56 protein-coding genes (2 of these 56 cut by a window edge) are annotated in these 57406 nt (G+C 61.4%); 29 read left to right on the top strand and 27 right to left on the bottom strand.

Annotated features, from left to right (window positions below; translation table 11 throughout):
* Positions 1–437, top strand: partial view of a hypothetical protein gene (locus LVY71_RS00570; protein ID WP_235097266.1) — the 3' portion only. 502 nt of this gene lie to the left of the window's left edge; only the last 437 of its 939 coding nucleotides appear in the window; its start codon lies beyond the left edge, outside the window; its stop codon occupies positions 435–437.
* A gap of 6 nt (positions 438–443) precedes the next feature.
* On the opposite strand, the gene grpE is transcribed toward LVY71_RS00570, so the two are convergent.
* Positions 444–1070, bottom strand: coding sequence for a nucleotide exchange factor GrpE (grpE, locus tag LVY71_RS00575; protein ID WP_235097267.1), 627 nt, complete (start codon positions 1068–1070; stop codon positions 444–446).
* A 91-nt stretch (positions 1071–1161) separates the two neighbouring features.
* Positions 1162–2253, bottom strand: coding sequence for a heat-inducible transcriptional repressor HrcA (gene hrcA / locus LVY71_RS00580; protein WP_235097269.1), 1092 nt, complete (start codon positions 2251–2253; stop codon positions 1162–1164).
* A gap of 159 nt (positions 2254–2412) precedes the next feature.
* Between hrcA and rph the strand changes: the two genes are divergently transcribed.
* From rph to hemW, 3 genes are read left to right on the top strand one after another with little or no spacing between them, the layout of a single operon-like run.
* Entirely contained in the window at positions 2413–3129 is a 717-nt protein-coding gene (gene rph, locus LVY71_RS00585) for a ribonuclease PH (RefSeq protein WP_235097270.1), read from the top strand.
* A 36-nt stretch (positions 3130–3165) separates the two neighbouring features.
* Positions 3166–3804 (top strand): RdgB/HAM1 family non-canonical purine NTP pyrophosphatase, encoded by a 639-nt coding sequence (rdgB, locus tag LVY71_RS00590; protein WP_235099973.1) that lies wholly within the window; start codon positions 3166–3168, stop codon positions 3802–3804.
* Positions 3801–4958, top strand: a complete 1158-nt coding sequence (gene hemW, locus LVY71_RS00595) for a radical SAM family heme chaperone HemW (RefSeq protein WP_235097271.1) — start codon at positions 3801–3803, stop codon at positions 4956–4958. The genes rdgB and hemW overlap by 4 nt, the downstream gene beginning before the upstream one ends.
* Before the next feature lie 61 nt (positions 4959–5019).
* On the opposite strand, the gene LVY71_RS00600 is transcribed toward hemW, so the two are convergent.
* The gene (locus LVY71_RS00600) at positions 5020–6216 is read right to left on the bottom strand and encodes a penicillin-binding protein activator (RefSeq protein WP_235097272.1); all 1197 of its coding nucleotides are present in this window, start codon (positions 6214–6216) and stop codon (positions 5020–5022) included.
* A 201-nt stretch (positions 6217–6417) separates the two neighbouring features.
* Between LVY71_RS00600 and rsmI the strand changes: the two genes are divergently transcribed.
* The 5 genes from rsmI (at position 6418) to LVY71_RS00625 (ending at position 10893) form a co-directional block, all read left to right on the top strand.
* Positions 6418–7374 carry a 16S rRNA (cytidine(1402)-2'-O)-methyltransferase gene (gene rsmI / locus LVY71_RS00605; protein WP_235097273.1) on the top strand — a complete coding sequence of 319 codons (957 nt, stop codon included), beginning with the start codon at positions 6418–6420 and terminating at the stop codon, positions 7372–7374.
* Entirely contained in the window at positions 7361–7780 is a 420-nt protein-coding gene (locus LVY71_RS00610) for a YraN family protein (protein ID WP_235097274.1), read from the top strand. The genes rsmI and LVY71_RS00610 overlap by 14 nt, the downstream gene beginning before the upstream one ends.
* A gap of 88 nt (positions 7781–7868) precedes the next feature.
* On the top strand, positions 7869–8810 hold the full coding sequence (gene gshB, locus LVY71_RS00615; protein WP_235097275.1) for a glutathione synthase: 942 nt from the start codon (positions 7869–7871) through the stop codon (positions 8808–8810).
* Positions 8811–9027: 217 nt separating this feature from the next.
* Positions 9028–9765, top strand: a complete 738-nt coding sequence (locus LVY71_RS00620; protein ID WP_502797524.1) for a PAS domain-containing protein — start codon at positions 9028–9030, stop codon at positions 9763–9765.
* Positions 9766–9912: 147 nt separating this feature from the next.
* Positions 9913–10893: an MBL fold metallo-hydrolase gene (locus LVY71_RS00625; protein WP_235097277.1), complete on the top strand. Its 981-nt coding sequence runs from the start codon at positions 9913–9915 to the stop codon at positions 10891–10893.
* Positions 10894–10968: 75 nt separating this feature from the next.
* Here LVY71_RS00625 and LVY71_RS00630 read toward each other — a convergent pair whose 3' ends face one another.
* Positions 10969–11535 (bottom strand): hypothetical protein, encoded by a 567-nt coding sequence (locus tag LVY71_RS00630; RefSeq protein ID WP_235097278.1) that lies wholly within the window; start codon positions 11533–11535, stop codon positions 10969–10971.
* 403 nt (positions 11536–11938) lie between these two features.
* On the opposite strand from LVY71_RS00630, the gene LVY71_RS00635 reads away from it, so the two are divergent.
* From LVY71_RS00635 to olsB, 5 genes are all read left to right on the top strand, one after another.
* Positions 11939–13477 carry a YifB family Mg chelatase-like AAA ATPase gene (locus LVY71_RS00635; protein ID WP_235097279.1) on the top strand — a complete coding sequence of 513 codons (1539 nt, stop codon included), beginning with the start codon at positions 11939–11941 and terminating at the stop codon, positions 13475–13477.
* A gap of 218 nt (positions 13478–13695) precedes the next feature.
* Positions 13696–15570: a glutaminase A gene (glsA, locus tag LVY71_RS00640; protein ID WP_235097280.1), complete on the top strand. Its 1875-nt coding sequence runs from the start codon at positions 13696–13698 to the stop codon at positions 15568–15570.
* Between the two features lie 132 nt (positions 15571–15702).
* Entirely contained in the window at positions 15703–16170 is a 468-nt protein-coding gene (locus tag LVY71_RS00645; protein WP_235097281.1) for a hypothetical protein, read from the top strand.
* A gap of 148 nt (positions 16171–16318) precedes the next feature.
* The gene (locus LVY71_RS00650) at positions 16319–18580 is read left to right on the top strand and encodes an ATP-binding protein (RefSeq protein WP_235097282.1); all 2262 of its coding nucleotides are present in this window, start codon (positions 16319–16321) and stop codon (positions 18578–18580) included.
* Between the two features lie 109 nt (positions 18581–18689).
* Entirely contained in the window at positions 18690–19748 is a 1059-nt protein-coding gene (gene olsB, locus LVY71_RS00655; protein ID WP_235097283.1) for a l-ornithine N(alpha)-acyltransferase, read from the top strand.
* Between the two features lie 3 nt (positions 19749–19751).
* Here olsB and coaA read toward each other — a convergent pair whose 3' ends face one another.
* The 7 genes from coaA to hisB form a co-directional block, all read right to left on the bottom strand.
* The gene (gene coaA / locus LVY71_RS00660) at positions 19752–20708 is read right to left on the bottom strand and encodes a type I pantothenate kinase (RefSeq protein WP_235097284.1); all 957 of its coding nucleotides are present in this window, start codon (positions 20706–20708) and stop codon (positions 19752–19754) included.
* 56 nt (positions 20709–20764) lie between these two features.
* On the bottom strand, positions 20765–21088 hold the full coding sequence (locus LVY71_RS00665; RefSeq protein WP_235097285.1) for a phosphoribosyl-ATP diphosphatase: 324 nt from the start codon (positions 21086–21088) through the stop codon (positions 20765–20767).
* Positions 21089–21155: 67 nt separating this feature from the next.
* Entirely contained in the window at positions 21156–21932 is a 777-nt protein-coding gene (gene hisF, locus LVY71_RS00670; protein WP_235097286.1) for an imidazole glycerol phosphate synthase subunit HisF, read from the bottom strand.
* A 12-nt stretch (positions 21933–21944) separates the two neighbouring features.
* Positions 21945–22685, bottom strand: coding sequence for a 1-(5-phosphoribosyl)-5-[(5-phosphoribosylamino)methylideneamino]imidazole-4-carboxamide isomerase (hisA, locus tag LVY71_RS00675; RefSeq protein WP_235097288.1), 741 nt, complete (start codon positions 22683–22685; stop codon positions 21945–21947).
* The gene (hisH, locus tag LVY71_RS00680) at positions 22682–23332 is read right to left on the bottom strand and encodes an imidazole glycerol phosphate synthase subunit HisH (RefSeq protein WP_235097289.1); all 651 of its coding nucleotides are present in this window, start codon (positions 23330–23332) and stop codon (positions 22682–22684) included. The genes hisA and hisH overlap by 4 nt, the downstream gene beginning before the upstream one ends.
* On the bottom strand, positions 23329–23832 hold the full coding sequence (locus LVY71_RS00685) for a DUF2628 domain-containing protein (RefSeq protein ID WP_235097290.1): 504 nt from the start codon (positions 23830–23832) through the stop codon (positions 23329–23331). Before LVY71_RS00685 ends, hisH begins: the two co-directional genes overlap by 4 nt.
* A gap of 101 nt (positions 23833–23933) precedes the next feature.
* Complete coding sequence (gene hisB, locus LVY71_RS00690) at positions 23934–24527, bottom strand: imidazoleglycerol-phosphate dehydratase HisB (RefSeq protein WP_235097291.1); 594 nt, start codon at positions 24525–24527, stop codon at positions 23934–23936.
* 190 nt (positions 24528–24717) lie between these two features.
* Between hisB and hslV the strand changes: the two genes are divergently transcribed.
* Genes hslV through hslU form a run of 3 tightly spaced genes read left to right on the top strand, consistent with a single transcriptional unit; the run spans position 24718 to position 27219 of the window.
* The gene (gene hslV / locus LVY71_RS00695) at positions 24718–25281 is read left to right on the top strand and encodes an ATP-dependent protease subunit HslV (RefSeq protein WP_235097292.1); all 564 of its coding nucleotides are present in this window, start codon (positions 24718–24720) and stop codon (positions 25279–25281) included.
* An 8-nt stretch (positions 25282–25289) separates the two neighbouring features.
* Positions 25290–25877 (top strand): DUF2585 domain-containing protein, encoded by a 588-nt coding sequence (locus LVY71_RS00700; protein WP_235099974.1) that lies wholly within the window; start codon positions 25290–25292, stop codon positions 25875–25877.
* Positions 25878–25917: 40 nt separating this feature from the next.
* The gene (hslU, locus tag LVY71_RS00705) at positions 25918–27219 is read left to right on the top strand and encodes an ATP-dependent protease ATPase subunit HslU (RefSeq protein WP_235097293.1); all 1302 of its coding nucleotides are present in this window, start codon (positions 25918–25920) and stop codon (positions 27217–27219) included.
* 3 nt (positions 27220–27222) lie between these two features.
* On the opposite strand, the gene LVY71_RS00710 is transcribed toward hslU, so the two are convergent.
* Genes LVY71_RS00710 through LVY71_RS00720 form a run of 3 tightly spaced genes read right to left on the bottom strand, consistent with a single transcriptional unit; the run spans position 27223 to position 30171 of the window.
* Positions 27223–27807 (bottom strand): Smr/MutS family protein, encoded by a 585-nt coding sequence (locus LVY71_RS00710; RefSeq protein ID WP_235097294.1) that lies wholly within the window; start codon positions 27805–27807, stop codon positions 27223–27225.
* The gene (mltA, locus tag LVY71_RS00715) at positions 27804–29492 is read right to left on the bottom strand and encodes a murein transglycosylase A (protein WP_235099975.1); all 1689 of its coding nucleotides are present in this window, start codon (positions 29490–29492) and stop codon (positions 27804–27806) included. The genes LVY71_RS00710 and mltA overlap by 4 nt, the downstream gene beginning before the upstream one ends.
* The gene (locus LVY71_RS00720; protein WP_235097295.1) at positions 29470–30171 is read right to left on the bottom strand and encodes a Tim44/TimA family putative adaptor protein; all 702 of its coding nucleotides are present in this window, start codon (positions 30169–30171) and stop codon (positions 29470–29472) included. Before LVY71_RS00720 ends, mltA begins: the two co-directional genes overlap by 23 nt.
* A 424-nt stretch (positions 30172–30595) precedes the next feature.
* Here LVY71_RS00720 and secB point away from each other — a divergent pair, with 424 nt between their 5' ends.
* Positions 30596–31072 (top strand): protein-export chaperone SecB, encoded by a 477-nt coding sequence (gene secB / locus LVY71_RS00725; RefSeq protein ID WP_235097296.1) that lies wholly within the window; start codon positions 30596–30598, stop codon positions 31070–31072.
* A 6-nt stretch (positions 31073–31078) separates the two neighbouring features.
* Here the strand turns inward: secB and dnaQ are convergent, their stop codons facing one another.
* Genes dnaQ through LVY71_RS00745 form a run of 4 tightly spaced genes read right to left on the bottom strand, consistent with a single transcriptional unit; the run spans position 31079 to position 33860 of the window.
* Entirely contained in the window at positions 31079–31828 is a 750-nt protein-coding gene (gene dnaQ, locus LVY71_RS00730; protein ID WP_283842493.1) for a DNA polymerase III subunit epsilon, read from the bottom strand.
* Positions 31800–32399 (bottom strand): dephospho-CoA kinase, encoded by a 600-nt coding sequence (gene coaE / locus LVY71_RS00735; protein ID WP_235097298.1) that lies wholly within the window; start codon positions 32397–32399, stop codon positions 31800–31802. Before coaE ends, dnaQ begins: the two co-directional genes overlap by 29 nt.
* Positions 32400–32413: 14 nt before the next feature.
* Positions 32414–33022, bottom strand: a complete 609-nt coding sequence (locus LVY71_RS00740) for a Maf family protein (RefSeq protein WP_235099976.1) — start codon at positions 33020–33022, stop codon at positions 32414–32416.
* A gap of 4 nt (positions 33023–33026) precedes the next feature.
* Complete coding sequence (locus tag LVY71_RS00745; protein WP_235097299.1) at positions 33027–33860, bottom strand: pyruvate, water dikinase regulatory protein; 834 nt, start codon at positions 33858–33860, stop codon at positions 33027–33029.
* A gap of 521 nt (positions 33861–34381) precedes the next feature.
* Between LVY71_RS00745 and hemJ the strand changes: the two genes are divergently transcribed.
* The 8 genes from hemJ to LVY71_RS00785 all read left to right on the top strand — a co-directional run bounded on the left by hemJ (position 34382) and on the right by LVY71_RS00785 (position 43272).
* On the top strand, positions 34382–34804 hold the full coding sequence (hemJ, locus tag LVY71_RS00750; protein ID WP_235099977.1) for a protoporphyrinogen oxidase HemJ: 423 nt from the start codon (positions 34382–34384) through the stop codon (positions 34802–34804).
* A 290-nt stretch (positions 34805–35094) separates the two neighbouring features.
* Positions 35095–36360 (top strand): transcription termination factor Rho, encoded by a 1266-nt coding sequence (rho, locus tag LVY71_RS00755; protein ID WP_019199248.1) that lies wholly within the window; start codon positions 35095–35097, stop codon positions 36358–36360.
* Between the two features lie 201 nt (positions 36361–36561).
* On the top strand, positions 36562–37230 hold the full coding sequence (locus tag LVY71_RS00760) for a GNAT family N-acetyltransferase (protein WP_502797567.1): 669 nt from the start codon (positions 36562–36564) through the stop codon (positions 37228–37230).
* A 132-nt stretch (positions 37231–37362) separates the two neighbouring features.
* Positions 37363–38700: a tRNA uridine-5-carboxymethylaminomethyl(34) synthesis GTPase MnmE gene (gene mnmE, locus LVY71_RS00765; RefSeq protein ID WP_235097300.1), complete on the top strand. Its 1338-nt coding sequence runs from the start codon at positions 37363–37365 to the stop codon at positions 38698–38700.
* Between the two features lie 153 nt (positions 38701–38853).
* Positions 38854–40725, top strand: coding sequence for a tRNA uridine-5-carboxymethylaminomethyl(34) synthesis enzyme MnmG (gene mnmG, locus LVY71_RS00770; RefSeq protein ID WP_235097301.1), 1872 nt, complete (start codon positions 38854–38856; stop codon positions 40723–40725).
* A 10-nt stretch (positions 40726–40735) separates the two neighbouring features.
* Positions 40736–41392 carry a 16S rRNA (guanine(527)-N(7))-methyltransferase RsmG gene (gene rsmG, locus LVY71_RS00775; protein ID WP_235097302.1) on the top strand — a complete coding sequence of 219 codons (657 nt, stop codon included), beginning with the start codon at positions 40736–40738 and terminating at the stop codon, positions 41390–41392.
* Positions 41393–41421: 29 nt separating this feature from the next.
* Entirely contained in the window at positions 41422–42276 is an 855-nt protein-coding gene (locus tag LVY71_RS00780) for a ParA family protein (protein ID WP_283842494.1), read from the top strand.
* Positions 42277–42387: 111 nt separating this feature from the next.
* Positions 42388–43272, top strand: a complete 885-nt coding sequence (locus tag LVY71_RS00785) for a ParB/RepB/Spo0J family partition protein (protein ID WP_235097305.1) — start codon at positions 42388–42390, stop codon at positions 43270–43272.
* On the opposite strand, the gene holA is transcribed toward LVY71_RS00785, so the two are convergent.
* The 4 genes from holA to LVY71_RS00805 all read right to left on the bottom strand — a co-directional run bounded on the left by holA (position 43269) and on the right by LVY71_RS00805 (position 49458).
* Positions 43269–44297 carry a DNA polymerase III subunit delta gene (gene holA, locus LVY71_RS00790; protein ID WP_235097306.1) on the bottom strand — a complete coding sequence of 343 codons (1029 nt, stop codon included), beginning with the start codon at positions 44295–44297 and terminating at the stop codon, positions 43269–43271. The two genes, LVY71_RS00785 and holA, sit on opposite strands and share 4 nt — an antisense overlap.
* Positions 44298–44319: 22 nt before the next feature.
* The gene (locus tag LVY71_RS00795) at positions 44320–44874 is read right to left on the bottom strand and encodes an LPS assembly lipoprotein LptE (RefSeq protein WP_235097307.1); all 555 of its coding nucleotides are present in this window, start codon (positions 44872–44874) and stop codon (positions 44320–44322) included.
* Complete coding sequence (leuS, locus tag LVY71_RS00800) at positions 44861–47494, bottom strand: leucine--tRNA ligase (protein ID WP_235097308.1); 2634 nt, start codon at positions 47492–47494, stop codon at positions 44861–44863. The genes LVY71_RS00795 and leuS overlap by 14 nt, the downstream gene beginning before the upstream one ends.
* A 272-nt stretch (positions 47495–47766) precedes the next feature.
* Positions 47767–49458, bottom strand: coding sequence for a diguanylate cyclase domain-containing protein (locus LVY71_RS00805; RefSeq protein WP_235097309.1), 1692 nt, complete (start codon positions 49456–49458; stop codon positions 47767–47769).
* 107 nt (positions 49459–49565) lie between these two features.
* Between LVY71_RS00805 and LVY71_RS00810 the strand changes: the two genes are divergently transcribed.
* Positions 49566–50255: a YggS family pyridoxal phosphate-dependent enzyme gene (locus LVY71_RS00810; RefSeq protein WP_235097310.1), complete on the top strand. Its 690-nt coding sequence runs from the start codon at positions 49566–49568 to the stop codon at positions 50253–50255.
* Positions 50256–50369: 114 nt separating this feature from the next.
* On the opposite strand, the gene LVY71_RS00815 is transcribed toward LVY71_RS00810, so the two are convergent.
* Entirely contained in the window at positions 50370–50939 is a 570-nt protein-coding gene (locus tag LVY71_RS00815; protein WP_235097312.1) for a L,D-transpeptidase family protein, read from the bottom strand.
* A 116-nt stretch (positions 50940–51055) separates the two neighbouring features.
* On the opposite strand from LVY71_RS00815, the gene LVY71_RS00820 reads away from it, so the two are divergent.
* Positions 51056–51742 carry a response regulator transcription factor gene (locus LVY71_RS00820; protein WP_235097313.1) on the top strand — a complete coding sequence of 229 codons (687 nt, stop codon included), beginning with the start codon at positions 51056–51058 and terminating at the stop codon, positions 51740–51742.
* A gap of 33 nt (positions 51743–51775) precedes the next feature.
* Positions 51776–52216, top strand: a complete 441-nt coding sequence (locus tag LVY71_RS00825; protein ID WP_235097314.1) for a cyclic nucleotide-binding domain-containing protein — start codon at positions 51776–51778, stop codon at positions 52214–52216.
* Between the two features lie 6 nt (positions 52217–52222).
* Here the strand turns inward: LVY71_RS00825 and xth are convergent, their stop codons facing one another.
* The 4 genes from xth to LVY71_RS00845 form a co-directional block, all read right to left on the bottom strand.
* Positions 52223–53038: an exodeoxyribonuclease III gene (gene xth / locus LVY71_RS00830; RefSeq protein WP_235097315.1), complete on the bottom strand. Its 816-nt coding sequence runs from the start codon at positions 53036–53038 to the stop codon at positions 52223–52225.
* A gap of 134 nt (positions 53039–53172) precedes the next feature.
* Positions 53173–53946, bottom strand: a complete 774-nt coding sequence (locus LVY71_RS00835) for an outer-membrane lipoprotein carrier protein LolA (protein WP_235097316.1) — start codon at positions 53944–53946, stop codon at positions 53173–53175.
* A 164-nt stretch (positions 53947–54110) separates the two neighbouring features.
* Complete coding sequence (locus tag LVY71_RS00840) at positions 54111–56561, bottom strand: DNA translocase FtsK (protein WP_235097317.1); 2451 nt, start codon at positions 56559–56561, stop codon at positions 54111–54113.
* A gap of 7 nt (positions 56562–56568) precedes the next feature.
* Positions 56569–57406 carry the 3' portion of an aminotransferase class I/II-fold pyridoxal phosphate-dependent enzyme gene (locus LVY71_RS00845; RefSeq protein ID WP_235097318.1) on the bottom strand. Its footprint extends 401 nt past the window's final position, so 838 of the gene's 1239 nt are visible here — the last part of the coding sequence; the start codon falls outside the window, past its right edge — the gene reads right to left on this strand; its stop codon occupies positions 56569–56571.

Below are 57406 nucleotides of genomic sequence, written 5' to 3' on the forward strand. Positions count from 1 at the left end.
TCCCTTTCAAGATCGGCGATCTCGGCGATTTCAAGACCGTGCGCACGCTGGCACCACGCTCATCGGTCCTGCTGACCGACGGCACCGAGGACACCAAGCTCGACGGCGCGCCCTACATGGTGATCGGGCTGGTCGGAGCGGGTCCCGAAAAATCCGACGATCGCGGGCGCTTCGCCCAACAAGTCGCGGCGACCATTCCCGGCCTGCGCAACGCGCGTATCACATCGAGCGAGCCGCTTCGGATCGAAGGCACGCCCGGATATGAAACACGGATCGATGCCGTCGCCGGCAAGGACGATACGCCGGTGACCGTGGTGCAGTGGCTGCGATTCGGCAGCGGCAGTTCGCTGCGGATCATCGCGAGCGCCACGCGCGAGGAATGGCCGAAAGCTTTTCCGCGATTCCGCGCCGTCCGTGACGGCATCGATCCGCGCTAAAGGCGCTTAGTCGTTCGCTGAATCCTGCGCAGCCGAAGGCGCACTCTTTGCGCCGCCCTTGGCCACTGCGACCAGCGCCGGCCGCAACACCCGCTCGCCGATCGTGTAACCGCCCTGCACCACCTGCACGACGGTGCCCGCCGGCACCGAGGAATCCGGCACTTCGTACATCGCCTGATGAAAGTTCGGATTGAACTTCTCGCCGAGCGGGTCGAGCTTCTGCACGCCGTTCTTCTCCAGCGTCTTGTGCAGCGAGCGCTCAGTCAGTTCGACGCCTTCAATCAGCGCCTTGAGGCCTGCGTCAGCGGCTTCCCGCGCCTCGACCGGCACCGCATCCAGCGCGCGCTGCAGATTGTCGGCGATGTCGAGCACGTCGCGCGCGAACGCCGTGATGCCGTAGGTGCGCGCATCAGTGACTTCGCGCTGGGTGCGCTTGCGGAGATTTTCCATCTCGGCCAGCGTGCGCAGCATGCGGTCCTTGGCGTCCGCGACCTCCTTCGTGAGCGCTTCGACAGAACCTTCCTCGGGATCGTCAGGCATCACGTAAGGCTTTGAGACCACAGGCTCCTTGTCGTTCGCCAGCTCCGGCGCGGACGCATCCTGCGGTTCCTTTTGCCCATTGGAATTGGCCATAACTCACCTTTTCAGAAAATCGTCGTCTGGAATGCGGGAATGTTAATCCCGCATATCGTGCTTTAGGCGCGGAAAATCAAGCGCAAACGCGCTATTTGCCGATCAGCTGGCTGACGATGCGGGCGGCATAGTCCACCATCGGAATGACCCGCGCATAGTTCAGCCGGGTCGGACCGATCACGCCCAGCACACCGACGATCTGACCCGCGCCGTCTCGATAGGGCGCGATGATGGTGGAAGAACCGGACAGCGAGAACAGCTTGTTTTCGGAGCCGATGAAAATGCGGACGCCATCGGCGCGCTCGGCGCGGCCGAGCAGATCGATCACGCCCTTCTTGGCTTCGAGATCGTCGAACAACAGCCGCACCCGCTCGAGGTCTTCCAGCGCGTGCAGATCTTCCAGCAGGTTGGCGTGGCCGCGAACGATCAGTTGACGTTCCTCGCTGGCGCCGCCGGACCAGCTCGCGATTCCCGCCGTGATGACTTTCTGCGTCAGTTGATCGAGTTCGTTGCGGCTCTGTGTCAGCGCGACTTCGAGCTCGCTGCGCGCCTCGGCCAGCGTGCGGCCGCGAATCCGCGCGTTGAGAAAATTCGAGGCTTCCGTCAGCGCGGATGTCGGCACGCCCGGCGGCAACGGCAACACGCGGTTCTCGACCTGGCCGTCTTCCGCCACCAGCACGACGAGCGCCTGCTCCGGCTCCAGTCGCACGAACTCGATATGTTTTAGCCGCACATTGGACTTTTGCGTGAGCACCACGGCCGCGGCGCGGGTCAGTCCCGACAACCGCGTCAGGGCCTCGCTCAATGCCGCTTCGACCGATGTCGCGCCGCCGACCGATTTGAGCTGGGTCTCGATCGACTGCCGTTCAGGCTCCGACAGATCGCCGACCTGCATCAGCGCATCGACGAAGAAACGCAATCCCAGTTCTGTCGGCAGCCGCCCGGCCGATGTATGCGGCGCATAGATCAGGCCCAACTGTTCCAGATCCGACATCACGTTGCGCACCGAAGCCGGCGACAGCGGAAGGGTGATCAAGCGCGAGATGTTGCGCGAGCCCACCGGCTCGCCGGTCGCAAGATAGCTCTCGACGATCTGGCGGAAAATATCCCGCGACCGCTCGTTGAGCTGGGCCAGTCCCGCGTTCGGCGTTATCAGGTGACTGATCGGGTCGTGATGGGCCAAATCGAGCTCCAAACGGGTTGTTCTCGCTACAATTGTCCATCGCGTGGCGACATGACAAGCCGCTTTCGCTGGACATCCTTATCTTCCCTTGCCGCTGCGATCCCAACCCCCTAAAAGCAGCGCCAAATCAAGGTTTCCCAAGTTTCAGGAGGATTTACCATGCGGCCGAGCCGTCGCGCGCCCGACGAACTGCGCCCCGTCACGCTGGAACGCGGCGTGGTCAAATACGCCGAGGGTTCCTGCATGGTGAAATTCGGCGACACCCATGTGCTGGTGACCGCCACGCTGGAAGACCGGCTGCCTCCCTGGCTCAAGGGTCAGGGCCGCGGCTGGGTCACCGCTGAATACGGCATGCTGCCCCGCGCCACCCATGAGCGCATGCGCCGCGAATCCGCCGCCGGCAAGCAGAGCGGGCGTACAGTCGAAATCCAGCGCCTGATCGGGCGCTCGCTGCGCACCACCGTCGATCTCGTTGCACTGGGCGAACGCCAGATCACCGTGGACTGCGATGTCATCCAGGCCGACGGCGGCACCCGCACCGCGTCGATCACCGGCGCATGGGTTGCGCTGGCCGATTGTCTGCAATGGATGAAGGCGCGCAACATGCTGAAGAACGACAACGTGCTGCGCGACAACGTCGCCGCAATCTCCTGCGGTATCTACAACGGCACGCCGGTGCTCGATCTGGATTACGCGGAAGATTCCGAAGCCGAGACGGATGCGAACTTCGTCATGACCGGCGACGGCCGTATCATCGAAGTCCAGGGCACCGCCGAGAAGACGCCGTTCTCGCAGGAGGAATTCCTCAGCCTGATGGCGCTGGCGAAAAAGGGCATCGCCCGGCTGGTGGACCTGCAAAAAATGGCGGCGGCGTAACGACTTTGACGTCATGGCCGACATGACGGGGATATACTGATGTCCATGCATCGCCGAATCACCGGCCGCCTTGTGATTGCGACTCACAATCCCGGCAAGCTCGCCGAGATGCGCGAGCTGCTGGCCCCTTATGGCGTGGAGGCGGTGTCGGCGGCTGAACTCGGTCTGGACGAACCGGATGAAAACGGCACAACGTTTCAGTCTAACGCGCGCATCAAGGCTGCAGCGGCGGCGAATGCAACCAGTCTCCCCGCCTTCGCCGATGACTCCGGGCTCGCCGTCGATGCGCTTGATGGCCAGCCGGGTATCTACTCGGCGCGCTGGGCCGGCAAGGACAAGAATTTTCTCGTCGCCATGACGCATATTGAACGCCTGCTGCAGGAGCGCGGCGCGAAGGAGCCCGCGCAACGCAAGGCGCACTTCGTCTCGGCGCTGTGCGTGGCATGGCCGGACGGACATATCGAGGAAGTCGAAGCGCGCGTCGATGGCACACTGGTGTGGCCGCCGCGTGGTGACGCAGGATTTGGCTACGATCCGGCCTTCCTTCCCGACGGTCATGCGCGCACCTTTGGTGAGATGACCAGTATCGAGAAACACGGCCTGCCGCCGCACGGCATGGGGCTGTCCCATCGCGCCAAGGCGTTCGTAAAACTCTCGGAGCTGTGCCTCAAATGAGCACCGACGCGAAAAATGCTTTCGGCGTTTACGTGCACTGGCCGTTCTGCCTGTCAAAGTGTCCGTATTGCGACTTCAACAGCCATGTGCGTCACGCGCCAATCGACGAGTTTCGTTTCGCCCGCGCGTTCGAACGCGAGATCGAAACCACCGCCGCGCGCAGCCCGGGCCGCGAAGTCACATCGATCTTTCTCGGCGGCGGCACGCCATCCTTGATGCAGCCGCAAACCGTTGGCGCGATTCTCAACGCCATCGGCCGTCACTGGCATGTGGCGAGCGATGTCGAGGTAACACTGGAAGCAAATCCGACCAGCGTCGAGGCCACGCGGTTTCGCGGCTATCGTGACGCCGGCGTGAACCGGGTTTCCCTCGGCGTACAGGCGCTGGACGACGCGTCATTAAAGGCGCTCGGACGGCTGCACACGGCGCGCGAGGCGCTCGATGCGGTGGCCATCGCGCGCTCGGCGTTCGACCGCTATTCGTTCGATCTGATCTACGCGCGGCCGGACCAGACGCCGAAGATGTGGGAGGACGAGTTGAAGCTCGCGATCTCCGAAGCCGCCGAGCATCTGTCGCTGTATCAGCTCACCATTGAGCCGGAGACGCCGTTTTTCGGCCTGCATGCAGCGGGCAAGCTCAAGACTCCGGATGAAGACGTCGCCCGCGCGCTTTACGACGTGACGCAGGAGGTCTGCGCGCAGCACGGCCTGCCTTCCTACGAAATATCAAATCACGCGCGGCCGGGCGCCGAGTGCAAGCACAATCTGGTTTACTGGCGCGGTCAGGAATATGCCGGCATCGGGCCCGGCGCACATGGCCGTCTCGACATCGGCGGCATCCGTCACGCCATCGCCACCGAGAAGCGCCCCGAGACATGGCTGATGCGCGTCGAGGCGCAAGGCCACGGCGTTACCGCCGACGAACTCCTCACCAGCGAGGAGCGCGCCGACGAATATCTGCTGATGGGTCTGCGCCTTGCCGAAGGCATCGATCCGGTGCGCTACCGCGCGCTGTCCGGTCGCTCGCTTGATCCGCGCCGGATCGAAATCCTGCGCGATGAAGGCGCGATCGTCGTCGATCCCGACGGGCGCGTGCGCGTGACGATGCAGGGCTTTCCAGTGCTGGACGCGGTGGTCGCGGATCTGGCTGCGTAATACTGCTCGTCATTGCGAGCGAAGCGAAGCACTCCAAAGCGGAAAGCAAAAAGCTGCGGCGTTACGCCCCGAAACTCTTCGGCGAACCGGCCACGATCTGGCCACCGCCGGGCGTGGCGCGCATCACAGCCAGACCGCGCTCGTTGGTGCCGTCGCTGCGGAAACGAAACAGTCCATCGATACCGGCGAAGCCCGACGGATTGGTCAGGACGTCCGGTGAAAAACGCTGGCCGCCCTGTGTGCGCGCGAGTGCTGCCACCAGTGCGACGCCATCATAGGCCAGCGTCGCAGTGCGCACCGGATCGCCGCCATACTTGGCGCGGTAGCGGCTGGAAAAACTCCGGAAGCCCGATGGGTCCGGCGCGGCATACAGGCCGCCGCGCAGATTGGCATTGGCAAACACCCGCGGATTGTCCCACAGGCCGGTGCCCAGAAGCTGCAGGCGTTTAAGATCGGCACCGTTCGCCGCAAGCGCATCGGCGACACCCACCAGCGCATCACCATCGTCGGCAAGCAGCAATGCATCCGCGCTCGCCAGCGCCTGACCGAAAGTGCGCGCCGAGGCCGAAGGATCGCCGCTATATTTTTCGAAAGCGACGATGCGGCCACCCTTGCGTGCAACGGCTTGCTTGAAAGCCGCTTCCACCACATTGCCGTAGGCATTCTCCGGCAGGAAGGCCGCGAAAGATCGTTTGCCGGTGCCGGCGGCATAGTCGACGATACGATTGACGTCGGACTCGGGCAGGAAACTCAGCAAATACACGCCGCGGCCCGCCACGCTGGAGTCGGTCGAGAATGCAATCATCGGGATTCCGCGACCGCGCGCGACCTGCGCGGCACCCGGCACCGACAATGCGAAAAGCGGCCCGAGAATAATCTCCGCGCCTTCATCAACAGCCTGTTGCGCACCTTGCTGCGCGCCCTGCGCCGAGCCGTTGTCATCCTTGACAAGGAGCTGGATGTTCGGATTCTGAAATTCGGCAAGCGCAAGCTCAGCAGAGTTGCGCATCGACTGCGCGGCCACGCCCGCATTGCCCGACGCCGACAGCGGCAACAGCAAACCGACCTTGACCTGACCTGATCCGAGTGCCGACGGCTGTTGCTGCGGCCCGGCGGACTGATCGCCCCCGAACGGACCGCCGCCGCCAAACGGAGAGCCTGCGCAGCCCGCGACCAGCGGCGCGCCGAGAATCAGCCCCACCGCGCTCCGGCGGGTCGCGCCGGTACGTTGGGGCTCTGAATTGAACGGCGGGGCCATCACATCTCTTCCATAAGGTCCGATCCGGAGGAGCCCGGGTGCACGTCCTCAGGATCATCTGGAAGGGGATTTGGGCATATTGTCGGCCATAAGTTAACCAAAACAAAAGCATTTCCGCAGTGTCCCTTTCAGGAGAACAATTACCGCGCTGTTTGCAGGTGCGAACAAGACGAAACCGCCCATCGGAGCTAGATTGTCCGGATGCGCACCAACCAGATCCCTGTTCCACCACCCGGCCTCTCTCCCGGAAGTTCCAGTCGCACCTTCACGGTCGCCGGACAGCTGGTAACCGCGCCCAAGGCGGCTCCGGGGCTCTATCTCGTGGCAACGCCCATCGGCAATCTCGGCGACATCACGCTGCGCGCGCTGGAGACCCTGGCGGGGGTCGACATCGTGGCCTGCGAGGACACCCGCATCACGCGGCGGCTGATGGAACGGTTCTCCATTTCAGCGACGCTGATGCAATACCACGAGCACAACGCCACCGTGGCGCGACCGAAGATTTTGGAGAAACTCGCGCAAGGCGCATCCATCGCTCTGGTGTCCGATGCCGGTACGCCGCTGATTTCCGATCCCGGATTCAAACTGGTGCGCGAGGTCAGCGCGGCGGGGTTCAACGTGATCGCACTGCCCGGACCGTCGTCCGTGCTTGCGGCATTGTCGGTGGCGGCACTACCCACCGACCGGTTTTTCTTCGAGGGCTTCCTGCCATCAAGACAAACCGCGCGCCGCGCACGTCTCGCCGAACTGGCGCGCATCGATGCGACACTGGTGATATTCGAAAGCGGCGCACGGGTGCAGGATTCTCTGCACGATCTCACCGCCGTCATGGGCGATCGCGAAGCTGCGATCTGCCGCGAAATGACCAAACTGCACGAGGAAGTCCGACGCGCGACACTTGCCGAGCTTGCGGCCGTGGCGGACGATCTCGAAACCCGCGGCGAATTCGTGCTGGTGATCGGGCCGCCCGCGGCCGATGCGGGCATGAGCGAAGATGCACTCGACGAGTTGCTGCGAACATCGCTGACGCGCGGCAGCGTCAAGGACGCCGTCTCGCATGCTGTTGAGGTCTCCGGACGGCCGCGGCGCGAAATCTATGCCCGCGCGCTGGAGCTATCGAAGAACAATCCGGCGCGGAGCGGCGATGACGCGGAATGACGATCCGCCGCCACGCCCGATCAAGGCGCGCGAAAGAATCGCGTCGCCCGCGCGCATCGCGGCGTTTCAGACTGGATTGTCCGCCGAGAGCAAGGCTAGCGCCTATCTGATCGCCAAGGGCTACCGGATTCTGGCCCGGCGCTTTCGCACGCCTTACGGCGAAATCGACATCGTGGCGCGGCGGCGTAGCCTGCTGGCCTTTGTGGAGGTCAAGGCGCGCGCCAGTCTCGACGATGCGGCCTATTCGGTGACACCACAGCAGCAGCAGCGCATTGTGGCTGCCGCGCAGGCCTGGCTGATGGCGCACCCGGAGCACGCCGAGTTCGACATGCGGTTCGACGCGGTCCTGATCGCACCAAAACACCTGCCAAGACATCTAATGGCGGCGTTCGACGCCAGCGCCTGACAGGCAGGGTTGCGTGCAAAATCTCTGGCAACGTCAGAAAAAATCGACCAGATTGCCGCCGCACAAGTCAACAACCTAGGTTTAGAGCATGAAGCTGAAAGTCGCCGTCCAGATGGACCCCATCGCGCGGATCAACATTCGCGGCGACTCCACGTTCGCGCTTTTGCTCGAAGCCCAGAAGCGCGGTCACGCACTGTCCTATTACACGCCGGAAAAACTATCCCTGAAGGGCGAGCAACTGGTGGCGAGTGTGCAGCCGCTGACGGTGCGCGACCAAGACGACGATCACTTCACTTTGGGTGAATCACATCGCGTCGACCTTGAATCCTTCGACGTCATTCTGCTGCGGCAGGACCCGCCGTTCGATCTCGCCTACATCACCACCACGCATTTCCTCGAGCGCATCCATCCGAAAACGCTGGTGGTGAACAATCCGGCCAGCGTGCGCAATGCACCGGAAAAAATCTTCGTGATGGAGTTCGCGGACCTGATGCCGCCGACTCTGATCTCGCGTGACAAGGACGAGATCAATGCGTTCCGCGCCGAGCAGGGCGACGTGGTGATGAAGCCGCTGTATGGTCACGGCGGCGCGGCGGTGTTTCGCATCACGCCGAACGACATGAATTTCGGCTCGCTCTACGACATGTTCTCAGTGACGTTCCGAGAACCGTGGGTAATCCAGCGCTTCCTTCCCGAGGTCAAGCACGGCGACAAGCGCATCATCCTGGTGGACGGCGAGTTCGCCGGTGCGGTCAACCGCGTCCCGGCGCCGGACGACCTGCGCTCCAACATGGTGCGCGGCGGCGCTGCGCAATCCACCGACCTCTCCCCGCGCGAGCGCGAGATTTGCGAACGGCTGAAGCCGGCTTTGCGCGAGCGCGGGCTGCTGTTCGTCGGCATCGACGTCATCGACGGGCACCTGACCGAGATCAACGTCACCTCACCCACCGGCATCCGCGCCATCGCGCGGCTCGGCGGGCCTGACGTTGCCGCGAAAATCTGGGACGTCATCGCAGCCAAACGCGCATAACGGCGTCCAGCTGCCTTTCCTTTAATCAATTACTGACCACCTTCTGCCAATCTGGCCCTTGGTGTGTGACGCCAAGATATACACGTTATGCGTGCACCGGAGCCGCTAGTCCATGGCAATTGAAGTTTTCAACGGCACATCGATTCCGCGCGAGCTGGCGACAGCGGCGATGGAATTTCTGTGGGCCAAGTGGAAAACTCTCAATGATACCAACGATTTGAATGTCGAACGCCTGACCGAGGAATGCAGCTATGAGCTGCGCGCCAACTCCATTCACATGGTCAGCGTCGGGGACGACTTTGCCTACGTCTATGTCGGGGAGGCCATCAAGGCCGCAGCCCGCGAAAGGCTCTCCGGCTGCCTGCTTTCACAACTGACCAATCCCCTCAAAGGGGAGTTCGGGGAAGTCTACCGCCAGGTTGCCAAGCGCATGTCCCCGGCCTTCATCCGCTACACCGGTGGGCGCTCGCAAAGCGGCAAAGTCTGGCAGCGCCTGATTCTTCCGATCAAGGTCACCGAAAGCACCGTCATGCTGGTGATCTATTCGGAGCTGATCAGCTATCAGATCGAAGTTTACGAGCATCTGTTCCGCACAGCGCCGGATGCCATGATCATCGCATCGCCAATTTCCAATGATGTCGGCCATACCGTCGATGGCTGGATTGTGATGATGAACGATCGCGCGCGGCAGCTTCTGGGCTTCGACGGGAGCATCGGAAACCTCCGCCTGACCCAGCTTCCGCAATTTGCCGGTGTGGATATTTGGGGACGGCTTTATGCGCCGAAATCCGCCGCAGCAGTAACGCCGGTGACCACCGCCGACTTCAACGTCGAGATCCTGCGCTTTCCGCGCGTGTTCGGGCTGCGGATTTCACCCAAGGCCGGCAAACTCGACGCAAGGGAAGCGACTCTGGTTCCTGACAGCGACGCCAATCCGGCCATACAACCCGCCTGATCTTCCTCGACATTCTCATTCAAGCATTGCACGCCGCGCTCTGGGCCGTGGCATGCGTTGCTGCGCCGCTCCTTGCCAGTTGATGGCGCCGGATCATAATCCGGTCGCGGCAGCAGACCACAAACAACAAGCCGAACGGAGGTACGCATGACACTCGATGTTTCGCGACGATCTCTCCTTGCTCTTGGTGCAGGACTTGGCGCCGGACTTGGCGCAACGATGATGAGTGGTGGCGCGCTGGCGCGCGCGCCGAAGCTTGGAACCCAGGCTCCGTACTTTCATCGCTTCACGCTCGGCGGCGCTGAAGTCACTGTGGTGTCCGACGGTCCGCTTCCACTCGGCGATCCGTCCGGCACATTCGTAGGTGTCCCCAAGGAAGACGTGCAGAAGATGCTGACGGACAATTTCCTCAGCGCCAGCAACGTCATTCTCGAACAGAATGCGCCGATCGTGAACTTCGGCGATCGCGTGGTCCTGTTCGACACCGGCATGGGCACGTCAAAACTGTTCGGACCAACCACCGGCCGCCTGCAGAAGAGCATCGCTGAAGCCGGTCTCAAGCCTGAGGACGTCGACGCCATCGTATGTTCGCACGCCCATATCGATCATATCGGCGGCATCGTCCGCGCGGACGGCAAGCCACTTTTTCCGAACGCGCAAGTCTACATCAGCCAGGAGGATCTCGATTTCTGGACCGATGAAAAGAAAATGGATGGACCACTGAAGGATTTCATCGTCCACGCCCGAAAGAACCTGTTGCCCGTGCGCGACCGCATTGTGTTTTTCAAGAACGGTCAGGAATTCCTGCCCGGGATCACGGCGATCTCGGCACCGGGCCATACCTTCGGCCACCACATCTTCAATATCCAGTCTGAAGGAAAGTCGTTCGCCTTCCTCGGCGATCTCACACATCATCAGGTGCTGTTGCTGGAACGTCCGCGGATGGAGTTCGCCTACGATTCCGATCCGAAAATGGCGGCCGCGACGCGGGTGAAGTTGCTCGACATGCTTGCGGCCAACAAGACGGCGGTGATGTCCTATCACTTCGCATGGCCGGGCTATGGCCATGTGGTGAAAGCCGGCGACGGCTTCCGCTACATCGCCGAACCGATGGTCATGCAGCTCTAGGCCTGCAAGGATTTGCGCGGCGGCAGCGACTACAGCCGCCGCGTAATGCTCTTCACTCAAGGGCAGACGCAAGCGCTATCTTGACAGCACACGCGCGCCGGACGGCCACGGGCGATCACCGTCCACCGGGCTTGCTCCGATCTCCCACCCGGCGCCTCCCCACACCGCATCGACAGCGCCGAGTTTGCCGAAGCCATCGCGGACATAGAAGATATTCGGGGCGGCGTTGGTAAGAAGGATTCCGGCTTCGCCACTCGGCTGCCGCCTCAGGAGACACCACACATCGCCGAGTGCGGTCTCGTGCCTGTCTTCGAGTTCGTCGATGATGGATTGATTGCGCGACGGCCTGAGCAATGTGTGAAATTGAATCGGTGTTTCGCCGGCGGCGTCTTCAATTTTGATCGCGAAGCGGTGCATGAATGTCGCGCCGAGCCACGCGATCCGGACGGCAGCTCCCGGCGCGACGTTTTCCCGGAAATGCTCACCCGCACGAAACTTGTTCGTACTCTTCAACGCAGACGTGGTGGGGGGATCGAGCGGCTCCGCAGCGGGCGTGGATCGCGAACAGACCACCATCTCTCCGGGAACAAGCCGGAGCGGACTGCGCGTTCGCTCGGCTTGCACGATCCGGGGGCCGTTCACATCAGCGTCCGAGGCAACTGTTGAAGGGCCACGCTCGGGCCATGCGACCATTGCCAGCAACAGAACCAAAGCGGGCCCGAGAACTGGGCGAGCGTGACGGCGCATTTTCTTCTTCCTTGATTCCGTGGCGACGAAAACAAGGTAAATGGAACCCAGCCTAAGTAAACGAATGTATTAATACTTGGTTAAGGATAAAATATCAAATAAATTATGGCAAAAATTTCAATATAAGCAATTCAATACTTTCAATTACTTTGATAATTATTGATTCTATTCTTTAGATACCGATGTTCCTCCGGTCGCCTTCCGCTGCGATGGAGACTGCGTCGCCCCAACGATGTTCCCTTAATGTTCTTGCGCTGGCGACCGTACCTGCTAGGTTTCATGTGGGGGCGAGAGAGCAATGGTTCAGCACGTTTCCACAGTGGCGTTTGAAGGTATCGAGGCTCGCGCGGTGGACGTGCAGGTGCAGGTCGCGCCGGGACTGCCTGCCTTCACCATCGTCGGCCTTCCCGACAAGGCGGTGTCCGAAGCGCGGGAGCGGGTGCGCTCGGCACTGATCGCATCGGGCCTTGCACTTCCCGCCCGGCGAATCACCGTCAATCTGGCGCCAGCCGATCTGCCCAAGGAAGGCAGCCATTACGATCTCCCCATCGCCCTCGGGTTGATGGCCGCCATCGGCGCGATCCCGCCCGACGCGCTGTCCGGCTTCACAGTATTGGGTGAGCTCGGTCTCGACGGCTCGACCGCACCGGTTGCGGGCGTGCTTCCTGCTGCGATTGGCGCCAACGCGCGCGACGAGGGACTGATCTGTCCCGCAGCCTGCGGCGCGGAAGCGGCATGGGCCAGCCCGGAGATCCAGATCGTCGCAGCATCCTCGCTGATTCAGATCGCCAATCACTTCAAGGGCACCCAGGTTCTGTCCCGGCCCGAACCGAAAATCACCGAGCGCCAGATCGCATCACTCGATCTGCGCGATATCAAGGGCCAGGAAAGCGCCAAGCGCGCGCTCGAAATCGCCGCGGCCGGTGGGCATCATTTGCTGATGATCGGTTCGCCGGGTGCAGGCAAATCCATGCTCGCCGCAAGGTTGCCCTCGATCCTGCCGCCACTGTCACCGTCCGAATTGCTCGAGATTTCCATGATAGCGTCCGTTGCCGGCGAGATCGAAGGCGGCGCGCTCACCGCACAGCGCCCGTTCCGCGCGCCGCATCATTCAGCCAGCATGGCCGCGCTGACCGGCGGCGGCATGCGCGCGAAACCCGGTGAAATTTCGCTGGCCCATAACGGCGTTCTGTTTCTCGACGAGTTGCCCGAGTTCGACGCGCGGGTGCTGGATTCACTGCGCCAGCCGCTGGAGAATGGCGAGGTCGCTGTCTCGCGCGCCAATCATCGCGTGACCTATCCGGCGCGCTTCATGCTGGTGGCGGCGATGAATCCATGCCGCTGCGGCAGCGCTTACGAACCCGGCTATTCCTGCAAGCGCGGCCGGATCGACCGCTGCACCGCCGACTATCAGGGACGAATTTCCGGCCCGTTGATGGACCGCATCGATCTGCGGATCGAAGTGCCGGCCGTCGCAGCATCCGACCTGATCCTGCCGGCGCCAGCCGAAGGCTCCGCCGAAGTCGCCGCGCGGGTGGCGGCCGCGCGCGCGATCCAGCTCGCGCGCTACGCCTCCGCGGGCCTGCCGCACATCCGCACCAATGCGGAAGCACCTGCTTCCGTGCTGGAAGACATCGCGCGTCCCGACGCGCAGGGTCAGAAGCTGTTGCGCGACGCTGCTGAAACCATGCGGCTGTCAGCGCGTGGCTATCACCGCGTGCTGCGGGTGGCGCGAACCCTCGCCGACCTCGACGGCGCGGACACCATCGGACGGTTGCATCTCGCCGAAGCACTGTCCTATCGCGCGCTGGCTGAAGACCTGCGGCGCGCGGCCTGAGACCGGCTCCGGACATCGCTTCACTCCGGCCGGCGCTACCGTGGCGTGTGGGATCAAGGACGATATCGGCGTATTTTGACAACGGCACCATCCTCGTGCGTGCGCGCAGGGATGGCAAAAACATGGGCGTCGAGCGTGCGCCGCGTCCGGCAAGAGGCGATGCAAGTTCCATCGATGGCACAGGGATTGCTTGAATTTCGGCAAACAAGGATGCACCCGTGGACGCCATCTCAGCCCGCTCAACCATAATCGACAGCCGCGCAAGACAGAGAGGCTATGGCACGCAGCCGCCGCTGCAACGATTTCTCCAAAGCTGTCATGACGAGTTCAGCGCGGACAACTCGGGTGCGCTTGCCGACTATATTCCCGAATTGACGCGTGCGAACCCTTCGCATTTCGGCATCAGCGTGGCCACCATCGACGGCCACGTCTACGAGATCGGCGACAGCAATGTGCCCTTCACGATCCAGTCGGTCTCGAAAGCCTTCGTGTTCGCACTCGCACTTGACCTGCTCGGACCGGAGCGCGTCGAAGCGGCCATTGGCGTCGAGCCGAGCGGCGAAGCCTTCAACTCGATCCGGCTCACGCCGGACAACAAGCCGTTCAATCCGATGGTGAACGCGGGCGCGATCGCCTGCTCCGGCCTGATCTATCAGGTCGAGGGCGCTAACGCCTACGAGCGCATCCGGCAGACGCTGGGCCGCTTCGCGGGCCGCGATCTTGACGTCGACGAACAGGTCTATCTCTCCGAACGCGCCACCGGCAATCGCAATCGCGCCATCGCCTGGCTCCTGCATAACTACGCCGTCGTGCAGAGCGACGTGGATGCCGTTCTGGATACTTATTTCAAGCAATGCGCGGTGCTGGTGACCGCGCGCGATCTTGCGATCATGGCGGCGACGCTTGCGAACAGGGGTGTCAACCCGGTGACCGGCGACCATGTGATCGCGCCGCATACGGTCGCGAGCGTGCTGTCCGTGATGACCAGTTCAGGCATGTACGATTACGCCGGCGAGTGGATCTACCGCGTGGGAATTCCCGCCAAGAGCGGCGTTGGCGGCGGCATCGTCGCGGCGCTGCCGTCCCAGATCGGGCTGGGCACTTTTTCTCCGTGTCTCGACAGCCACGGCAACAGCGTGCGCGGACTTAAAGTGTGCGAAGCACTGTCGGCGCGCTTCAACCTGCACATGCTCAATCGCAGCGCCGACGTCCGCACCTGCATCATCGCCGATTACGACATCTCCAGCGTATCGTCCCGCCGCAGCCGCCAGCCGCATGAACAGCAGATTCTCGAAGAGCGGCACGACGACATCCGCGTCATCGAAATGGTCGGCGCCCTCAACTTCGCGGCGATCGATTACATCACCCGCAGGCTTGCCGACACGCAGCCGAACGCTCCGCTTCTCATTCTCGATTTCCGGCGTGTGCCGAATGTGTCCGCCGCGGGCGCGCGCCTGTTCGGAGAGAACCTGACAATCCTGGGCAACATCGGCGTCACCGCGATCCTCACCGGGTTCGATTCCGGATCGGAGGTGCTGAAATCGCTTTACGCCTTCATCGAGAAGACATCCAGGGTCCGGCAGTTTCAGTTGCTGGACGACGCGATCGAATGGGCCGAGGATCAGGTCATCTACAGGCACGGCGGATTCACCAACACGGTCGAGACCACGCATCTCAGCGAGCAGGCGCTGCTGTCCAACCTGACGGAAGACGAGATTGCGACCCTGACCAGGTTCTCGACGACGCGGTATTACCAGGCGGGCGCGAAAATCATCGGTGCAGGCGAGCCGGCCAATTCCATCTTTTTCATTCAGCGCGGCATGGTCAGCGTCAAGCTGCCGAGCGGGGTGCGACTGGCATCGCTTGGGCCGGGAATGGAATTCGGCGAGATGGCGATGATCAACCGCGAACGGACAGCGGATGTCTGGGCGGATACGCCGGTTCAGTGCCTTGAAGTGCCGCTCGATGAGCTGGTCGACTACGGCATGCTTTTTCCGACCATCAGCCTGCATATCGCGCGGAATCTTGCGGCGCTGCTGGCCCGGCGTCTCGTCCTTGCGAACGCCAAGGTCGATCTTCTCAGCTCCTATTGATCTCAGGGGGGCCGCCTCCGCGGCGGATTTTGCGGACGCGATTTCGGCCGGCCGCAAACGCTTCCGTAACGATCTCTCTTTACACTTCAGGAACCATAAGCGGCCTGGCCGCGATTGTTGTGAGTGCGTTCCATGTTGCGTGTAAAGATTCTGGCTTCGGCCGTTCCATTGCTGCTTGCAGGCGTGGTCGCTGGCGGCGAACTCGTCCCGGAGGCAAGACCCTGCATCGCCCTTGGCCGGGCCTCGATGCAAATCGCGACGGCCCCCTGGCAAAACCCGCTTCATGTCTCCTTCACTGACGATCCCGAGACTGCGACGGTGCGCGTGCAGATCGTCGATCATGCCGACCTGGCGGACTTCGCCGTGATCGACGACATGCGGATCGCCAACGCCGACGACAGTTGCAGCGTTAACGCTGAAACATCGTTCGTCAGCATTTCCGATCATGTCTCTGGATCTGAACCGGTGATCTATCTGACGCAAAGCAGCAGCGCAGACTACCGGATTTTCGTGCAATCCCGGACATTCAGCGTGCGTGACGCCGCAGCTCTTGTGGTCGGGGCAGGGCGCGGGGTTCGTCTCGCGGATCGCGCGACATGACGCCTCGCCCGCGACGGCGTTAACGCCCCGTTAGTCATGTTTGTATCGCGCCAAGCGATCCCCGGGGGCTTCAAACACTTCGAAACATCCCCCACACATTGTTGCGAACACCTTCCAGACACATGATCCAACGGCGGAGCGGACACTTATGTTGCGGGCTTTACGCATCAGATCACGCCTTCGCCGCTTTGCACGCCGGCATCCCCGGATAAGTTTTACTTTCCGCTCGCTGACGATTTTTTCTGCCGCCTTCGGCGGCGCCTATGGCTTTATTTCAGGAAGCCGGAGCGAGTCGTCCGGTTACGATCCCCAGGCTTTCGCAATCGGCGCAAGTTTTCTGTTCGCACTGGCCTGTCTTGCGCTTGCCACGCTCAGCATGCGGATGCGCTGGCTGAAGAGGAAGATGCACAAGATCGAGCTGCACAACGAGGCACTGGCGGATCGCAACTGGGAGCTGAAAGGTGCGGAGGAGCACGCGCGCAGCCTGTTCGAGTCACAGAGCGACCTGATCGTCCTGCGCGACAGCGACGGCATCGTTACCTCGGTGAACGACGCCTACTGTGCGCTGGCTCACAAGCCGCGCGAAGCCCTGATCGGCACGCGATTTACATTGCCGGTTCTGACACAGGGCACCATGGCTCTAGAGCCTAACGGTGTGCGCGTTCATGACCAGCAGATCGACAGTCCGCTGGGTCCGCGCTGGATTGCCTGGCGCGAAGGCCTGATCCGGAGCGACGCGCATCAGCCCGCCGACCTGCAATGCGTTGGCCGCGACGTCACCGATCGCGTCGAGACCGAGCGGGCCCTCGCCGAGGCGCGCGATCTCGCCAATACCGCGAACCGTGCGAAGTCGAAGTTTCTGGCTATGGCGTCGCACGAAATTCGCACGCCACTGAACGGCATTATCGGCATGAGCAACCTGCTGCTCGATACGGCATTGACCGCCGAACAGGCCACCTATGCCAGAGCCGTGAAAACCTCCGGTGACGCCCTGATGGCGCTGATCGACGAACTGCTTGATTTCTCCAAGATCGAGGCCGGCAAGATCGATCTGGAGCAGCGTCCGTTCGCCCTGGCCGCCATGATCGAGGACATCACCGAACTGCTCGCGCCGCGCGCGCAGGCGCGCAATCTCGAGATTGCGTCCTATATCGACGAGCGCTTACCGCCGAACGTGATCGGCGATGCCGCCCGTCTGCGGCAGGTGCTGCTCAATCTTGCGGGCAACGCCATCAAGTTCACGCCCTCAGGCGGTGTTGCGCTGATCGTCGAGCCGGGAATCTGGTCCGGCGAGATCAGCTTCATCGTACGCGACACTGGCATCGGAATCGCACCGGAAGCGCAGCAGCGGATTTTCCGCGAGTTCGAGCAGGCGTCCGAGGGCACCGCGCGCAATTACGGCGGAACCGGATTGGGTCTCAGCATCAGCGATCGCATTGTGCGGCGCATGGGCGGACGCGTCACGCTGGAAAGTGTCGAGGGCGATGGTGCGACGTTCGCGTTTTCAATTCCGCTGCCCGCCACCGATGCCGGCAAAAGCCCCATCCCGCCCTTCATCGCGCCAGACCTCACCGATAGATCCGTCATGCTGGTGGGGCCGCAGAGCATCGAGGCGTCGCTGATCGCACGACGTCTGGAGCGCTGGGGCGCGCAGACCTGTACCGTGGCGGATGCATCCATCGCGCTTGCCTTGCTGCCAGAACGCGCGTGGCACGCCATTCTCGTCGACAGCATGGGCGGCGAAACGCAGATGCGCGACCTCGGCGAAGCAGCGCTGCGCCACGCGACGCACCGGATCGCGATGTTTACCCCCGCCATGCGCCGCGCGATCACGCCGGCGATGATGGCGCTGTTCACTGGTTATCTGGTGAAACCGTTGCGCGCCGCTTCGCTGGCCGAGCGTCTCGCACCCTCGGGTGCGGCGCTGGTGCCCGAGCTGCCCGGCGGTGAGGAGATGCAAATTGAAGCTGCGGACATGTCTGCGCCGTCCGTGACACCTTCGCGCGCGCTATCGATTCTGGTCGCGGAAGACAACGAGATCAACGCGCTGCTGATTCGCTCGTTGCTGGCGCGCATGGATCATCGTCCGGTCATCACCACCGACGGCGAACAGGCGCTCGAATCGTGGCTTGCCGCCGACGGCGCCGGAACGCCTTACGATGTGGTGCTGATGGATATCCAGATGCCAAAACTCGATGGCATTGCCGCAGCCAAACGAATTCGCGCGCATGAAGCGGTCCGCAGTTCGCCACGAACTACAATACTCGCGCTGACGGCAAACGCATTGGTGGACGATCGCTACGCCTGTTTCGAGGCGGGGATGGACGGCTTCCTCGTCAAGCCGCTCGACCGCGACAAGCTTACCGAAGCGCTGGCGACAATTACCGCGGCACGAACGATCGCCGCATAGTCGCGGTTCCGCGGCAGCTGCCGCGATGTCATAAATCCGTATCACGACCGTGATTATTGATGCCTCAGGTCGCGCCTGACGAATCAATCCGCGCGGCCGCGAGGACGTCATGGACGGCAACGAACAGGCTGGCATCAAGCCGGATGTCATTCTCAAATCTGTTCAGCGGCAATCGTCAGAGCGTGTAGGCGCCCGAAGTCCGCTCGAAGCATTTCGCAGCAATGCCTTGGTCCAGATGTTCCGGTCCGAGAATGCGAAATCGGCTGCCTCCGCAGCGGCGACATGGCTGATGCCAAACCTTCTGCATCCAAGCCTGCGGGGCGAAGCGATTCCGAACGTGCTGGAGGGATTGCAGCCGGCTTCCCCAACGCTCGGCAGGATCGGTTCGCTGGAAGTCCGCCTTGCGCGCACCAAGGGGGATGTGAAGCGCGCGCAGAAGCTGCGCTACAAGGTTTTCTACAAGGACGGCTCCGCCATTGCGGATGCTGCGACGATGCTCGCGCAGCGCGACAAGGATGCGTTCGACAAGATCTGCGATCATCTTCTGGTCATCGATCACGCCGCAAAACCCACCATGAGCGGCAAGCAGCCGGTCGTGGGGACCTATCGCCTGTTGCGCCAGGATGTGGCCGAGAAACATGGCGGCTTCTATACCGGCGACGAATTCGATATTTCCGGCCTGATGGCGCGGCAATCCAACCTGAAGTTTCTCGAACTCGGCCGCTCGTGCGTGCTACCGCCCTATCGCACCAAGCGCACCGTCGAGCTGTTGTGGCACGGCGTGTGGAGCTACGTGCGCCGGCACAATCTCGATGTCATGATCGGCTGCGCGAGCTTCGAGGGCACCGATCCGGATCGTCTCGCGCTGCCGCTGTCCTTCCTGCATCACTTCGCGTCAGCACCAGAAGGCTGGCGCGCCGGCGCGCATCCGTCGCGTCGGGTGGAGATGAACAGGATCGCGAAAGATAGCATCGACACCAAGGCGGCGCTGCGGATGCTGCCGCCGCTGATCAAGGGCTATCTGCGGGTCGGCGCCTTCGTCGGCGACGGCGCGGTGATCGACCATCAGTTCGGCACGACCGACGTCCTGATTGTGATGCCGGTGTCAGCGATTTCCGGACGTTATCTCGATCACTTCGGCGCGGATGCCACCCGCCACGCGGCGTAAATTCTATAGCCGCCGCAACGAAACTGTCTCGATGACGTGGTCGCTGCCCTTTTTCAGGATCAGCGTCGCCCGCGGTCGCGTCGGCAAGATATTCTCTTCGAGGTTGACGAGGTTGATGCCGGTCCAGAGCGACAGCGCCTTTTCGGTTGCCTCTTGGTCGGACAGCTTCGCATAGCGATTGAAATAGGATCGCGGATCGCGGAATGCCGTGTCGCGCAGCGTTAGGAAGCGCTCGACATACCACTCGCGCAGGATCGGTTCTTCGGCATCGATATAGACCGAGAAGTCGAAGAAATCGGACACATAGGGCACCGCCTTGCCGTCGCGCGGCAGCCGCCCTGTCTGCAGGACATTGACGCCTTCCACGATCAAAATGTCGGGCCGGTCGATCTCGACATACTCATTCGGAATGACGTCGTAGGTCAGATGCGAATAGATCGGCGCACGCACCGGACGACGCCCGGCCTTGATATCCGACAAGAACGCAAGCAGCGCCGGAAGGTCGTAGCTTTCCGGAAAGCCCTTCTTCTGCATCAGGCCTTCGCGTTCCAGAACCTCGTTCGGAAACAGAAAGCCGTCGGTGGTGACGAGATCAACCTTGGGCCGCGGCGACCAGCGCGCCAGCAGCGCCTGCAACACGCGCGCCGTGGTGGACTTTCCGACTGCCACCGATCCGGCGACGCCGATGATGTAAGGCATCTTGCGGTCCTCGATGCCGAGGAAATGCCGCTGCGCCACGAACAGCCGCTGCGCCGCCGCGACATAGAACGACAACAGGCGCGACAGCGGCAGATAGATTTCCTCGACTTCCTTGATGTCGAGACGGTCATGCATGGAATGCATCCGCGCGATTTCTTCGGCGGTCAGCGTCATCGGCATATCGTCGCGCAAGGCAGCCCACTGCGCGCGCGAAAAAATGCGATATGGATTGTACTGGACCTGGTCGGCTCTCACATCCATGAGCCATTCCCTCCTGTCCGGCCTGCGCGTGTCCCCGCCCCTGCCGGAAATTAAAATCATTCGCGCTTGCGCGCGGCTTTCTCTTCGAGCCCGGACATTTGCGTCCGCTGCGCCAGCGCGTCCTCAACATCCGCCAGACCGATGCCGCGCGACTTCAGCAGCACCAGCAGATGGAAAATCAGGTCGGCGCTCTCGGCGATCAGGTGATCGCGATTGTTCTCAACCGCGGCGATGACGGTTTCGACCGCCTCCTCGCCCAGTTTCTTCGCGCAATGATCGGTGCCCTTGTCCAGCAGCTTCCTGGTGTAGGACGCGTCGCCCCCCGACGCCGCGCGGGCGTCGATGGTGGCTGCCAGATCGTGGATCGTGAAACGGGTCATTCTCGGCTTCTAGCACTTCCCTACCGTGGTAGGGAGTCAAACTGCTGGCAGGGTTGAGTATTTGGCATTACGGATCCAGCCGCATCGGCAATCCGGCGCGGACCATGTGATCCTTGGCCTGGCGGATGGTGAACTCACCAAAATGGAAGATCGAGGCCGCCAGCACCGCGGTCGCATGTCCCTCGCGGATACCCGCGACCAGATGATCGAGATTGCCGACGCCGCCCGAGGCGATGACCGGAACCTTCACACTGTCGGCAATGGCGCGGGTTAGCGGAATGTCGAAACCCTGTCGCGTGCCGTCACGGTCCATCGAGGTGAGCAGGATTTCCCCCGCGCCGAGCGAAACCACCTCCTGGGCATATTCGATGGCGTTGATGCCGGTCGACTTGCGCCCGCCGTGGGTGAAGATTTCCCAGCGGTCCGAATTGCCCGCGCGCGGCACACGCTTGGCATCGATCGCCACCACGATGCACTGATCGCCGAATTTCTCGGCGCCTTCCTTGACGATCTCGCGCCGGGCCACCGCCGCCGAATTGATCGATACCTTGTCGGCGCCGTAGGTCAGCAATGTCCGGATGTCGTCCACGGTGCGGACGCCGCCGCCCACCGTCAGCGGCATGAAGCAGGCTTCCGCCGTCCGCCGCACCACGTCGAGCATCGTGCCGCGATTCTCATGGGTCGCATTGATGTCAAGAAAGCAAAGTTCGTCCGCGCCGGCTGCATCATAGGCAATCGCCGCCTCGACCGGATCTCCGGCGTCGCGCAGATCGACGAAGTTGATACCCTTGACGACACGGCCGTCCTTGACGTCGAGACAGGGGATGACACGGACCTTGAACATGGTTGCCGTCCTTCAGGCCGCTGTGCGCGCGTTGCGGATCAGCGCCAATGCTTCAGCCGGATCGATGCGGCCGTCATAAAGCGCGCGGCCGGAGATCGCGCCTTCCAGCTTTTTGGCCCGCGGCTCCAACAGAGCTTTCACGTCGTCAATGGAGGCGAAACCACCCGAGGCGATCACCGGAATCGAAATCGCTTCCGCCAGCGCAATGGTGGCGTCGAGGTTGAGGCCTTTCAGCAAGCCATCGCGCGCGATGTCGGTGAAGATAATCGCGGCGACACCGGCGTCTTCAAAGCGTTTTGCAATATCCAGTGCTGTAACGGTAGAGGTTTCCGCCCAGCCTTCTACCGCAACCTTGCCGTCGCGCGCGTCGAGACCAACCGCAACCCGGCCCGGAAATTTCTTCGCAGCCTCTTTCACCAGCGCAGGATCGCGCACCGCCGCGGTGCCGATAATGACGCGGCGGATGCCCTTGCCGAGCCAGGCCTCGATAGTGGCAAGATCGCGGATGCCGCCGCCGAGTTGCACCGGCATCTTCACCGCTTTCAGCATCGCCTCGACAGCCTGCGCATTCATCGGCTTGCCGGCGAACGCACCATCGAGATCGACCACATGAAGACATTCGAAGCCCTGGGACTCGAACGTCTTCGCTTGCGCGGCGGGATCGAGGTTGAACACGGTCGCGCGCGCCATGTCGCCTTGCTCGAGACGCACACACTGGCCATTCTTCAGATCGATGGCGGGAAAGAGAATCACGGCTTCCACTTCAGAAAATTCGAGATCAGGGCAAGGCCGAAGCGCTGGCTCTTCTCGGGATGAAACTGTGTACCGATGGCGGTATCCTTGGCAACAATCGCTGTCACCGGTCCGCCGTAGTCGGCGCGCGCAACAATGTCAGCCTCGTTCAGGGCACTCAGGTGATAGGAGTGCACAAAATAGGCGTGACGCCCCTTGTCACCGAGCGGAAGGCGCTCCAGCACCGGATGCTCGCGCACCAGATCGAGCGTGTTCCAGCCCATGTGCGGTATTTTCAGGTTTTCCTCGCGCGGCGAAATTTTCACGACATCGCCCGCGATCCAGTCGAGACCGGGCGTCGTGACATATTCCTTGCCCTGCGTTGCCATCAGCTGCATGCCGACGCAGATACCGAAGAACGGCCGCGCCTTGTCGCGCACCGCTTCCGTCATGGCATCGACCATGCCGTCCAACGCATCGAGCCCCTTACGGCAATCCGCGAACGCGCCGACGCCGGGCAGGACGATGCGGTCGGCGCGAAATACAGTATCGGGATCGCGCGTCACGACGATTTTCTCGGGCTGCTCCATGGCGCGCGCGGCGCGCTCGAAAGCCTTCGCGGCCGAGTGCAGATTGCCGGAGCCGTAATCGATGATGGCAACGCTCAACGTGGCGCTCCGGGTTCGGGAAACAGGCCGATGATGCCTTGCGGCTGCGCGATGGACGCACGCGGTAACGGCGGCGGCGATGCCGTTGTGCCGCGGTCGCTGTTCTGCGCTGTCTTCGCATTCCAGCGCTCGAAGAAGCGCCGCTCCGCAGCCTCCTCCGAATCCGCCACGACAATGTCGAGCTGCCGCCACTTACGGCGCGACAGCTTCCAGCGGCGCAGCGATCCCGCCTCAAGCCCGACCAGGAACGCAAATACAACCATCACCACAAGCCGCGTCCCCGCTCCCACGCCGAACGACCACATGGCGATTTCAGCAGCCAGCGAGATCACGAGATAGCCGAGCAGCGCCAGCCACAGCCGGTGCCAGATCAGCCAGATAATGGCGGCGACGAACGCCCAGAAGTAAAATCCATCGCGCACGAAGACCAGCTTGTCCGGCGTGGTGCGAACGTCGGTGGCGTAATAGCTTGCCGGGGCGTGAACCGTGTAGACCGCCATGATCGTTCTCCGGAACCTCGTTCGAACCAGCTATAGATCGATCTGCGACCACTGGTTGAAAAGCGAACGACAGCGCATGACCGGCATGCGCTGCCTCCAAATCAGCCGCCGAGCTGGCCCTTGGTGGACGGCACTTCGCCCGCGGTACGCGGGTCGATCGCAACCGCAGCGCGCAGCGCGCGCGCCAGCCCCTTGAAGCAGGACTCGGCGATGTGATGGCTGTTCTCGCCATACAGCGTCTCGACATGCAACGTCACGCCGGCGTTCATCGAGAAGGCATGAAACCACTCGCGCACCAGTTCGGTATCGAACTCGCCGATCTTGTGCCGGGGAAACTCGACCTTGAATACCAGTACGGGACGACCCGAAATATCGATCACGACGCGCGACAGCGTCTCGTCCATCGGCATGTGGACGCCCGCATAGCGGGTGATGCCCTTCATGTCGCCGAGCGCCTGCTTCACAGCCTGGCCGAGCGCAATGCCGACATCCTCCGTGGTGTGGTGATGATCGACGTGAAGATCGCCCACCGCCTTGACGGTGATATCGATACGCGAATGCCGCGCCAGCAGATCCAGCATGTGGTCGAAGAATCCGATGCCGGTCGCGACATCGGAGACCCCAGTACCATCCAAATTGACCGACACCTGGATGTCGGTTTCCTTGGTCTTGCGCTTGATCGTGGCGGTGCGCATGAAAAGTGCTCGCTCGCTGAAAAATGCCCCGGAAAGTGCGCCCTTTTAACAGGCGTATGACACCTTCGCTACTGCGGGATGAGGCGAAATTCGCCAGAGTTTTCAGATATGGTGACCGGAATTTGCCGCGCCCGGGGCCGATTGCATCCGGGAACACCAGTGCCTAGATCAGGGCCTCAACGAGGTATTCATGCACGCATCACAACCTGAGGTCTGGCACGGGACCACAATTCTCACGGTCCGCAAAGGCGGCAAGGTGGTCATCGGCGGCGACGGACAAGTCTCCATTGGCCAGACGGTCATCAAATCCAACGCCAAAAAGGTCCGAAGGCTCGGCAAGGGCCAAGGAGGCTATGACGTCATCGGCGGCTTCGCCGGGGCCACTGCGGACGCCTTCACCCTGTTCGAACGGCTGGAAGCCAAGCTCGAGCAGTATCCTGGCCAATTGACCCGCGCCGCTGTCGAACTCGCAAAGGATTGGCGCACGGATCGTTATCTGCGGCGCCTCGAGGCCATGATGATTGTAGCGAACAAGGAGGTGTCGCTGGTGCTCACCGGAACCGGCGACGTGCTGGAGCCCGAGCACGGCGTGATGGCGATCGGGTCCGGCGGCAATTACGCCTTGGCCGCCGCCCGTGCGCTGGCGGATTCGGACAAGGATGCCGAGACCATCGTGCGCCGCGCGCTCGATATCGCTGCCGACATCTGTGTCTACACCAACCGCAACGTCACGATCGAGACGCTGAGCGCATGACCGTCGACATGGCCCTGCCGCGTCCTGCACTCACAGCGCGGCAAGGCCTCGTCCTTGCAGCCCTCCTGCTCACACTGCAGGCCGCGGCGCTCTATGCGATGGGCCGGGTGCCGATCTGCGCCTGCGGATATGTCAAAGTGTGGCACGGAGTTGTGCTGAGTTCAGAGAACTCGCAGCACATCGCCGACTGGTACACCTTCTCGCACATCATCCATGGCTTTCTGTTCTATGCGCTGACCTGGCTGTTGCTGCCGAAGGCATCTTGGATCGCACGGCTGTTGATTGCGATGGCGATCGAAGGCGGATGGGAACTGCTGGAAAATTCGCCCATCATCATCGAGCGATACCGCGCCGGCACGATCTCGCTCGACTATTACGGCGACAGCATCGTCAATTCGGTATCGGATACGCTGGCGATGATTCTCGGCTTCATCGCCGCGCGCAACCTGCCAGTTGCAGCAACGGTTGCCGTCGCGATCATGTTCGAGATTGCGGTCGGCCTGCACATCCGCGACAACCTGACGCTAAACATCATCATGCTGATCCATCCATTCGATGCGATACGGCAATGGCAGGGCGGACCGCCAATCATCTAGTCGCTTGCGAATCCAGCCATCCAACCTAGCTAAAGATATCATGACCGACTTTTCTCCCCGCGAAATCGTTTCCGAACTCGACCGCTTCATCGTCGGCCAGTCCGACGCCAAGCGCGCAGTCTCTATCGCCCTGCGCAACCGCTGGCGGCGCCAGCAACTGACCGGCTCGCTGCGCGAAGAGGTGCTGCCGAAAAATATCCTGATGATCGGACCTACCGGCGTCGGCAAGACCGAGATCGCGCGACGGCTGGCGCGGCTGGCGGCCGCGCCCTTTATCAAGGTCGAAGCCACGAAGTTCACCGAGGTCGGCTATGTCGGCCGCGACGTCGAGCAGATCGTCCGCGATCTGGTCGAAGTCGCCATCCTTCAGACCCGAGAACGTAAGCGCAAGGACGTACAGGCCAAGGCGCAATTGGCCGCGGAAGAGCGCGTGCTCGATGCGCTTGTCGGTCCCAACTCCAGTGCTGCAACGCGCGATTCCTTCCGGAGGAAATTGCGCGCCGGAGAGCTGAACGACAAGGAGATCGAGGTCGAAACGCAATCGTCAGGCGGCGGGCCGATGTTCGAGATTCCGGGCATGCCCGGCGCGCAGATTGGCGCCATCAATATCGGCGACATCTTCGGCAAGATGGGCGGCCGCACCCGGACGCGGCGGCTCAGCGTGGCGGACTCGCACGAAATCCTCGTCAATGAAGAAAGCGACAAGCTGCTCGACAGCGAGCAACTGACGCAGGAAGCCATTCAGGCGGTGGAAAACAACGGCATCGTTTTCCTCGACGAGATCGACAAGATCTGTGTGCGCGATGGCGCGCGAACCGGCGACGTCTCGCGCGAGGGCGTGCAGCGCGACCTGTTGCCTCTGATCGAGGGCACCACAGTGTCCACCAAACACGGTGCAGTGAAGACCGACCATATCCTGTTCATTGCATCGGGCGCGTTCCACATCGCCAAACCGTCGGACCTGCTGCCCGAGCTGCAGGGCCGTCTGCCGATCCGTGTCGAACTGCAGGCGCTGACGCGCGACGATATGCGCCGCATTCTGACTGAACCCGAAGCCTCGCTCATCAAGCAATATGTCGCCTTGATGCAAACCGAAGGCGTCACCCTCGATATCACCGATGATGCCATCGACGCGCTGGCGGATGTCGCGGTTGCGGTGAACTCGACCATCGAAAACATCGGCGCGCGACGCTTGCAGACCGTGATGGAGCGGGTGCTGGATGAAATTTCCTTCGTCGCCCCTGACCGCAATGGCGAGACCATCCGCATCGACGCAGACTATGTGAAGAAGCATGTCGGCGATCTGGCGAAGAACGCGGATCTCAGCCGTTTTATTTTGTAAGAACTACCGCGCCCGCCGCACCCGCACATAAAGCGCGCCCCCGCCGCCGTGGCCGATATGGGCTTCCTCGAAGCCGACCACGAAGCTGCGGAATTCCGGCAGGCTGAGCCAGTGCGGCACCTGACGCCGCAAGATGCCGCGTTCGGATTCCGGCCCCACCGTGCGCCCTTTGCCGGTGATGACGAGAACGAACGTCATGCCGTTCGCGTGCGCATGATGGAGAAAGTTCAGCAATACACGATGCGCCTTGGTCTGCGTCATGCCGTGGAGGTCGAGCCGTGCATCGATGTCCTTCCGGCCACGAGACAATTGCGAACGTTCGCGGCGTCCCAGCGGAGCAAGCGGCGGCGGTGCCGGGGGCGCGACCGGAATTTTCCGGCTCGGGACAGAAGATTTCAATGCGGGCGCGGGCTTCCCCTCGACCGGTCGCGGCTCGGCCGCCTCGACGGAAATCTTGTCTGCGCGCGGCCTCCTGCGCAGCGGCCTGGCCTGCTTCGTGACGTTTTCCCACAGCTCAAGCTCTTCGCGGCTGAGCGCACGCTTGCGGCGCGTTACCTGCGGTGGATCGAGGACCGGCGGACGCTTCATCGGCGATAACGCACGCGGCGATGGTGCCGCGACCTGCGTGGAGTTTCTGGTTTCACCCTGACTGCTGAAACCGCGTCCGGCGCGGCTTTTGGGCGAGCTTCGGGCAACGGCACCACCGGGGCCTGAGTGGGAGCGGCAGCAACAGGAGCCGTCGACGGCGCGGCAGGCATCGGCGCAGCAGCGGGCTGATCCTTTTGCTGGTCCCTGGACTGATTGATAGGCGCGTCTTTGGGTGGCTCCTTCGCAGCATCCTTCGTGTTTTCTTTGGTCGCTTCCTTTGTAACCTCCCTGGCCGCCTCCTTCGGCGGAAACAGCTTTGCAATGATGGCCGACGGGCGATCCTCCGGCAGCGGCATGGTCTTGCCACGCTCGGTCGGATCGAGGCTTTTCGGCAGCAGCATCACAAAGCGCGCAGGATTTTTTAGCCGGCCCGCGACACGGCCGGCGTCCGCGCCCGCGCCGAAGTAGATGTCCGCGCGCGCGGGGCCGATGATTGCCGAGCCGGTGTCCTGTGCAACCATCAGGCGGCGAAACGGCGTATTCGAGACATCCGACTCAATCGGCAAATTGCCTTCGATGAAGAACGGCGTGCCGTAGACATGCAATGATTTATCGACTGCAATCGAGCGCCCCGCAGTCAGCGGCACACCCTGCGCACCAACTGCTTCATCGGTCGCGGACAGCGAGACCTCGCGGAAGAAAACATAGGAGCGGTTCTGGCGGCGCAGCTCTTTCGCAGCCTCCGGACTTTGCTCCATGTATTCGCGAATCTTCTGCATCGACATCTGGTCTTTGGGAATGATGTTGCGTTCGATCAGGACGCGGCCCACCGGGGTGTAGGGATAGCCGTTGTGAGCGTCATAGTTGATGCGCACGATCGATCCGTCTTCGAGACGAATCCGCGCAGACCCCTGGATTTGGATGAACAGCAAGTCCGTCTGGCTTTTCAGCCAGACCACCTCAAGCCCCCGTCCCGCGATCTTACCATCCTCGATCTCGCCGCGATCGTAGTACGGCACCAGCTTGCGCCGGCCGATCTTGCGAAACACCTGACCCTTGTTGGGCATGCTCGCATTGGCCTGCGAGTAACCGCGCACAAACAGATTGGATGGCCGCCGGTAGACCGGAACGGTGTAAACATCTGTTTGAATCCGCGAGCCGTCAACAATCGGCTCGTAGTAGCCGGTGACAAAACCCGCCTCTTCACCGACACGGGAAATTTGCAGCGGAATGAAGTTTTTCTCGAAGAATTCCCGCGCCTTGAAGCTATCGGAAATATCTTCGGAGCGCGCCGCGATGCAAGGTTCGCGCAGCGAGGTGCCGAGCGCCTTGCTGTCCGCGAGCGGAGCCTTCTGCGCGGCGATCGGCTTGCAGCTTGCGCGGAAGGTCTTAAAGGCCGGCAGCGGATCATCGTCGGCCCAGCCCGCGACGGCACTCCAGGTCAGTGGCGCATACTGGCTTTCGGGAATTTGCAGCGGCCACACAACTGGCCCGCGCCTATGAATTTCGTGATGATGAACGCCGTCATGATGCGCAGCTCTGGCGTGACTGTCTCGAGCATTGGCATCCGCAATGGGAAGAACGGCTGTTGCTAGCAGCCCGGCTGCTCCGGCGGCGAGCCACGCTCCGAGGCGCGGCACGTCCGCTCCGGACGAGTTGTTGTTACTGTCCGCTTTCGGTCCCAACCAGCTTCCAGTTTGGATCGCGCGAAGTGATGTCACGGGCGAACGTCCAGACATCTGTGACATCGGTGAGCTTTTCCGGGTTGCCATCGACGACGGTGCCAGCCTTGTCGCGCGTCACTGAGATCATCTGCGACACAAAGCGGACGGTGATCTGCGCGGTGCGGTCCCGCGTTTCAGCGTTGACGATCTCGGCCTTGTCGATCGATGCGAAACGAGTCTCGACTTTTTCTCCGCGCTGTTCGCGTTCCTTGATCGCGGTTTCGAATCCTTCGTAAACCTCGGACGACAACAGATCCTTCAGCGCGCGGCGCTCGCCGTTGGCAAAAGCCAGCACGATCATTTCATAGGCGCTCTTGGCTCCGGAAATAAAATGCTGCGCGTCGAACGACGGATCGGTAACGGCGATCTGGTCCAGTCCGCGCGCCAGCGTGGAGCCGGGTTCCGCGATACCCTTCCAGCGGTCAGGGACAACCGCCGGCTCTGCCGACGGCGCCAGCGGGGTCTGGTCGATGGTCTTGCCCGGCATCGGCACCACGTTGTCAGGCGCGCCCCTCAAAACATCGCGCGCCGCGCGATCGAACGGTGGCCGTTCATCGCCGGTGCGTTGTCCCAGCACACTGCGGAGCCGCAGGAAAATGAAGACGGCCAGTGCCAGAAAAATGATTGTATAAATATCCACGTCGCATTCACTTTCTGATCGGCGCTGCCTCGAAAAACATCCCGGCTCGAAAAGGGACGTCTCGGGCGTTCGTCACTACCATGTAGGCACGAAACCCTGTCCGGCCAACACCGCTGTATGTCGCTATGTGTCGCATCAGTCCCGGCACTCCCGAAAGACCCAAAACCGAAGTTTCCGGGCATTCGCGGCAGCCATTTAGGTTAATTCTACCCGATCCAGTGGTTACGGCCAACCGAAACGCAGCAGAATAAGGCCATCGTCCTTGTCGAATGAGGCAAGGCTATGATAGCCACTCGCCCCGACAAGGGCGCGCGCCCGTTCCGGAGGCAAACCTGACGGCCGCTGTCGCGCTTTTGGCAGGCCAATCCCGACCGGGGCGCTCGATTAGCGACCCCCATATCCACATTCTCGGAGAGATCAATTCATGACCAACGGCAATGGCGCTCCTCTCGAGAATAACGCTCCGCCCCAGCTCAATATCCTGGCGCAGTACATTAAGGATTTCTCGTTCGAGAATCCGAATTCGCCGAATTCGCTCACGACGCAGGAACAGCAACCGCAGATCAATATCCAGATCAACGTGACCGCCACCGCCATTGCCGAAAGCGACTTCGAAGTCGCGCTGACAATAGAGGGCAAGGCTGAAAACGAGAGCCTCCTGCTATTCGGCTTCGAGCTGGTTTATGCTGGCGTCTTCCGCATTCTGAATGTGCCGCAGGAGAGCCTGCATCCGTTCATCATGATCGAATGCCCGCGGCTGCTGTTTCCGTTCGCCCGCGAAATCGTGGCGTCGGCCGTACGCAATGGCGGCTTCCCGCCGCTGATGCTGGATCCGGTGGATTTCGTCGGCCTCTATCGCCAGAACATGGCGCGGCAGGCTGAGCAGATCAAACCGAGCTGATCTTCCTTACGAGTCTTTCGAAAACTCGTTCCAGAGCGGAGTGCCGCCGAGCGTGGCGACGAACGCCGCATGCGCAGCGGCGTCGGCCTCGCTGACGCGCGACGCCAGCGGCGTTTCCCGCTGCCGACGGGGCGCATCGACCTGTCCGGTGCTGAACGAGACGCGCGTTTCGGTCAGAATAAGTTGTGACTGCCGCGCGCCGATCAGGTCGATATAAACCTCCGCCAGCAATTCGGCGTCGAGCAGCGCGCCATGCTTGGTGCGGCGGGAATTATCGATCGCGTAACGCGAACACAGGTCGTCGAGCCGGTTCGACACGCCCGGATGCTTGCGGCGCGCCAGCGTCAGGGTGTCTACTAGGCGATCGCGCGGAATTGCCACGCGCTTGATCCGGTCGAGTTCGGCATTGATGAAACCGATATCGAACATCGCATTGTGGATGATCAGCGGTGCGTCGCCGATGAACGTCAGAAAATCTTCCACGACAGCCACGAACAGAGGCTTGTCCGACAGAAATTCGGAAGACAGGCCGTGGACCGCAAAGGCTTCCTGCGGCATGTCGCGCTCGGGATTGAGATAGACGTGAAACGTTTGCCCGGTCGGCATGCGATTGACCATCTCGACGCAACCGATCTCGACCAGACGATCGCCACGGAGCGGATCGAGGCCGGTGGTTTCGGTATCGAGAACGATTTCACGCATGGCTTGATGGAACCGGTTGTACGAATCAGCTTCGCCGTTTCGGCATTTTAACAACTTCGAGCAGGATTTCACGTATGCGCTGCCGTACCGGCTCCAGTCCGTGGGACGTGTCCACGATAAAATCCGCGCGCTTGCGTTTTTCCGCGTCCGGAAGCTGCCGGGCCAGGATCGCCTCCAGCTTGTCAGCAGTCATATTGTCCCGCGCCAGAATGCGCTCACGCTGAACGTCGGGCGCGGTCGTCACTACCACCACCGCATCGACCCGGCTTTCACCGCCGGTTTCATACAACAGAGGCACATCGAGCACGGCCACCGGCGCGCCGGATTTTTCCGCGTCGCTGAGGAACTTCAACTGATGGCTGCGCAACATCGGATGCACGATGGTCTCAAGCCGCTTCATCGCCTCCGGATTGTTGACCACCATCGCGGACAGCTTTTGCCGATCCACCTTGCCGTTGACGGTGCTGCCGGGAAACGCCGCCTCGACCGCCGGTACCGCCTCGCCTTCATAGACCTTGTGAACCGTTGCATCCGCATCATAGACCGGAACGCCAGCTTCCTCGAACAACTTGGCGGTGGTCGATTTCCCCATTCCGATCGAGCCCGTCAAACCCAGCAACAACATCTGCACTTCTCTCGTCATACAGCCAGCAGCTTGCGGCTGCGCAGAAAACCAAACAGTGGCAACAGCGGCAATCCCAGAATTGTAAAATGGTCGCCATCAATGCGCTCGAAAAGATGCGCGCCGGTCTTTTCCAGTTGATACGCACCGACACTGGCGGTCACAGCATCGCCAGCCTCGTTGATATAGGCGGCGATCTCGTTGCTAGTGAGAGATCGCATGGTCATGCGGGCAACGCTGACGTAAGAAAACAGCAAACTACCGTCCAGCGTTACACTGACCGCGCTATGCAACGCGTGGGTTTGCCCGGCCAACTGGCCGATTTGCGCTGCCGCCGCCGCCAAATCCGCAGGTTTGCTGAAAAGCCGCTCGCCGAGTGCAAGGGTCTGATCGGCGCCGATAACATAGCGACCGGGGTGTTGTGCGGAAACGAACTTTGCTTTCTCGCCCGCAAGAAGAGTAGCGATCTCGCCGGGATCTACGAGCCCCGAACGTTGCTGGATGGCGCGCTCATCGATGTCCGCCGGAATGGTCTCGACAGCGATCCCGGCATTCACAAGCAGGCTGCGGCGCACAGCGCTTTGCGAAGCAAGAATCAACGGTTGCCGTTCAAGCCACAGCGTCATGAGTTCACGTTTTCTGACGCTGGCGATCGGCATAGAGTTTCATAATCGCCGCCGCCGTTTCCTCGATCGAACGGCGTGTGACGTCAAGCAGCGGCCAATCGTATTTCGCACTCAGCTTGCGCGAGAACGCAACCTCATCAGCCACAGCTTGCCGATCGATGTAAGAATCGTCGCCGGTTTTTGCGCCAATACCCAGTAGCCGGTTTTGCCTGACCTGGATCAAACGCTCCGGTGTGGCATGAAGGCTGACAACCAGCGGTTTCTTCAGGGTTTCAAGCTGGTGCGGAATTGGAATGCCAGGAACCAGCGGCACGTTAGCTGTGCGCACGCCGCGGTTGGCAAGATAGATCGAAGTCGGCGTTTTGGATGTCCGTGAGACGCCGACGAGAACCACGTCGGCTTCCTCCAGTCCTTCGACATGCTGCCCGTCGTCATGCATCATCGAGTAATTCAGCGCATCAATGCGCTTGAAATATTCGGTGTTAAGGGTGTGCTGCGCGCCGACGCGGCGCGAAGTCTCGGTGCCAAGATACGCCTGAAACAACTGCATGACGGGGCCGATAATCGACAGGCTGGGAATGTTGATTTCCTGGCACTTCGCTTCCAGCCGCTCCACCAGGTCCTTTTCCAGCAGCGTGAACAGGACGATGCCGGGAGCCTCCTCGATCTCGGCCAGCACACGATCGAGCTGCTTCTGGCTGCGTACCAGCGGATAGACGTGCTCGACCGGCGATACGTTGGAGTATTGCGCAGCCACCGCCCGCGCGACAGTGATGAGCGTCTCACCGGTCGAATCGGAGATCATGTGAAGATGAAAATAGCTGCGGGAGGTCGGCATTCTGTGGTTTCGAGTCCCGTTTTATCAGCCTAGCTGCTGTGGATCGATGTGAGTTGCTGTGGGCATTTCGGCCTCAATCGCGCGCCGGACGACCTCATCCGGGATAACTCGCCTATCAATTCACAGGGCTGATTTCGGGATGAAATCCGGCCCCTGATCTGATCGTAGCGGGCCTGTGTGGATTTGTCTTGGGATAATGGCGGCCCAGTATCAGGCAAACACTTGAAACCATCTGCCTATTTCACCGCGCTCCTGCATCCCTCATTAGCGGGTATAAGCCGACGGCATGTGGATGAACACTGGACAATCACGGGAGAGAAATGCTCGGGCGCTAATCACTGCTACACTGACTCTAACCTAAGAATCTAAAAAGGATTCTTTAAGAAAGTCGTGCTTGCGGACAAGCCTTGTCTCACGTCATCTATCGATGCTGCTCAACAGACTCGGCAACGAAAAGTTCCTCCGATCCAATTGCAGAGGTCGTTTCAAATCACCGAGGAATCGGAAAAAGAAAAAACGCTATGTACGAATGGATCAAAGCGCTGCATGTGATTGCCGTCATCTCATGGATGGCGGGCATGCTCTATCTGCCGCGGCTGTTCGTTTATCACTGCGATGCTGAAATTGGCTCCGCGCAATCCGATACCTTCAAGGTGATGGAGCGCCGGCTGCTCAAGGCGATTATCAATCCTGCCATGATCGTAACGTGGCTGGCGGGGTTGTGGCTTGCCTGGCAGGGCGGATGGTATGTTTCGGGCTGGTTTCACCTCAAATTCCTGCTGGTGCTGATTTTGTCGGGGGTTCACGGCTTTTTCACAGGCCGCGTGCGCGACTTTGCGCTCGATAGGAATATGCGAAGTCAAAAATTCTATCGTATTCTCAATGAGGTACCGACCGTTTTGATGGTCGGTATCGTTATTCTGGTGATCGTTAAGCCATTTTAGCCGGGCGAATGAGTTTCCGCGCCTTAATCACCTTCTTGCGCAAGGCCTATTGATTTTCTATATTCGTGTCATCCCACCGAACGCAGGCGGATGTGGTTGAGTCCCGGTCTCATTGTTGGACCGGCCACCATGTCAGGTTCGAAGCCTCCCGGCACCTTCCTCGCTCAAGACTTCCATACTTGAGACCTGCGGACTTCTGATCGCTTTTGTAGTCCGTTTGTCGTCAGCAGGCTGAACCTCTCGCTCCTCCTCCCCTCCCTTTTCTTCATATTCTCCACAGGACAACCCCAATGCGGGAAATCAAACTACAAGACCTCAAGACCAAAACTCCGGCGGAGCTTGTCTCGTTTGCCGAAGAGCTTGGGGTCGAAAACGCCAGCACCATGCGCAAGCAGGAACTGATGTTCGCCATTCTCAAGCAGCTTGCGATCCAGGAAACCGACATCATCGGTGAAGGCGTCGTCGAGGTTCTCTCCGACGGCTTCGGCTTTCTGCGCTCATGGGATGCCAACTATCTGCCGGGTCCTGACGATATCTACGTTTCACCATCCCAGATCCGGCGTTTCGGACTTCGGACCGGCGACACTATCGAGGGCCATATCCGCAGCCCTAAGGAAGGCGAACGCTACTTCGCGCTGCTCAAGGTCAACACGCTGAACTTCGAGGATCCCGAGAAGTCCAAGCACAAGGTCAATTTCGACAACCTGACCCCGCTGTTTCCGGACGAACGTTTCCGGCTCGAGCTTGATGATCCGACGCGTAAGGATTTGTCGGCACGGGTCATCGATATCGTTGCGCCGATCGGCAAGGGCCAGCGCGCGCTGATCGTCGCTCCTCCCCGCACTGGCAAGACGGTGCTGATGCAGAACATCGCGCACTCGATCACGGCCAATCATCCAGAATGCTATCTAATCGTTCTTCTGATCGACGAACGTCCGGAAGAAGTCACCGACATGCAGCGCTCGGTGAAGGGCGAGGTTGTATCTTCGACCTTCGATGAGCCGGCGGTGCGTCACGTTCAGGTCGCGGAAATGGTGATCGAGAAGGCCAAGCGCCTGGTCGAGCACGGCCGCGACGTGGTGATCCTGCTCGATTCGATCACGCGCCTTGGACGCGCCTACAACACCGTTGTTCCTAGCTCCGGCAAGGTTCTTACCGGCGGTGTCGACGCCAACGCGCTGCAGCGCCCCAAGCGTTTCTTCGGTGCTGCGCGTAACATCGAAGAAGGCGGTTCGCTCACCATCATCGCGACCGCGCTGGTGGATACCGGCAGCCGCATGGACGAAGTCATCTTCGAAGAATTCAAGGGCACCGGTAACTCCGAACTCATTCTCGACCGCAAGGTCTCGGACAAGAGGACCTTCCCGGCGATCGACATCTCGCGTTCCGGCACGCGCAAGGAAGAGCTCATCACCGATCCGCAGTTGCTCAAGAAGATGTACGTGCTGCGCCGGATTCTCAATCCGATGGGCACCATGGACGCCATCGACTTCCTGCTCGACAAGCTCCGCAACACCAAGAACAATGCGGAGTTCTTCGAGTCGATGAATACCTGATATGATTGTCTGACCGGTACGACGGTCAGTTTGTTTGCTATGCCCGGCCATCAATACGAAGCAGGTCTTCGTGTCGATGCCGGGCATTTGCATTTTTGACATATCTCGTCAGGATGATTGCGCAGCTCCGCGCCGGCACAAGACGCGGCAGCGTGGGAGGTTTTCTTGTCATCGGATTCTCGTCTTCCGCAGGGCGTACCCCTGCCCGACTGGACGCGTCGCCCGTCGCCGCAACCTGTCACCATCGATGGCCGGTATTGTCGCATCGAGCCGTTGAACATCGAACGTCATGGTGACGATCTCGTCGCCGCGTTCAGGACCACCGATGAATCGTCGTGGGTCTATCTGTTCATCGGTCCTTTTGCTGATGACGCAGGAATCCTGAACTGGCTGACGGAATCCGCGAACAGCAGAGATTACATCTACAGCGCCATCATCGATCGCGCGTCTGGACGTGCCGCCGGCTTGTGCGCCTACATGCGGCCGGATCCTGGCAACGGCGTGGTCGAGATCGGTAGCATCCATTATTCGGACGCGTTGAAGCGCACGCCCGCCGCCACAGAAGCGATGTATCTGTTGATGCGGCATGTGTTCGACGACCTCGGCTATCGGCGCTACGAGTGGAAGTGCAACTCGTTCAATGGGCCGTCACGACGTACGGCGCTGCGGCTCGGGTTTCGCTTTGAGGGAATTTTCCGCAACCACATGGTGGTTAAAGGCCACAACCGGGACACCGCCTGGTTCTCAGTTCTCGACAGCGAATGGCCGGCACTAAAGTCAGCGTATGAGAAATGGCTGGCACCAGAGAATTTTGGCCGGAATGGCCAGCAGCGGATACCGCTGTCGGACATGATCGCCAAGGCTCGCTAATCTTATTTATAGTGCATTGCACCAATGCCTTGCTGCGGTCCATGTTGCAGTAATGCTGCAACGCAGCAATATGGTCTCGGACGCTTGTGGGGAATTTGATTGCCTGCTGCAGATGTGTCCGACAAATAGGCCATGGATTCCCGTGACCCGACTATCTTCGCTCTTTCATCAGGCCGTGCCCCGTCGGCCATTGCTATCGTTCGGGTATCCGGCCCGCAGGCCCGGGCAGCCGTGGAGCGCCTCTGCGGCAAGCTACCGACTCCCCGCCTGGCTCATGTGGCAACGCTGCGCGATCTTGACGGCAGCGCGTTGGATGAGGCGGTGACACTCTGGTTCCCAGCACCGCATAGCGCCACCGGTGAAGATGTCGCGGAATTTCATATCCATGGTGGACGCGCCGTGATCGCCGCAATGTTCGATGCGCTCGGCTCCATCGATGGCTTGCGGCCGGCGGAACCTGGCGAGTTCACACGCCGTGCATTCGAGAACGGCAAGCTTGATCTCACCGAAGCCGAAGGCCTCGACGATCTCATTCATGCCGACACCGATCGTCAGCGCCGTCAGGCATTGCGTCACCTGAAAGGATTGCTCGGCGAGAAAGCCGAGAGCTGGCGACAGCAGATCATTGAAGCATCGGCGCTGGTCGAAGCGGGGATCGATTTTTCCGACGAGGGCGATGTGTCGTCAGAACTGATTGTGCCGGCATTGCGCAAGATCACGGCGCTGAAATTCGAGATTGAGGAAACCCTTGCGGCATCGGCACAAAGTGAACGTCTTCGCGAGGGCCTCACGGTTGCGATTGCTGGGCCGCCGAATGCGGGAAAATCGACGCTGCTCAATCGTCTGGCGCGGCGTGAAGCTGCAATCGTCTCGCCGTATGCCGGCACCACACGCGATGTGATTGAGGTGCATCTCGATCTCAACGGCTATCCGGTAACGGTGATCGACACGGCCGGCGTGCGCGACACGGTCGATCCCGTCGAGCAGGAGGGCGTGCGCCGCGCACGTGATCGGGCGCGAACGTCCGATCTGGTGCTGTGGCTGGTCGATGCGAACGACGAGATCGCACCGAGACTCGCGAATGCCGACGATCACGCGCCGGTCTGGATCGTGCGCAACAAGGTCGATCTGATGGGCGGGAAGGGCGAGGCTGGGAAAGTACCGTCGCGGCTCGATATCTCCGCCGCGCGCGGCGACGGCGTGCCGGAATTGGTCGCGGCTTTGGTAACCTATGCCCAGGACTTTTTTGGTTCCGGCGAGATGGCGCTGATCAGCCGCGCTCGGCATAGGACCTTGTTGTGGGAAACAATTCACGCCTTGGACAGGGCAGGGCGGGCAGCCGGGCAGGGTGACGAGCTTCTAGCGGAGGAGTTACGAATCGCAATTCATTCATTAGGGCGATTGACCGGCCGGGTGGACGTTGAAGATATTCTCGACGTCATTTTCCGCGAATTCTGCATCGGCAAATAGACTGGACAGGCCAATGGCCGACCCGGTCGGCCATTGGCCTATGTTTCACGTGAAACAACTTGAGATTCGAGCCGCGCCGCATTGTTTCACGTGAAACATCCCTGATCGATTTCCGCCTTTCAGCTTTTACACCAAAGCGGTAGAAGTTCGCCGATGCAGACCACATTCGATGTCATCGTGATTGGAGGCGGCCACGCCGGCTGTGAAGCCGCGGCGGCGTCCGCACGCGCTGGAGCGAAAACCGCTCTGGTGACCCATCAGTATGCGACCATCGGCGCAATGTCCTGTAATCCGGCCATTGGAGGCCTTGGAAAGGGCCATCTGGTCCGGGAAATCGATGCCTTGGACGGCCTGATGGGCCGGATCGCCGACCGGGGCGGCATCCAGTTCCGGGTTCTGAATCGCCGCAAAGGTCCGGCGGTGCGCGGCCCCCGTGCCCAGATCGACCGCAAGCTCTATGCGGCGGCGATGCAGGCTGCGATCCGGGACACTACCAATCTGACCGTGATCGAGGGCGAGGCGGACGAGCTTTTGCTCTCCGACGGCCGAATCTGCGGGATTCGCTTGAGTGACGGCCGGGAATTCGTCGTCGGCGCGGTGGTTGTGACCACCGGGACGTTTTTGCGGGGCCTGATCCATCTCGGCGAAAAGAACTGGCCGGCTGGACGGGTCGGGGAAGCCCCAGCGATGGGTCTCTCGAAGTCCTTTGAGCGCGCAGGCTTTACGCTGGGGCGCCTCAAGACCGGGACGCCGCCGCGTCTTGACGGTTCGACCATCAACTGGTCCGCCGTCGAAATGCAGCCCGGGGACGACCCGATTGAGCCGTTTTCGGTGCTGACGGACCTGATCACGACCCGGCAGATCGAATGCGGCATCACCCGGACCACCAATGCCACCCACGACATCATCCGGGCCAATGTTCATCGCTCGCCGATGTATTCCGGACAGATCAAAAGCTCTGGGCCGCGCTATTGCCCCTCCATCGAGGACAAGATCGTTCGGTTCGGCGATCGCGACGGTCATCAGATTTTTCTGGAGCCGGAAGGTCTCGACGACACTACGGTTTACCCCAACGGCATCTCCACCTCGCTGCCGGAAGAGGTCCAGCAGGCAATCCTGGCGACGATTCCGGGCCTCGAGCGGGTGAAAATGGTCCGTCCGGGCTACGCCATCGAATATGACCATGTCGATCCGCTCGAACTCGACCCGACACTTCAGACCAAGCGTGTACCGGGGCTTTTCCTGGCTGGGCAGATTAATGGCACCACCGGCTACGAAGAAGCCGGTGCGCAGGGTCTTATCGCTGGACTGAACGCCGCCCTGCTGGCCGGAGGTGGCGCACCGATCGTGTTCGACCGCGCCGAGGGCTATCTCGGCGTCATGATCGACGATCTGACCTCCCGCGGCATCACCGAGCCGTACCGGATGTTCACCTCGCGCGCCGAATACCGTCTAACCCTGCGGGCCGACAATGCCGACCAACGCCTGACTGATCGGGGTATCGCGCTTGGCTGTGTCGGCGCGGAGCGGGCAGGGCGCCATGCTTCTAAGATGGAAGCGCTTAAAACCGCAAAATCACTGGCAAAATCACTCTCCGTGACACCCAACGAAGCTGCCAAGCACGGCATTGCACTCAATCATGACGGCCAGCGCCGCACAGCCTTCGAAATGTTGGCCTATCCGGAGGTCGAATGGGCCAACGTCGTATCTATCTGGCCGCAACTTACTGGCGTCGATCCCAAGATCGCGGTCCATCTAGAGATCGACGCCAAATACGACGTCTATCTCGCCCGCCAGGCCGCCGATGTGCAGGCCTTCCGGCGCGATGAGGGTCTCGTGCTGACCGACGTTGATTACAGCGCTGTGCCGGGTCTTTCCAATGAGGCGCGACAGAAGCTCGAAAAGGCGCGGCCACGAACCATCGGGCAGGCGGGCCGGATTGAAGCGATGACCCCGGCCGCATTGGCTATTCTGGCGGCCTATCTGCGCCGCGAATCGCGTCGGCCATCCACGGCGTCGGCCTAAGGCGGAATTCATGGCCAAAGCGGCCCAAGCTTCCATTTCTGCTTCGGACAAAGCGGCAGCCTTGGCGCTGACTCCTGTTTCACGTGAAACAGAAGCCCGGCTCGATCGCTACGTCGATCTGCTGGTGGAATGGCAGGCCAAGACCAATCTGATTTCGCCCTCTACGCTTCCGCAGCTTTGGACCCGGCACATCGCCGACTCGTTGCAGCTTCTGGATCTCGCACCGTCGGCCAAGCACTGGCTCGACTTCGGCAGCGGCGGCGGCTTCCCCGGCGTGGTGCTGGCCTGTGCATTGGCGGACCGCGAAGGCGCGTCCGTCCAGCTCGTCGAGCGCAATGCCAAGAAGGCGGCGTTTCTCCGCGAGGCGCTGCGGATCACGGGGGCTGCCGGTTCGGTTATCCTCGCCGACATCGGGGATTATGTGGATAGCTTGTCGGCCCCGATAGATTGCGTCACCGCCCGCGCGGTGGCTCCCCTACATATGTTGCTGAACTTTACGGAACCCCTGATGAAGCGCGGCGCGAGAGCGTTGTTTCTCAAGGGACAAGATGTAGAGTCTGAATTGACGGAAGCTACTAAATACTGGAATATTAAGCACCTTCTTCACGAAAGCCGCACGGGCGGCAACGGCTGGATCGTCGAGATAGTCGCGGCGAATCGCCGGTAAAGGACGAGTAAAAACAAGGCGTTAAGGTCATGGTCGATATGAGCGGAATTTTTCATTCGTCGGGCGAGGCGTTGGCCCAGCCGGGTCATCCCCGCATCCTGGCGCTCGCCAACCAGAAGGGCGGCGTCGGCAAGACCACCACTGCGATCAACCTCGGTACGGCGCTGGCCGCTATCGGCGAGCGGGTGCTGATCGTCGATCTCGACCCGCAGGGCAACGCCTCCACCGGCCTCGGTATCGACCGCCGCAACCGTAACTGTTCGACCTATGACGTGCTGATTGGTGAGGCGAAGCTCCGCGAGGCGATCATTCCGACCGCCGTGCCGCGTCTGCACATCGCGGCATCCACCATGGACCTTTCAGGCCTTGAACTTGAACTCGGCACCACCCGTGATCGCGCGTTTCGTCTGCGCGACGCCATCGCCGAGTTGAACGTCAACGTCGCACCGGACACCGACTACACCTACGTGCTGGTCGATTGTCCGCCGTCGCTCAATCTCATCACCGTCAACGCCATGGCAGCGTCGCACGCGATTCTCGTTCCGTTGCAATGTGAATTCTTTGCGCTGGAAGGTCTGTCGCAGTTGCTGCAGACGGTGGAGCAGGTGCGCACGACACTGAATCCGACGCTCTCGATTCACGGCATCGTGCTGACCATGTTCGACTCGCGCAACAACCTGTCAAACCAGGTGGTCGCTGACGTGCGTCAGTTCATGGGCAAGAAAGTCTACGACACCATGATCCCGCGCAACGTACGCATTTCCGAAGCGCCGTCGTACGGCAAGCCGGTGCTGGTCTACGATCTCAAATGCGTCGGCAGCGAAGCCTACCTCAAACTCGCCACCGAAGTGATTCAGCGCGAGCGCGAGTTGCGCGCGCACTAAAAAACGAAGCCGCCATCCTGAGGCGAGAGACAATGCCTCGAGCTTTAAAGGGCGGCATGCAAAACAAGTTTGAAATTCGGAGTGCGTGAGTTGGGTGCGAGGGAAGCGGCAATGGCCGAGGAGCGTTCGCGACTGGGTCGCGGTCTTGCAAGTCTGATTGGCGATGTCGGCGGCGAGGCGGCGCATGTCGATCGTCCTGCGCGCGCGCCGCGCCGCGTCCCGATCGAATTCCTGAAGGCCAATCCGCGCAATCCGCGCCGGACTTTTTCGGACGCCGAACTCGATGAACTGTCGGCGTCGATCAAGCAGCACGGAGTGATCCAGCCGATTGTGGTGCGGCCGGTGAAGGGCGCGCAGGATCGTTTCGAGATCATCGCCGGCGAGCGGCGCTGGCGCGCGTCGCAGCGCGCAGGTCTTCATGACGTGCCGATCGTCACCATCGATGTCAACGACAGCGATGCCCTCGAGATCGCGATTATCGAGAACGTGCAGCGCTCTGATCTGAACGCGATGGAAGAAGCGCAGGGCTATCACGCACTCGCCGCCGAATTCAAACGTAGTCAGGAAGACATCGCGAAGATCGTCGGCAAGAGCCGCAGCCATGTCGCCAACATGATGCGGCTGACGAAGCTGCCGGAGCAGGTTCAGGCCTATATCGCCGAAGGTAAACTGTCAGCCGGTCACGCACGCGCGCTGATCGGCGTGCCCGATGCCGCCGCTGCCGCGAAGCGCATTGTCGAGGAAGGTCTGAGCGTCCGCCAGACCGAAGCGCTTGCCCATGACGAAGGCGTGCCCGAACGCAAGCCGCAGAAGGCGCGTGCGGGGGCTGTCGCAAAAGACCCGGACACTCTCGCGCTGGAAAAGCGCGTCAGCGATGTACTTGGTCTCAAGGTCAGCGTCGATCACCGCAATCCGGGCGGGACTGTGCAGATTAAGTACAAGGATCTCGATCAGCTCGACGAGATTTTGCGGCGGCTTGAGGCAGGAAGAAGCTAGCCCCTTCGTCGCGCGTTCACCGCGACCGCAAGCAGCGCGCGCTGCGCGATGACTTCAGCCAGCGATGATTGCCTGCGCATGTCGAATGCCGCGTCAGCCAACTGCGCCATGACGCGGGACATGCGTTCCACGCTTGTATTTCGGAGGGCGGTCTCTACCAGGGTCTTTCGAGAGAAATGCAGCCGGGGAAATCCGGTGTCGAGTGCTTCGAGTTCGCTGCGGCCTTCCTCGATGGACAGCCGTGCCTTGTGCAGCGCTGCGGCTTGCCGCTGGGCAGTCATGATGATGAAGCCGGCATTGGTACCGGCGGCCATTGCTTTGGCGAACGCGATTTCGACATCGGCGGCGCGTCCGGCGAAGACGTTGTCGACGATGGGGTCCAGCGTAAGGCCCGATGCATCGGTGACAATGGCGGCCACATCGTCGAGCGTAACTTCACCCTTGCCGTGGGCGTACAGCGCGACTTTTCGGATTTCGTTGCGCGACGCCTGACGGTCGCCACCCAGCAGGGAAGTCAGCGCGGCGCGGGCATCCGGTGCGATCCTCAGATTTGACGCGCGCAGTTCATCGTCGATCAGTTTTGCAAGGTCGCGCTCGGTGTCGGCGTAGCACGCAATGGTGACCGCGGACTTCGCCTTCTCGCACACCTTCCGCAACGGCGCGTCCGGCCGCAACTCACCGGCTTCGATCACGATGCGGCAATCCTTCGGCTGCATCTCGCTGAGCGTATCGATGCCGCTCGCGAAGCTGCGCGAGCCGGCGCGGATCCGGATCGCGCGGCGGCCGCCGAACAGCGGCACCGTCATCGCTTCGTCGACCAGGCGCGACGGCTCGGCGGCTAGTTCGTCGCCATCCATCTTGACCAGGGAAAACGGATCGTTGGGGTCGTCGACGGCGGACGCCATCAGGGCATCGGCGCGCTCGCGCACCAGGCCGGCATCGGGACCGTATAGCAGAATGATCGGCCGCGACGGATCGGGCCGGGCCAGAAAAGCGTCAATTTCCTTCCCGCGAAGCGCGACCACAATTCTCTCGAAGCGATGCCGGTCAGGTGCCGGCGATGAAGAACGACGCGAGGCGCTGGCTGATATTGTCAGCGATCACCTTGGCAGCGCGGTCTTCCGCGTCGCGCAGTCCGCGCGAGCGGGCGAAACGCTGTGCCTGTCCGGGAATATCGTAAGACACACGCGAGAACGTCGTGCCGGTCAGCACCGTCTTGTCGGTGGCGTTGTCTTTGAGCTCGTAAACGGCATCGATGCCGTAGTTCTCGATGTCGGGCCTTGCGGTAGTGGGGTCGACGATGACCGACAGCCGGGTGGTGGTGATGCGCATCAGCAGGCGATGGGTCGGCGGCCCGCCGACGGCGCTGCCGTACATGCTGAACATCAGCGCATTGCGGATTTCGACGCCAAGCCGCGCCTCGCGGGAGCCGTTTGGCAGGTTGAGTGGAGGAACCTCGACGCCCTGAAGTTTGTCGCGCAGCGCCGAACCGCCGTCGAGACTGCGTTCGGCGTACATCGGCTGAAAGCATCCCGCCGTCAGGGCCGCAATAGCGACCACGGCCAGAAGCCGGGCAGCGACGCGCGTATCAAACCACGACATTCACGATCCTCTGGGGAACGATGATGACTTTTCGGGGAGATTTCCCGTCCAGCGCCGATTTTACTGCATCAAGTGCCAAAACGGCAGTCTCAATTTCCGCATTCTGAGCATTTTGGGCGACCGTGACATCCGCGCGTTTCTTGCCATTAACCTGCACGGGAAGCGTAATTGTGTCGTCGATCAGTAATTTTGGTTCGGTTTCGGGCCATTGCGCCTCCGAAACCAATCCCTGATGCCCCAGCACCTGCCAGCACTGTTCGGCCAGATGCGGCATCATCGGGGAGATCAGCCGCACCAGGATGTCGAAGGCTTCCCGGGTGGCGGCCGCAACGGCGGCATCGGTTTCCAGAACTTTCTTCGGCCCATCCACGATCTCGGCCAGCGCGCCGACGAACGTATAGAGTTTGGCGATCGCGGTATTGAAGCGCAGACGTTCGATGGCGGCCGAGACATCCGCCAGCGTCCGGTGAGACATGCGCCGCAGGGCCAACGCAGCATCGGGACCGTTGATGCCCAGCACCGTTCCGGATTTAGGTAAATGCGGAGCGGCGGCATTCACCAGCCGCCAGATGCGCTGCACGAAACGGCCCGCGCCCTGCACGCCTTCCTCGCTCCAGATCACATCGCGGTCGGGCGGCGAGTCGGACAACATAAACCAGCGTGCGGTGTCGGCGCCGTAGGTGCCGATGATGTCGTCAGGATCGACGGTGTTGCGCTTCGACTTCGACATCTTCTCGATTGCGCCGATCTCGACGGTTTCACCGGATCCGAGCAATGTCGCCTGACGTTTGTCTCCGACTGTCGTGATGGCGATCTCGGCCGGCGAGGCGTAGGTGCCGTCTTTCTTCCGGTAAATCTCGTGCACCACCATGCCCTGCGTGAACATGCCCGCGAACGGCTCGTCCATACCGATATGCCCCGTCGCCTTCATCGCACGGGTGAAGAAGCGCGAGTACAACAGATGCAGGATCGCGTGTTCGACGCCGCCAATATACTGATCGACCGGCATCATGCGGTTGACCACGGCCGGCGTCGTCGGCGCGTTCTCATTCCACGGATCGGTGAAGCGCGCGAAGTACCACGACGAATCGACAAAGGTGTCCATCGTGTCGGTCTCGCGCTGCGCCTTGCCGCCGCATTGCGGGCAGGTCACATGCTTCCAGGTCGGGTGATGGTCGAGCGCGTTGCCCGGCTTGTCGAAGGTCACATCCTCCGGCAGCACAACCGGCAAGTCTGAGTCCGGTACCGGGACCACATCGCACTTCGGGCAGTGGATGACCGGAATCGGACAGCCCCAATAGCGCTGGCGTGAAATCCCCCAGTCCCGCAGGCGGAAGTTCACCTGGCGCTCGGCGACCGGCATGTTGCCGCGCGCCGCGCTTTCAAGGCGTTTCGCGACTTCTTCCTTCGCCTGCTCGATGGTCATGCCGTCGAGGAAGCGGGAATTGATCATACGGCCGTCACCGTCATAGGCGGTGGTCGTGATAACAAAGCTCGCGGGATCCTGTCCTTCGGGACAAACCACCGGCGTGTTGCCGAGATTGTATTTGTTCACGAAGTCGAGGTCGCGCTGGTCGTGCGCCGGACAGCCGAAGATCGCGCCGGTGCCGTATTCCATCAGCACGAAGTTGGCGACATAGACCGGTAGCTTCCAGTCGGGATCGAACGGATGTATCGCCTTGATGCCGGTGTCGAAGCCCTGCTTCTCGGCGGTGTCGATGATCTCCTGCGCCGTGCCCTGACGCTTGGTTTCGGCAATGAATTCGGCGAGCTTCGGATTCTTTAAGGCCGCCGCCTGCGCGAGCGGATGATCCGCGGCGATCGCCATGAACTTTGCGCCGAACAAGGTGTCGGGGCGCGTCGTAAAAATCCGCAATTCGCTTTCGCCGTTTGGCGCGGTTGTCTGATCTAGCGCGAAACGAACGAGCAGCCCCTCGCTGCGCCCGATCCAGTTGCGCTGCATCAGCCGGACCTTGTCGGGCCAGCGATCGAGTGTATCCAGCGCGTCGAGCAATTCCTGCGAATATTTCGTGATCTTGAAGACCCACTGGTTCATCTCACGCTGCTCGACCAGCGCGCCGGAACGCCAGCCGCGGCCGTCGATCACCTGCTCATTGGCAAGCACGGTCATGTCGACCGGATCCCAGTTGATTTTGCGCTTCTCGCGCTCGGCGAGTCCGGCTTTCATGAAATCCAGAAACATCTTCTGCTGATGCTTGTAGTAGCTCGGATCGCAGGTCGCGAATTCGCGCGCCCAGTCGAGCGACAGCCCCATGGTCTGGAGCTGCTTTTTCATCGCGGCGATGTTTTCGTAGGTCCAGGCCTTGGGGGCGACCTTGCGCTCAATGGCGGCGTTTTCGGCGGGCAGGCCGAAGGCATCCCACCCCATCGGATGCAGCACGTTGTAGCCCTTGGCGCGCATGTAACGCGCGACCACATCGCCCATGGTGTAATTGCGGACGTGACCCATGTGGATGCGCCCCGACGGGTACGGGAACATCTCGAGCACATAGTATTTCGGTCTGGGGTCGTCGTTGCGCGTGGCGAAAATCGCCCGCTCGTTCCAGAGCTTCTGCCAGCGCGGTTCGGACTCGCGGGCGTTATAGCGTTCGGTGCTCATCGGATCGGTTGTCTGCCAAGGAAACGGGAGAAAGGTGCGGCAGACTAGTGTGGTGGTTCGCAAGGCCGCAACATTTTCTCAGCACATTCATTTGCGGCCTTGCGAACCAAAACCACACTAGAATGATAGTTACTAGTGTCCTTGAGAATCCGAAGGACGCTAAGAGCCTGCCGCGAAACAAGGCATCCTTCGGATTCAGGACACTAGCCACAAAAGACTGCGGGGGGTCAACGCCTTAGGCGCATATTAGGGAGCCGGGCAGGATTTCGTTGCTAACCCGCCAGCGAGACCGGCTGGTCGGAGGCTCGGATCAGGCCGTGTTCGACCACGGCGTTCCGGCCCCGGCGCTTGGCGGCGTACAAAGCTGCGTCCGCCGCCTCGATCAGATCGTCTTGCGGCTGGGCTTCGCCCGGCGCAATCGTCGCCACGCCGACGCTGACCGTGACGGCGTTGCCGCTCCCGATAACGTGGGGAATGGCGAGGCCTTCGACGGAGGCGCGTACCTGCTCGGCCACCTGCGCGGCATAGGCCGGATTGCTGTTGGGGAGCAGCAGACAGAATTCTTCGCCACCATAACGGGCGGCGAAGCCGGCGCCGGCGTCCGCGATAGCGGCAAGAACTTCGCCGACGCGGCTGAGGCAGGCATCGCCCTCCGGATGACCGTAAGTGTCGTTGAAGAGTTTGAAATGATCGACGTCGATCATCAGGATGGAAAGCTGCGTGTCGGTTTGCAGCGCCTTCATCCATTCGAATTCGAGGCGACTCTGGAATCCGCGGCGGTTGGCCAGGCCGGATACCAGGTCGAGGGATGCAATCACGGTGAGCCGGTCATTGGCCGCGGCCATCTCCCGCTCTCGCTCTGAAAGCTGCGACGCCATAGCATCGAAGGCCTTGGCGAGCGGGATGAACTCCCGCGGCAATGCCGCGCTTGTTGCTCTTGTGGAAAATTCGCCGCGGCCGAAACGGTTTGCCATATCCGTCATCATGCGCACGGGCCGGATGATGAGACGCTCGCCCACGATCCACGCGCCAAGCAGCGTGAACAGTCCGACAAGCGCAAGTTGAACATAGGCGTTGCGGATATCGCGATTGACGTCGCCCAACATGATCGACTGGTTGATGCTGACAATCATACGGGCACGTGTGCCGGTGACGCGGGCAAACGACACGGCCTTTTTCTCGCCGTCGGCGGATTCGAAGGAGATGGAACCGAAGTCGCGATCGAGATTGATCTCCCGCAGCGTGACCGCTTCGAGCAGGGACGTGTCCTTCAGTTGATGCCCGATCAGATTCTTGCTTTCGGGCGGAGACGCCAGGATCGTTCCCTTGCCGTCAACGAGTACGACCGATACGCCGGAGCGTTCGCCGCGATTGCTCAGCAGTTGCGACATCCATTTCAGATCAATCGCCGCGATCACCACGGATTCCTGGCCGCCATCCACCGCCGAGACGGGATAGGCGGCTATGATGGTCGGCAGGCCGGTGGTGCGACTCAGGATGTAATCGCTCACCACGAATTCGTGGAACTCGCGCGCCTTGCGGATATATTCGCGATCGTCGAGATCGAAACCGACGATGGCGGGCATCGTGGAGCAGCTGATCTTGCCGTCCGGTCCGACGATCGACAAGCTTCTGATCCACGGCAGATCGACCCGCAGGCTTGCGCGCATGATGGCGCAACCGCGGCCCTGTTGGGACGCGGCGGCGAAGATGTAGGCGGAGGATTTCAGAACAGCCTGCACCGTCGAGATGATTTCGCGCTGGGCGTCGGCGGTGTGCCTTGCAAGTTCGGACAGCTCGTTGGCGGCCTGCGCCACCTGCTTGGAGCGGGTGTCCTCAAGGAGCCGCACGCGATCGAGCATCAACGGCAGGACCAGGATCAACGCCAGCAGAACAAGGCGCGCGCGAATCCCCAATAGCGCCCTTAGCTTTGACGTGTTGCGGCCCAATCTGGCGATTGACATCGGTATTCCCTTGCCCCACGCCAACATTTACAAAAAAGGCTTCAAAGACCCTTTCCCGAATTCCCTAAAATTCGAAAGATCACTAATTTGACGGCAACTTTCCCTCGATGGCTGTGGATAACATGCCGCCGGTAATATCCGATTCACCAAGCGGGCTTGCCATTGTGGAGCGAGAGGTCGCGCGCGCCTGCAGGGATGCGCGTCGCGATCGCGCGTCGGTGACACTGATCGCCGTGTCGAAGACGTTCGATGCCGAGGCCATCGTGCCGGTGATTCAGACGGGTCAGCGTGTTTTCGGTGAAAATCGCGTGCAGGAAGCAAAAGCCAAGTGGCCGTCCTTGATGAACGACTATCCGGATCTGTCGCTTCATCTGATAGGCCCCTTGCAATCCAACAAGGCCAGGGAAGCAGTCGCCTTGTTCGATGCTATCCACTCGCTGGATCGCGCCAGTTTGTGCGAGGCGCTGGCGAAAGAAATCGTTAAGCAGGACAAGCGCCCCCAACTGTTCGTCCAGCTCAACACCGGCGAAGAACCACAGAAGGCCGGCATCGCGCCTCCCGATGCAGATGCGTTCCTCGCAAACTGTCGCGAGGTTTATGGCTTGCAGATCGAGGGATTGATGTGCATTCCGCCGGTGGATGATCCTCCCGCGCCGCACTTCGCTCTCACGGCCAAGATCGCGGCGCGTAATGGCTTGAAACTTTTGTCCATGGGCATGAGCGCGGATTTCGAAACCGCGATTCAACTGGGGGCCACCCATATCAGGGTCGGGTCCGCAATTTTCGGCAAGCGGTAAGATTTGGCGCGTGACTTGATCGTCATTTCGACGAGCAGTTGCGACGAAGCAATGCAGTTTTTTTCAAGCGAAGAACAGCTTCGCTTTTCTCGCAACGGCGAGAGCCTTACAGACCTATCCGATGACGATCCTGGTCTGTGGCCCGAGCCGCGATAACAGCCGCAGCATCGCGCGCCGTGTCAGTCCGACGCAGCCGGCTGTCGGCGAAAAATTTTCGCGGGCCAGATGCAGGAAGACGGCGCTGCCCCGGCCCGCGATCCGAGGCCGGGTGTTGTGGTCGATCTCAATGATGAAGTCATAAAGGTGGTCCGCGCGCATCAGCCGGTCGCCGTCATCGCCCGCTTTGCGTTCGACGGCCCGGTTGTAGTGCCGGTCTGCGGGATCTTCCGACCAGGCGTCGTTATGCCGGATGGCCCGGGTCGGCAAATGGGTCTTTGGTTGGGGATGTCGGTCGTTCCGCCACCACACCCGGACCGGATGAAATGTCCCGCGGGGCGTGCCGCCGTCACCTTCGAACTTGTTGGCCTTGATTCCGCCGCGTCCGAGAGCGACCGGTAGAATCTGCGGGCCAGCCACCAACCAGCCTTGGCTCGGACGGCCGGCAGCGGCGTGGATCGATACCAAAGAAAGCGGCCGATCACGCAACGGTGTTTGGTAAGCCCTTGGAAAGCCTATATTTCCCATGACTGCGTAGAACTCCAGCTTGCGCTTTCACCTGCACATGCTCTATTTCGCCGAGGCGCTTCGAGATCGCTCTCAAAGTCCTCTTTTACAAGACGAATTTTAAAGGACTGGACGCTATGGCCAACGCCCGCAAGATCCTCATCGTGGATGACGATACCGATCTGCGCGATGCCCTGGTGGAGCAGTTGTCGCTTCATGAGGAATTCGAGGCATCTGCTGTCGATACCGGTGCGAAAGGCGCACTGGCCGCCAAAAGCAGTTCGCCCGATATCGTGCTGATGGACGTGGGACTGCCCGACACCGATGGCCGGGAAGTGGTCCGCAGCCTGCGCAAGGGCGGCTTCAAGTCGCCGATCATCATGCTGACCGGACACGATACCGATTCGGACACCATTCTCGGTCTCGAATCTGGCGCGAACGATTATGTCGCAAAGCCCTTCCGCTTTGCGGTGCTGTTGGCCCGCATCCGCGCACAGTTGCGCCAGCACGAAGCCAGCGAGGACGCGGTGTTCTCGGTCGGTCCCTACAGTTTCCGTCCGGGTTCCAAGATGCTCACCGGGGCCAACGCCAAGAAGGTGCGGCTCACCGAGAAGGAAACCGCGATCCTGCGTTTTCTCTATCGCGCCGGCCAATTGCCGGTGTCGCGAGAGACGCTGCTGCAGGAAGTCTGGGGTTACAATTCCGGTGTGACCACTCATACGCTGGAAACGCATATCTACCGCCTGCGTCAAAAGGTGGAGAAGGATGCGGCAAGCCCCGAAATTCTTGTGACTGAGTCCGGGGGCTATAAGCTGGTGCCATGAGTCGAATCAATCGACCAACCGGCGCTTCGCTCTATGGCTATTGAAGACGACATTGCCCTGTTTTCGCGCGTCCCGACACTGAATCTGTTGGGTGCCGCGGCTATGCAGGTGCTCGCCATAGGCGCGGAGCAGCGCGACTACGGCTTTGGCGACAAACTTTTCGAACAGGGAGAGCCGGCGGATGCCGGCTTCATCGTCCGCCGCGGCGCGTTTCGTGTTGCGTCGGACGACGGCAGTGAGGCGGTGGCGGGTCAGAACGCCTTGATCGGCGAACTCGCACTTGTCGTTGCGATGGCGCGGCCTGCAACCGCAACCGCTCTGGAGCCGTCGTCGGTGTTGCGTATTTCACGCAGCCTGTTTCAGCGCGTGCTTGAAAGTCATCCGGATGCGGCGCTGCGTTTGCGTGATGAATTCGCTGCACGCTCCACTGCGGCAGCCGGCGCGATGTCGCGTGTGTCGGCAACGCTGCGGTAAATCCGATCACAGATCGAGCACCGCCGTTACCGGGACGTGGTCCGATGGACGCTCCCAGCCGCGGGCGTCTCTAGTGATCCTGAAATCAGAAACGCGGTTGCTGAGCGCCTTCGAGACCCAGATGTGGTCGAGACGCCGGCCCTTGTTCGCTGCGGCCCAGTCCGCGGCGCGATAGCTCCACCACGTATAGATCTTTTCCGGCTCGGGAATGCGCTGCCGCGCCACGTCGATCCATTCGCCCTGTGCCTGCACGCCGAGCAGCTTTTCGCATTCGATCGGCGTGTGCGACACGATCTTCAGAAGCTGCTTGTGCGACCACACGTCATGTTCGTGTGGTGCGACGTTGAGATCACCCACCAGGATGTGCCGGTCGTTGGCCTTCGGATGCAGCGGCGCGCAATTGCGCATCTCATCAAGGAACGACAGCTTGTGTTCAAACTTCGGATTGAGCGTGGGGTCTGGAATATCGCCGCCGGCGGGCACATAGAAATTATGCACGGTCAGCGGCTCCGCCATTTCGGCCCTTTGTCCAAATGCCACCGAGATATGCCGCGAATCGACCTTGCCGCAGAAGGTCCGCACGTCGCTCGACTCAAAAGGAAGTTTCGAGACGATGGCGACGCCGTGATAGCCCTTCTGCCCGTTGAGTGCGACATGTTCGTAGCCAAGACGCTTGAAGCGCTTGAGCGGAAATGCGTCATCGACGCATTTCGTTTCCTGAAGGCAGAGCACATCGGGCCGTACCGCCTTGATGAACTTGGCGACGAGGTCGATGCGCAGGCGCACCGAATTGATATTCCATGTGGTGAGGGTAAGGCGCATAGAAATGTACAGTATCCCGATCGTCACATGCGAGCTTGACCCGCGTGTCTATCAATTCGGAAGATGGATCGCCGGGTCAAGCCCGGCGATGACATTGTGCCCAGATCAGGAAGAGCAGCTTGCGGTAAACACCGTCAGTTATTGCCCGAGGAATAGTTCGTGTAATCGATCCTGAACATGTTTGGATCGAGCTTCTTTGTGGTGTCGAGATTATAAACCGCGACCGTGGTGTCGTATCCCTGCGGGTCGGTTACGGTCCACTGCTTGAGCTGATTGTCCTTGGCGCCGATCATCAGCATCAGCCGGCTGGTCCCGACCAAGGTCTGCTTTTCCTCGATGGTGACGCTGACGAACATGTCATCGGCCGCCACGCCAACCACATTGGTGTCGCGCATCAGATCGATGCGATCGGACAGCAGATAACGTAGTGGCGTTTGCGACAGCGGGTAGACATCCTGCGTCGCCAGCCTCCGATCGCGCACGATCACGGACGAGCCGTCGGCGACCAGGGCGATCGGACTCGGGTCGTCATATTCGAACCGGATCTTGCCGGGCTTCTGGATATAGAAATCGCCGGTGGTGCGCTTGCCGTCAGGGCCGACCTGGACGAAATTGCCGGACACATTGATCAGCGAAGAGAGATAGGCACTGACCTTGGCCGCCAGAGCCTTCTGATTGGCGTCGAAGGTCGGCGATGCGCCGCCGAACAGGCTGCGCAAATCCGGGATGATCGGCGTCGGCGGAGTCGATGCGGCGGGTCCGGGAATCACAGGCGTCGGCGGAGCCTGACGCGGGGGTGTATCGGTACGCGTTTTCGGCGCGGGCTTCGGGATCGGCACCGCCTGAGCAAACGCCGGCGAGAGCATGAGTAAAGCGGCGACGGTCGCTGCCAAGGCCGCGACAGGCATTTTGCCGCCGGACGACGCGCGCGAACGGGCTCGGCAGAACGGCTGAAGGATGGGGAGATGTCTCAACGGTCCGTCCTGTCCGGGATGACTTTCAATCTTCCGTTGGGGCTAGCCCCAAGCTATGGCGATTTCGCGGCTGCGAATAGGGCTTGAGAACACAAAGACTAACCGAAACGCTCCTCGTCCTCGGGCACCAGAATCTCGCGTTTGCCGGCGTGATTGGCCTGCCCGACGATGCCTTCCAGTTCCATTCGCTCCATCAGGGTGGCGGCGCGGTTGTAGCCGATCTGGAGCCGGCGCTGGATGTAGCTGGTCGAGGCCTTGCGGTCGCGCTTGACGATGGCTACGGCCTGCGAGAACAGGTCGCCCTCGCCGCCATTGGCGCCCATGCTCGTGCCGTCGAACACCGCGTTGCCGTCCTCGTCGGTTTCCTCTTCCGCCGTGACCGCCTCGAGATATTCCGGCTGACCCTGCGCCTTGAGGTGGCGGACGATCTTCTCGACTTCCTCATCCGAAACGAAGGGGCCGTGGACGCGGCTGATGCGCCCGCCGCCGGCCATGTAAAGCATGTCGCCCTGACCGAGCAGTTGCTCGGCGCCCATCTCGCCCAGGATGGTGCGGCTGTCGATCTTCGACGTCACCTGGAAGGAGATGCGGGTCGGGAAGTTCGCCTTGATGGTGCCGGTGATGACGTCCACCGACGGACGCTGCGTTGCGAGGATCACATGCAGCCCCGCCGCGCGCGCCATTTGCGCAAGACGCTGCACCGCGCCTTCGATGTCCTTGCCCGCCACCATCATCAGGTCGGCCATTTCGTCTACGATGATGACGATATAGGGCAGTGGTTCGAGTTCGAGTTTCTCTTCCTCGTAGATCGCCTTGCCGGTTTCCTTGTCGAAGCCGGTATGCACCGTGCGCGTCAATTCCTCGCCCTTGGCTTTGGCTTCGGCGACGCGGGCGTTGTAGCCGTCGATGTTGCGTACGCCGAGCTTGGACATGCTCTTGTAGCGCTGCTCCATCTCGCGCACCGCCCACTTCAGCGCGACCACGGCCTTCTTCGGATCGGTCACAACAGGGGTCAGCAGATGCGGGATGCCGTCATAGACCGACAGTTCGAGCATCTTCGGATCGACCATGATCAGGCGGCACTGGTCCGGACGCAGGCGATAGACCAGCGACAGGATCATGGTGTTGATCGCGACTGATTTGCCGGAGCCGGTGGTGCCGGCGATCAGCATGTGCGGCGTACGAGCAAGATCAATGATCACCGGATCGCCGCCGATGGTCTTGCCGAGGCAAAGCGGCAGCTTGGCGTTGCTTTCGACACCTTCCTTCGTGGTGAGCAGCTCGCGCAAGTAAACCTTCTCGCGCTTCGCATTCGGCAATTCGATACCGATGGCGTTGCGGCCGGCGACCACCGCGACGCGGGCGGATATCGCGCTCATGGAGCGCGCGATGTCGTCTGCGAGGCCGATCACGCGCGACGACTTGATGCCCGGTGCCGGTTCGAGTTCGTAGAGAGTGACGACCGGACCAGGGTTGGCCTTGGCGATTTCGCCGCGCACGCCGAAATCCTGCAGTACGCTTTCCAGCGCGCGCGAGTTGGTTTCGAGTTCATCCTTGCTGAGCGTGAAGCGGTCTGAAGCCTTCGGTGCGGCCAGCACAGACACGGGCGGCAGCACAAACACGCCCTTGCGGCCGGCAGGCTTGGGTTCGGCGCGCTTCTTCGGCGCGCGGGCGACGGGCTCTTCCTCCTCCTCCTCTTCGTCTTCCTCCTCTTCGTATTCGTCCTGAGGCACCAGCGACGGCGCCCGGCGTCCACCCCCGAGGTTCGGCTCCATCCGTTCGAAGGCGGCCGAGCGCTTCGATTCTGTGCGTCCGACCAGCATCGCGAAGATGGCCGAAAGTGCGCGCATCACGCGGACCTTTGCGCTCATGGCGGTATGGACGATCCATCCCAGCGAGACCGAGCTGCGATCGCCTTCCTCTTCGAAATCCTCGTCATCGTCGATCATCGGCCGGCGCGCGGGCGCGGCGATTTTTTCCTTTGCGCCTGCGCCGCAGGCGAAAACGAGGCTGGCCACCATGACGACAAACAAGATCAGGCCCAGCACGCTGCGATAGATGATGCCGGGGGGCCCGAATACCACCGCCGGAAAACGCACCAGCGCATCGCCCACGACGCCGCCGAGGCCCGTCGGCAGCGGCCATGCGCCGCTGCGCGGCAGGCAGCTCGCAAAACCCGCCGCGATGACGGCACAGAGTATCCAGCAGGCAATCCGTAAGGCTTCGCGGTCGAAAGAGCGATGCGTCACCAGCCGCCATCCCCACACCGCGACCGGCAGGATGAGCATGATCGAACCCAGCCCCAGAATCTGCATCAGCATGTCGGCGCCGATTGCGCCCGGCTTGCCCATGAGATTGCGGATCGGACCAGAGGTCGCGTGGCTGAGACTTGGATCTTGCACCGACCATGTCATGAGGGCGGCGGCGATAACGCAGGACAGCGCGATAACGCCGAGGCCCGTGAGTTCGCGGAGGCGTCGGCCGAGCATTTCGCGAATCGGATCGGAGATCTGGCCGACGATGGGGATAACGCGTTCGATCGCTGGCATGTTTCTACTAGCCCCGCGTTCCGTTCAAGACTTCGACCATACGATGCAGCGCCTCAGCCGTTGTTTCACTGTCCTGCACCATGGCGACGCGGATATAGCCCGCGCCGGGGTTGCTGCCGTCGGCCTGCGGCCGCGCGAGATAACTTCCCGGGACCACGCGGACGCCGCCATCTCTGAAAAGTTTTACAGCGGCGGCCTCGTCGCCGCCATGGGCGGAAACATCGAGCCAAATGCAGAAACCGCCGGCGGGCCGCCGATAGTTGAACCGGTTGCCGAGAATTTGGTCGGCGAGATCGAACTTGATCCTGTAGAGCCTGCGGTTCTCGTCGACATGGGTTTCATCGCTATAGGCGGCCACCGCGACATGCTGCAGTGGCACCGGAACCTGCGGCGCTGCAACGTTGCGCAATTCGTGGAAGCGAGCCAGAAAATTCCTGTCGCCGGCGACGAAGCCGACGCGCATGCCGGGAAGGTTCGAGCGCTTGGACAGCGACTGGAAAGCGACCACGTTGGCGAAATCATTCCCCGCCGAGGCGAGCATGCTGCCCGGCGCGCTCTGCGTATAGATTTCGGAATAGCATTCATCGCTGAGCACGATGAAGCCGTGACGATCGGCGAGCTGCTTGACGCGATCGAAATAGCTGGGCGATGCGACCGAGCCCTGCGGGTTGGCGGGCGATGCGAGATAGAACGCGACGGTGCGATCGAGCGTCTCGGCGCTTAGCGCATCGAGATCGGGCAGGAAGCCGTTGTCCCGCGTGGTTGGCAGAAACACGGCTTCGCACCCTGCCGCCCGCGCGCCGGCGGCATAGGCCGGATAAAACGGATTCGGCATCAGGATCGCT

Source organism: Bradyrhizobium sp. G127, from assembly GCF_021502575.1.
GTDB lineage: Bacteria > Pseudomonadota > Alphaproteobacteria > Rhizobiales > Xanthobacteraceae > Afipia.

Excerpts from the sequence above, each read along its gene's own strand:
- grpE (WP_235097267.1), bottom strand. The coding sequence starts at position 1,070 with ATGGCCAATTCCAATGGGCAAAAGGAACCGCAGGATGCGTCCGCGCCG.
- rph (WP_235097270.1), top strand. The coding sequence starts at position 2,413 with ATGCGGCCGAGCCGTCGCGCGCCCGACGAACTGCGCCCCGTCACGCTG.
- hemW (WP_235097271.1), top strand. The coding sequence starts at position 3,801 with ATGAGCACCGACGCGAAAAATGCTTTCGGCGTTTACGTGCACTGGCCG.
- LVY71_RS00600 (WP_235097272.1), bottom strand. The coding sequence starts at position 6,216 with ATGGCCCCGCCGTTCAATTCAGAGCCCCAACGTACCGGCGCGACCCGC.
- rsmI (WP_235097273.1), top strand. The coding sequence starts at position 6,418 with ATGCGCACCAACCAGATCCCTGTTCCACCACCCGGCCTCTCTCCCGGA.
- LVY71_RS00610 (WP_235097274.1), top strand. The coding sequence starts at position 7,361 with ATGACGCGGAATGACGATCCGCCGCCACGCCCGATCAAGGCGCGCGAA.
- gshB (WP_235097275.1), top strand. The coding sequence starts at position 7,869 with ATGAAGCTGAAAGTCGCCGTCCAGATGGACCCCATCGCGCGGATCAAC.
- LVY71_RS00625 (WP_235097277.1), top strand. The coding sequence starts at position 9,913 with ATGACACTCGATGTTTCGCGACGATCTCTCCTTGCTCTTGGTGCAGGA.
- LVY71_RS00635 (WP_235097279.1), top strand. The coding sequence starts at position 11,939 with ATGGTTCAGCACGTTTCCACAGTGGCGTTTGAAGGTATCGAGGCTCGC.
- LVY71_RS00645 (WP_235097281.1), top strand. The coding sequence starts at position 15,703 with ATGTTGCGTGTAAAGATTCTGGCTTCGGCCGTTCCATTGCTGCTTGCA.
- LVY71_RS00650 (WP_235097282.1), top strand. The coding sequence starts at position 16,319 with ATGTTGCGGGCTTTACGCATCAGATCACGCCTTCGCCGCTTTGCACGC.
- olsB (WP_235097283.1), top strand. The coding sequence starts at position 18,690 with ATGGACGGCAACGAACAGGCTGGCATCAAGCCGGATGTCATTCTCAAA.
- coaA (WP_235097284.1), bottom strand. The coding sequence starts at position 20,708 with ATGGATGTGAGAGCCGACCAGGTCCAGTACAATCCATATCGCATTTTT.
- LVY71_RS00665 (WP_235097285.1), bottom strand. The coding sequence starts at position 21,088 with ATGACCCGTTTCACGATCCACGATCTGGCAGCCACCATCGACGCCCGC.
- hisF (WP_235097286.1), bottom strand. The coding sequence starts at position 21,932 with ATGTTCAAGGTCCGTGTCATCCCCTGTCTCGACGTCAAGGACGGCCGT.
- LVY71_RS00685 (WP_235097290.1), bottom strand. The coding sequence starts at position 23,832 with ATGGCGGTCTACACGGTTCACGCCCCGGCAAGCTATTACGCCACCGAC.
- hisB (WP_235097291.1), bottom strand. The coding sequence starts at position 24,527 with ATGCGCACCGCCACGATCAAGCGCAAGACCAAGGAAACCGACATCCAG.
- hslV (WP_235097292.1), top strand. The coding sequence starts at position 24,718 with ATGCACGCATCACAACCTGAGGTCTGGCACGGGACCACAATTCTCACG.
- LVY71_RS00700 (WP_235099974.1), top strand. The coding sequence starts at position 25,290 with ATGGCCCTGCCGCGTCCTGCACTCACAGCGCGGCAAGGCCTCGTCCTT.
- hslU (WP_235097293.1), top strand. The coding sequence starts at position 25,918 with ATGACCGACTTTTCTCCCCGCGAAATCGTTTCCGAACTCGACCGCTTC.
- LVY71_RS00710 (WP_235097294.1), bottom strand. The coding sequence starts at position 27,807 with ATGAAGCGTCCGCCGGTCCTCGATCCACCGCAGGTAACGCGCCGCAAG.
- secB (WP_235097296.1), top strand. The coding sequence starts at position 30,596 with ATGACCAACGGCAATGGCGCTCCTCTCGAGAATAACGCTCCGCCCCAG.
- coaE (WP_235097298.1), bottom strand. The coding sequence starts at position 32,399 with ATGTTGTTGCTGGGTTTGACGGGCTCGATCGGAATGGGGAAATCGACC.
- LVY71_RS00740 (WP_235099976.1), bottom strand. The coding sequence starts at position 33,022 with ATGACGCTGTGGCTTGAACGGCAACCGTTGATTCTTGCTTCGCAAAGC.
- LVY71_RS00745 (WP_235097299.1), bottom strand. The coding sequence starts at position 33,860 with ATGCCGACCTCCCGCAGCTATTTTCATCTTCACATGATCTCCGATTCG.
- hemJ (WP_235099977.1), top strand. The coding sequence starts at position 34,382 with ATGTACGAATGGATCAAAGCGCTGCATGTGATTGCCGTCATCTCATGG.
- rho (WP_019199248.1), top strand. The coding sequence starts at position 35,095 with ATGCGGGAAATCAAACTACAAGACCTCAAGACCAAAACTCCGGCGGAG.
- mnmE (WP_235097300.1), top strand. The coding sequence starts at position 37,363 with ATGGATTCCCGTGACCCGACTATCTTCGCTCTTTCATCAGGCCGTGCC.
- mnmG (WP_235097301.1), top strand. The coding sequence starts at position 38,854 with ATGCAGACCACATTCGATGTCATCGTGATTGGAGGCGGCCACGCCGGC.
- rsmG (WP_235097302.1), top strand. The coding sequence starts at position 40,736 with ATGGCCAAAGCGGCCCAAGCTTCCATTTCTGCTTCGGACAAAGCGGCA.
- LVY71_RS00780 (WP_283842494.1), top strand. The coding sequence starts at position 41,422 with ATGGTCGATATGAGCGGAATTTTTCATTCGTCGGGCGAGGCGTTGGCC.
- LVY71_RS00785 (WP_235097305.1), top strand. The coding sequence starts at position 42,388 with ATGGCCGAGGAGCGTTCGCGACTGGGTCGCGGTCTTGCAAGTCTGATT.
- LVY71_RS00795 (WP_235097307.1), bottom strand. The coding sequence starts at position 44,874 with ATGTCGTGGTTTGATACGCGCGTCGCTGCCCGGCTTCTGGCCGTGGTC.
- leuS (WP_235097308.1), bottom strand. The coding sequence starts at position 47,494 with ATGAGCACCGAACGCTATAACGCCCGCGAGTCCGAACCGCGCTGGCAG.
- LVY71_RS00805 (WP_235097309.1), bottom strand. The coding sequence starts at position 49,458 with ATGTCAATCGCCAGATTGGGCCGCAACACGTCAAAGCTAAGGGCGCTA.
- LVY71_RS00810 (WP_235097310.1), top strand. The coding sequence starts at position 49,566 with ATGGCTGTGGATAACATGCCGCCGGTAATATCCGATTCACCAAGCGGG.
- LVY71_RS00815 (WP_235097312.1), bottom strand. The coding sequence starts at position 50,939 with ATGGGAAATATAGGCTTTCCAAGGGCTTACCAAACACCGTTGCGTGAT.
- LVY71_RS00820 (WP_235097313.1), top strand. The coding sequence starts at position 51,056 with ATGGCCAACGCCCGCAAGATCCTCATCGTGGATGACGATACCGATCTG.
- LVY71_RS00825 (WP_235097314.1), top strand. The coding sequence starts at position 51,776 with ATGGCTATTGAAGACGACATTGCCCTGTTTTCGCGCGTCCCGACACTG.
- xth (WP_235097315.1), bottom strand. The coding sequence starts at position 53,038 with ATGCGCCTTACCCTCACCACATGGAATATCAATTCGGTGCGCCTGCGC.
- LVY71_RS00835 (WP_235097316.1), bottom strand. The coding sequence starts at position 53,946 with ATGCCTGTCGCGGCCTTGGCAGCGACCGTCGCCGCTTTACTCATGCTC.
- LVY71_RS00840 (WP_235097317.1), bottom strand. The coding sequence starts at position 56,561 with ATGCCAGCGATCGAACGCGTTATCCCCATCGTCGGCCAGATCTCCGAT.